General features: G+C 63.2%; 38 protein-coding genes (1 of these 38 only partly in view). 17 read left to right on the forward strand and 21 right to left on the reverse strand.

Annotated elements, in window-relative coordinates; genetic code table 11:
• Positions 1–50: 50 nt before the first annotated feature.
• The 6 genes from DQG19_RS06885 to DQG19_RS06910 form a co-directional block, all read right to left on the reverse strand.
• Positions 51–3,275, reverse strand: a complete 3,225-nt coding sequence (locus DQG19_RS06885) for a VPS10 domain-containing protein (RefSeq protein ID WP_116125505.1) — start codon at positions 3,273–3,275, stop codon at positions 51–53.
• Positions 3,276–3,530: 255 nt separating this feature from the next.
• Positions 3,531–4,703 (reverse strand): hypothetical protein, encoded by a 1,173-nt coding sequence (locus tag DQG19_RS06890; protein WP_116125506.1) that lies wholly within the window; start codon positions 4,701–4,703, stop codon positions 3,531–3,533.
• 88 nt (positions 4,704–4,791) lie between these two features.
• Entirely contained in the window at positions 4,792–5,733 is a 942-nt protein-coding gene (locus DQG19_RS06895; protein ID WP_116125507.1) for a 2-hydroxyacid dehydrogenase, read from the reverse strand.
• On the reverse strand, positions 5,730–6,230 hold the full coding sequence (locus tag DQG19_RS06900; protein ID WP_232826453.1) for a VOC family protein: 501 nt from the start codon (positions 6,228–6,230) through the stop codon (positions 5,730–5,732). Before DQG19_RS06900 ends, DQG19_RS06895 begins: the two co-directional genes overlap by 4 nt.
• A 96-nt stretch (positions 6,231–6,326) precedes the next feature.
• Positions 6,327–7,499: a mandelate racemase/muconate lactonizing enzyme family protein gene (locus tag DQG19_RS06905; RefSeq protein ID WP_116125508.1), complete on the reverse strand. Its 1,173-nt coding sequence runs from the start codon at positions 7,497–7,499 to the stop codon at positions 6,327–6,329.
• Positions 7,496–8,380, reverse strand: coding sequence for a sugar phosphate isomerase/epimerase family protein (locus tag DQG19_RS06910; protein WP_116125509.1), 885 nt, complete (start codon positions 8,378–8,380; stop codon positions 7,496–7,498). The genes DQG19_RS06905 and DQG19_RS06910 overlap by 4 nt, the downstream gene beginning before the upstream one ends.
• A gap of 80 nt (positions 8,381–8,460) precedes the next feature.
• Here DQG19_RS06910 and DQG19_RS06915 point away from each other — a divergent pair, with 80 nt between their 5' ends.
• Positions 8,461–10,068: a glycoside hydrolase family 32 protein gene (locus DQG19_RS06915; protein WP_116125510.1), complete on the forward strand. Its 1,608-nt coding sequence runs from the start codon at positions 8,461–8,463 to the stop codon at positions 10,066–10,068.
• Positions 10,069–10,100: 32 nt separating this feature from the next.
• On the opposite strand, the gene DQG19_RS06920 is transcribed toward DQG19_RS06915, so the two are convergent.
• The 3 genes from DQG19_RS06920 to DQG19_RS06930 all read right to left on the reverse strand — a co-directional run bounded on the left by DQG19_RS06920 (position 10,101) and on the right by DQG19_RS06930 (position 18,063).
• A complete protein-coding gene (locus tag DQG19_RS06920; protein ID WP_116125511.1) occupies positions 10,101–13,307 on the reverse strand; it encodes a CRTAC1 family protein in 3,207 nt (1,068 codons plus the stop codon).
• A gap of 80 nt (positions 13,308–13,387) precedes the next feature.
• Complete coding sequence (locus DQG19_RS06925) at positions 13,388–14,914, reverse strand: RagB/SusD family nutrient uptake outer membrane protein (RefSeq protein ID WP_116125512.1); 1,527 nt, start codon at positions 14,912–14,914, stop codon at positions 13,388–13,390.
• A 95-nt stretch (positions 14,915–15,009) separates the two neighbouring features.
• Positions 15,010–18,063: a SusC/RagA family TonB-linked outer membrane protein gene (locus DQG19_RS06930; RefSeq protein ID WP_116125513.1), complete on the reverse strand. Its 3,054-nt coding sequence runs from the start codon at positions 18,061–18,063 to the stop codon at positions 15,010–15,012.
• A 217-nt stretch (positions 18,064–18,280) separates the two neighbouring features.
• On the opposite strand from DQG19_RS06930, the gene DQG19_RS06935 reads away from it, so the two are divergent.
• Positions 18,281–19,315: a proline iminopeptidase-family hydrolase gene (locus DQG19_RS06935; RefSeq protein ID WP_116125514.1), complete on the forward strand. Its 1,035-nt coding sequence runs from the start codon at positions 18,281–18,283 to the stop codon at positions 19,313–19,315.
• An 88-nt stretch (positions 19,316–19,403) separates the two neighbouring features.
• Here DQG19_RS06935 and DQG19_RS06940 read toward each other — a convergent pair whose 3' ends face one another.
• Positions 19,404–21,626: an MGH1-like glycoside hydrolase domain-containing protein gene (locus DQG19_RS06940; RefSeq protein ID WP_116125515.1), complete on the reverse strand. Its 2,223-nt coding sequence runs from the start codon at positions 21,624–21,626 to the stop codon at positions 19,404–19,406.
• A gap of 219 nt (positions 21,627–21,845) precedes the next feature.
• Between DQG19_RS06940 and DQG19_RS06945 the strand changes: the two genes are divergently transcribed.
• Entirely contained in the window at positions 21,846–22,580 is a 735-nt protein-coding gene (locus DQG19_RS06945; RefSeq protein WP_157974372.1) for a hypothetical protein, read from the forward strand.
• A gap of 19 nt (positions 22,581–22,599) precedes the next feature.
• On the opposite strand, the gene DQG19_RS06950 is transcribed toward DQG19_RS06945, so the two are convergent.
• The 6 genes from DQG19_RS06950 to DQG19_RS06975 all read right to left on the reverse strand — a co-directional run bounded on the left by DQG19_RS06950 (position 22,600) and on the right by DQG19_RS06975 (position 29,424).
• Positions 22,600–23,856, reverse strand: coding sequence for a hypothetical protein (locus DQG19_RS06950; protein WP_116125517.1), 1,257 nt, complete (start codon positions 23,854–23,856; stop codon positions 22,600–22,602).
• A gap of 118 nt (positions 23,857–23,974) precedes the next feature.
• The gene (locus tag DQG19_RS06955) at positions 23,975–25,360 is read right to left on the reverse strand and encodes a deoxyribodipyrimidine photo-lyase (RefSeq protein ID WP_198661676.1); all 1,386 of its coding nucleotides are present in this window, start codon (positions 25,358–25,360) and stop codon (positions 23,975–23,977) included.
• A 69-nt stretch (positions 25,361–25,429) separates the two neighbouring features.
• Positions 25,430–26,275 (reverse strand): hypothetical protein, encoded by an 846-nt coding sequence (locus tag DQG19_RS06960; protein ID WP_157974373.1) that lies wholly within the window; start codon positions 26,273–26,275, stop codon positions 25,430–25,432.
• A gap of 50 nt (positions 26,276–26,325) precedes the next feature.
• On the reverse strand, positions 26,326–26,763 hold the full coding sequence (locus tag DQG19_RS06965; protein ID WP_116125519.1) for a hypothetical protein: 438 nt from the start codon (positions 26,761–26,763) through the stop codon (positions 26,326–26,328).
• Between the two features lie 74 nt (positions 26,764–26,837).
• Entirely contained in the window at positions 26,838–28,922 is a 2,085-nt protein-coding gene (locus DQG19_RS06970) for a glycoside hydrolase 43 family protein (RefSeq protein ID WP_116125520.1), read from the reverse strand.
• A gap of 103 nt (positions 28,923–29,025) precedes the next feature.
• Positions 29,026–29,424: a GNAT family N-acetyltransferase gene (locus tag DQG19_RS06975; RefSeq protein WP_116125521.1), complete on the reverse strand. Its 399-nt coding sequence runs from the start codon at positions 29,422–29,424 to the stop codon at positions 29,026–29,028.
• 289 nt (positions 29,425–29,713) lie between these two features.
• Here DQG19_RS06975 and DQG19_RS06980 point away from each other — a divergent pair, with 289 nt between their 5' ends.
• From DQG19_RS06980 to DQG19_RS07030, 11 genes are all read left to right on the forward strand, one after another.
• Positions 29,714–30,184, forward strand: coding sequence for a hypothetical protein (locus DQG19_RS06980; RefSeq protein ID WP_116125522.1), 471 nt, complete (start codon positions 29,714–29,716; stop codon positions 30,182–30,184).
• 60 nt (positions 30,185–30,244) lie between these two features.
• A complete protein-coding gene (locus tag DQG19_RS06985; RefSeq protein ID WP_116125523.1) occupies positions 30,245–33,028 on the forward strand; it encodes a triple tyrosine motif-containing protein in 2,784 nt (927 codons plus the stop codon).
• Between the two features lie 308 nt (positions 33,029–33,336).
• Positions 33,337–36,399, forward strand: coding sequence for a SusC/RagA family TonB-linked outer membrane protein (locus DQG19_RS06990; RefSeq protein WP_116125524.1), 3,063 nt, complete (start codon positions 33,337–33,339; stop codon positions 36,397–36,399).
• Between the two features lie 11 nt (positions 36,400–36,410).
• Entirely contained in the window at positions 36,411–37,880 is a 1,470-nt protein-coding gene (locus DQG19_RS06995) for a RagB/SusD family nutrient uptake outer membrane protein (protein WP_116125644.1), read from the forward strand.
• A gap of 69 nt (positions 37,881–37,949) precedes the next feature.
• Positions 37,950–40,004 carry a PKD domain-containing protein gene (locus DQG19_RS07000; protein ID WP_116125525.1) on the forward strand — a complete coding sequence of 685 codons (2,055 nt, stop codon included), beginning with the start codon at positions 37,950–37,952 and terminating at the stop codon, positions 40,002–40,004.
• Positions 40,005–40,087: 83 nt separating this feature from the next.
• The gene (locus DQG19_RS07005) at positions 40,088–41,743 is read left to right on the forward strand and encodes a family 16 glycosylhydrolase (protein WP_116125526.1); all 1,656 of its coding nucleotides are present in this window, start codon (positions 40,088–40,090) and stop codon (positions 41,741–41,743) included.
• Positions 41,744–41,754: 11 nt separating this feature from the next.
• On the forward strand, positions 41,755–42,567 hold the full coding sequence (locus DQG19_RS07010) for a family 16 glycosylhydrolase (protein ID WP_116125527.1): 813 nt from the start codon (positions 41,755–41,757) through the stop codon (positions 42,565–42,567).
• 123 nt (positions 42,568–42,690) lie between these two features.
• Positions 42,691–44,574 (forward strand): T9SS type A sorting domain-containing protein, encoded by a 1,884-nt coding sequence (locus tag DQG19_RS07015; RefSeq protein WP_116125528.1) that lies wholly within the window; start codon positions 42,691–42,693, stop codon positions 44,572–44,574.
• A gap of 382 nt (positions 44,575–44,956) precedes the next feature.
• Positions 44,957–46,411, forward strand: coding sequence for an MBOAT family O-acyltransferase (locus tag DQG19_RS07020; RefSeq protein WP_116125529.1), 1,455 nt, complete (start codon positions 44,957–44,959; stop codon positions 46,409–46,411).
• Positions 46,412–46,413: 2 nt separating this feature from the next.
• Positions 46,414–47,382 (forward strand): hypothetical protein, encoded by a 969-nt coding sequence (locus tag DQG19_RS07025; RefSeq protein ID WP_116125530.1) that lies wholly within the window; start codon positions 46,414–46,416, stop codon positions 47,380–47,382.
• Between the two features lie 120 nt (positions 47,383–47,502).
• The gene (locus DQG19_RS07030; RefSeq protein WP_116125531.1) at positions 47,503–48,072 is read left to right on the forward strand and encodes a carbonic anhydrase; all 570 of its coding nucleotides are present in this window, start codon (positions 47,503–47,505) and stop codon (positions 48,070–48,072) included.
• Here DQG19_RS07030 and DQG19_RS07035 read toward each other — a convergent pair whose 3' ends face one another.
• Positions 48,073–49,377 carry a tetratricopeptide repeat protein gene (locus DQG19_RS07035; protein ID WP_116125532.1) on the reverse strand — a complete coding sequence of 435 codons (1,305 nt, stop codon included), beginning with the start codon at positions 49,375–49,377 and terminating at the stop codon, positions 48,073–48,075.
• Positions 49,378–49,582: 205 nt separating this feature from the next.
• On the opposite strand from DQG19_RS07035, the gene DQG19_RS07040 reads away from it, so the two are divergent.
• Entirely contained in the window at positions 49,583–50,248 is a 666-nt protein-coding gene (locus DQG19_RS07040) for a hypothetical protein (protein ID WP_116125533.1), read from the forward strand.
• A 3-nt stretch (positions 50,249–50,251) separates the two neighbouring features.
• On the opposite strand, the gene DQG19_RS07045 is transcribed toward DQG19_RS07040, so the two are convergent.
• Positions 50,252–50,746 carry a hypothetical protein gene (locus DQG19_RS07045; protein ID WP_116125534.1) on the reverse strand — a complete coding sequence of 165 codons (495 nt, stop codon included), beginning with the start codon at positions 50,744–50,746 and terminating at the stop codon, positions 50,252–50,254.
• A gap of 93 nt (positions 50,747–50,839) precedes the next feature.
• Between DQG19_RS07045 and DQG19_RS07050 the strand changes: the two genes are divergently transcribed.
• Positions 50,840–51,292, forward strand: a complete 453-nt coding sequence (locus tag DQG19_RS07050; protein ID WP_116125535.1) for a DUF1440 domain-containing protein — start codon at positions 50,840–50,842, stop codon at positions 51,290–51,292.
• Between the two features lie 18 nt (positions 51,293–51,310).
• Here DQG19_RS07050 and DQG19_RS07055 read toward each other — a convergent pair whose 3' ends face one another.
• Positions 51,311–53,158 carry a rhamnogalacturonan lyase gene (locus DQG19_RS07055; RefSeq protein ID WP_116125536.1) on the reverse strand — a complete coding sequence of 616 codons (1,848 nt, stop codon included), beginning with the start codon at positions 53,156–53,158 and terminating at the stop codon, positions 51,311–51,313.
• Between the two features lie 158 nt (positions 53,159–53,316).
• On the opposite strand from DQG19_RS07055, the gene pelA reads away from it, so the two are divergent.
• A complete protein-coding gene (gene pelA / locus DQG19_RS07060; RefSeq protein ID WP_116125537.1) occupies positions 53,317–54,417 on the forward strand; it encodes a pectate lyase in 1,101 nt (366 codons plus the stop codon).
• A gap of 10 nt (positions 54,418–54,427) precedes the next feature.
• Here the strand turns inward: pelA and DQG19_RS07065 are convergent, their stop codons facing one another.
• Together DQG19_RS07065 and DQG19_RS07070 are read right to left on the reverse strand one after the other, a co-directional pair.
• Positions 54,428–55,585, reverse strand: coding sequence for a phytase (locus DQG19_RS07065; RefSeq protein ID WP_116125538.1), 1,158 nt, complete (start codon positions 55,583–55,585; stop codon positions 54,428–54,430).
• Positions 55,586–55,619: 34 nt separating this feature from the next.
• A protein-coding gene (locus DQG19_RS07070) for a TonB-dependent receptor (protein ID WP_116125539.1) crosses the window boundary here: on the reverse strand, positions 55,620–57,671 show its 3' portion. 684 nt of this gene lie beyond the right edge of the window; 2,052 of the gene's 2,736 nt are visible here — the last part of the coding sequence; its start codon lies off the right edge, out of view; it ends in the stop codon at positions 55,620–55,622.

Raw genomic sequence — 57,671 nt, forward strand, 5'->3', positions numbered from 1 at the left:
GGCTCTAAGGTTAACCCCCCGGGATGGCCATAGTTTAGCGGTCGTATTTGTTAGCGTGTTCCCGTGCCGAGGATGTACGGGGCTCCGGCTTCCCGTAGTTCCTGCCGCAGTGCGGGCAGGGTTTCGTCACGCAGCCGCTCGATTTCGGGCATAAGGTCGGCTAACTGACCGGCGGCGATATCCAGGCTCCTCCGGTGGTTGGGGGTGGGACCGTAGGTGGTCGTTAAGCCCCGGTACCCCGTAGAGAAGAAGTCGCCGATGGTGGGAGCATTGCGCTCGCCGATTTCGTTACGGCTCGGGCTGCCTTCCAGCTCGACCTGCAGGCGGTTAAGTTCCTGCTTTACCTCATACAGCTTGCCGTTCAGGGCACCGGGGGCTACCGCGGACCGCTCGAGAGCCGTTTCCATGGCGGCGACCTGATCGCCGGCCTCCGACATGAACTCCTGTACGCGGGCGATCTGCTGCTGTACTTCGCGCATCTTTTCGTGATACGCCTGGTATTCGGCGGGGTCGGGCTGCTCTAGGGTAGGTTCATGGAGGGGTTTTACCTCGAAGCTTACCGGTCCACCCAGCTCGCTCACCTCTCCGTTTTCTTCCCGCGACAGGGTAACACTATAGGTACCTGGTGCCGCCAGCGGCCCGGACGACCAGCGGCCTCCACCGCCGCTCTGTCCCGGACGTACGGGAAAAAAGGAAGGATAACGGAGATCCCAGGTAGTGCGGTGCAGCCCCGCCCCGGTATCACCAGCAACCTTGCGCACTACGTTCCCGTCGGCGTCGTATACGGTCAGCCACACCTTTGGGGCCCGTTCGTTCTTCTCCTCGTCGAGGGCCGCGTAGCCGGGGAAGGGAATGTTCTCTCCCTGCTCGGTCAGTTCCTTTTCCATCTTCTGCCGGGCCTTTTCCTTGCTGGTGTACCCATCGCGGAGGTGATAGGTGAAGGTGGCACCGAATTCGGGGTTCTCCGCCGCGTAGACGTTGGCACCCACGCCGGGGTCGTTGTCACGGGGCACGTACCACCAGGCATCGCGGGGGGTAAACAGGTGGGCTTCCGCCTCCAGGTTTGCGTCGGTCATTTCGCGGAGAGGGCTGTAGTCGTCCAGTATCCAGAAGCCGCGGCCGAAGCTGGCACCGACCAGATCGTTCTCCCGCTCCTGGATGGCCAAGTCGCGGAAGGGGATAGTGGGCGTACCGGCCAGCTTCTTCCATCCCCCGCCCCCGTCGAGGGAGGTGTAGATACCGTTCTCGGTACCGATGAACAGCAGTTCCGGTTGCTCAAAATCCTGCACCAGCCGCCAGACCAGGGTGCGGTCGGGGAGGCTGCTGCCCAGGTCGGTCCAGGTTTCACCGAGGTCGGTGCTTTTGTACAGGTAGGGACTGAAGTCGCCTTCCTTGTGGTTGTCGAGGCTGACGTATACCGTATTGGCATCGTAGCGGTCGGCCTTGATGTCATTGACGAAGGCACGCTCCGGTACGCCGGGCAGCTCGCTCACCATGATCTTCTTCCAGCGTTCGCCACCGTCCTGGGTGACCTGTAGGATGCCGTCGTCGGTACCGGCCCATACCAGTCCCGGGCGCACGGGCGACTCCGAGAGGGAGGTGATGGTATTGTAGTTGGACATGGCGCCTACGTCCCAGGCGTTATCCCAGCTTTGGGTGCCGCCCATAATGGGCCGGGCGAGGCGTTCCTCGTTGCGGGTCAGGTCGCCGCTGATGGGCGTCCAGTCATCGCCGCGGCTATCGCTGCGCCACACGCGGTAGCTGGCAACGTAGAGGCGGGAGGGGTCGTGGGGCGACACCACGATGGGCGCGTCCCAGTTGAACCGCTCATGAGGGTCGCCGGCGCGCGGCTGGGGCTGTACCATTACGCGTTCGCCGGTCTTCAGGTCGACGCGGTGCAGGCCGCCCTGCTGGGTTTCGGCGTAGATGATGTCGGGGTTGCCGGGTTCGGTGGCCGACTGGTGGCCGTCGGCGCCGAGGGTCTTGTACCAGTTGCCATTCAGGATGCCGGCTTCGCTGTCGGTGCGGCTCGGGCCACCGGTACTGCCGTTGTCCTGGGTACCGCCGAAGATGTGGTAGAACGGCTTGCGGTCGTCGACCGCCACCTTATAGTACTGGGTGATGGGCATATTGTCGATGAAGCGCCAGTTTTCAGCCAGGTCGTAGCTCTCGTAGAGGCCGGCGTCGGTGCCGATCAGCAGGTAGTCGGGGTCGTCGGCGCGGAAGGCGAGGGCGTGGTTGTCGGAGTGCTTGCGCTCTTCCTTCAGCTGTCGGAAGTTGGCACCGCCGTCGTCGCTGACCAGCGTGCGTACGTTCATCAGGTAGAGCCGGTCGAAGGCGTGGGGGCTGGCGTAGAGCTCCTGGTAATAGTGGGGGCCGGTACCGCCGCTGACGGTATTGCTCATCTTCTTCCAGTTGGCTCCCTGATTATCGGAGCGCCACACGCCACCGGTGGTCCGGGCCAGGGTGATGGCCGCGTACACTACGTCGGGCTGCTGCGGGCTGATGGCCAGGCCGATCTTGCCCATATTCTCACCGGGGAGGCCGGTGGTGAGTTTCTCCCACGTCTTCCCCCCATCACGGCTGCGGTGGATGCCCGAGCCGGGGCCGCTGCCGAGGTAGGCGGCTACGGTGCGGTGGCGCTGCCAGGTGGCGGCGTAGAGTACGTCGGGGTCGCGGGGGTCGATGAGGATGTCGGTCACGCCGGTCCATTCCGCGTCGCCGAGGGTCTTGGTCCAGCTTTCGCCGCCGTCGGTGGTCATGTACAGGCCGCGTTCGCCGCCCTTCGACCACAGGGGCCCCTGGGCGGCTACCCATACGGTGTTGGAGTCGTCGGGGTGGACGACAATTTTGGAAATGTGCTCCGAGTCCTTCAGGCCGACGTTCTTCCAGGATTTCCCGGCGTCGTCGCTGCGGTACACGCCGTCGCCGTAGCCGACGTGGCGGCCGCCGACGTTCTCACCAGTCCCCAGCCAAATGCGGGCCGGGTTGGAGGGGTCGATGGTCACTGCTCCGGTAGAGTAGCTGGAATAATCGTCGAAGATGGGATCCCACGTTACGCCGGAGTTTTCGGTTTTCCACAGGCCGCCGGAGCCCACCGCCACGTACCAGGTATGGTCGTCGGTGGGGTCGAGGGCGATATCGGCGATGCGGCCGGACACGAAGGCGGGGCCCACGTTGCGGAGTGGCAGGCCGGTTATGGTCTCGGGCTTGTCCTGCGCCAGCAGGCACAGGGAGCTTAGCAGCAGAAAAGGAAAGAGTAGCGCTTTGGTCATAGGTACGGATTGAAGCTCTGAATATAGGAAAAGCTTTAACCCGAAAAAAGGACGCGGCGGACCGGCCGCCTCCCCACATCGGATGTGGACCACATCCGATGTGGGGCCCTTTTGCGCACCCTCAGCCGGTCACCGCGAGCAGACAATGGAGTAAACCGCTGAATGCCTGATCTTTAGACAAAAGATGATTGTCCCCCACATCCGATGTGGGGGACATCCGATGTGGGGGACATCCGATGCCGGGGGAAGACCGAACTACTGCCGCACCGGATAGCCCAGCTGATCAAGAATCAGCTGCCGCTGCGGATTATTGACGGAGCCGTAGGCCACCGTAAGGCTCAGCGGCACGCCGTTGAAGTCGACGATCCCGTTCAGGCGGTAATCCACAAAGTGGGCCTTCAGGCTCAGGCCCAGGTAACTGGTGGGGGTGAGGTATTTGCGGTAGCCCAGACCGGTGACTCCTGCGTAGGAGATGACACTTGCGGCGTCCAGGTCGTCGGTTTCGTTGAGGGCATCGAAGCCGTCACCGCCCAACCCGCCAATCACCTGCACTTCGTGGGTGCGGTGGCGCCATATGTCGTACCCGACCGTCACTCCAAGGTGGCCGCCGAAGAATTTGTCCGTTTCCTCGGTGGCTCCGTCCCGACCCCGCCGGGCCAGGTAGGTGTCGGCCGACTTGAGAAACCGGAACAGGATCTGCATGTCGTAGTTGAGCCGCCCCTTTTTCCAGCCTACGGCAAAGCCGATCTCCGGATGGTTGCCCAGCAAGGCGGCGTCTCCCAGAGGGATCCACAGGCCGACCATCCCAGCCAGGTGCGCTTCCGGCAGCGAAAGCGCCCGGTCGCGGTAGTTCAGAAACGTTTCCTGCAGCGCCGTCCCGGCAAATTCCTCGCCGCCGAGCTCGGCTATGCCGGGTGCTTCCTCCGTACCGTACGCACGCGCCAGAAAATCGAACTGGGCGTTACCCGTCCGGCCAAGGCCGTCGAAGGCCGTCCGCGTAAAACGGTCGTACGCCCCGCCGATGGGCAGGAATCCGTAGCCGGGGCGGTTGTAGTCGTAGGCATAGGTGGTACCGTTCTCCGCCAGCTGCCACCGTTGCCGGTACTCGAACAGAAAGGTGAGCTGCTGCGCGAGATAATCGATGTCGAACACGTCGTTACTCCGCAGGCCCATCAGCAGCGACGCCCGGTTAGTAACTTCCCGCAACCCGCACAGCTCTCCCCACCGCTGCAGGACGACCCGTGCGGAATCCAGGTCACCGGAAACGTAGGCTTCCCGAAAAGCTTCCGAAAGCACATAGGCTCCCGTAGTGCAGTCGTACGCCGGTACCGCTGCCGGCGCCGGTGCCGAGGGAGCGGGTTCCTGGGCGCGCAAGGCCGGAGCGGCAAATAGTAACCAGAAGAACAGGGACGACAGGGAGCGCAGCATCAAAGAAAAGTACTTGGTGAGTAATCGGAGTAGGTTATAACGCCGGGGCCACGGGGGAAGGAAACCCCCATCCACCCCATGCCCGCCGTCAGGCGGGGTCCGCCACCCGGTTCACGCGGTAGCGGTCGGCCGCGATCTTCCCGCCAAGAACGTCGGCGACGTGCTGCAGCCCCCGTTCCGAGAGCTCGAAGAATGTCAGTTCCGTAAGACTGGCCGCGTGGGGGGTGATCAGCACGTCGGGGCGGGCCAGCAGTCGGTCCGTTGTAGCAGCGTCGCCGGCCACCATCAGGTCACTGGCGTACCCGGCCAGGTGGCCGGATTCCAGGGCAGCCAGGAGGGCCGGACCATCCACCAGCTCCCCCCGGGCCGTATTGATCAGGTAGCTGCCGGTCCGCATCCTCCCCAGGGCGGCCGCGTCCATACAGCCCCGGGTTTCGGGGGTCAGGGGAATGTGCAGGCTGACCACTTCGCTTTCGGCCAGGAGATCGGGCAGGCTCCGGTACCCACGCGCCGGATCGCCCGCTACCCGCGAGCTGTAAACGGTTCTCATACCCATGGCACCCGCGATTTCCGCCACCCGCTTACCGATATCTCCCCGGCCCACAACGCCCAGTTGCAGGCCGCGCAGTTCGCGGCCGCTGTACTGCAGGCGGTAGTCCCAGTTTCCGCCCTTCACCTCGGTGATCAGGCGGTGCATATCGCGGACGAGCAGCAACATCAGGCCCACGGTATGCTCGGCCACGGTAGCGGCGTTGAGCCCCGGGACGTTCAGCACCTGGATGCCGCGCTCCGTAGCGTGTTCTACATCGATGTTATTGACGCCCACGCCATTGCGGACGATCACCCGCAGGCCCGGACACCGGTCGATCAGCCCGCGGTCCACGACCTCCTTACCACGGGTGACGATGGCACGTACCGCCGCATAGTCAGCGGGCGCGGTACCCGGCCGGACCACCGCAAAGCGGTCGGAGGGCAGCAGTGCGTAGGCCCGCTCGTCGACGGGTTCCAGGATGAGTACGACGGGCTTCATGCTTTCTCCTTTGGCGGGTGGTAAAGGGTGGCATCTTCGGCCTTATAACCGCGGAAGTCGTTGCGGCCGCTGACGTATAATCCTTCCTCGTAAAGCTCATCCTCGAAGATAGCCGGATCGATCTCCTCCCCCGGAAAGGAGGTGAGCTCCACCAGGTTGCCCGCCGGGTCACGGATAAAGGCCTGCATGGCCCCGTCGGGCAGGCGGCGCACCTTCCCCCACGGAGCCGTATCGATCCGCCCCTGCCGCTTCATCCGGTGGAACAGCTCACTGAAGTCGTCGACCCGCACGCACAGGTGGCCGCGGAAAGACCGGCTGTCCTCCCACTCGCTCAGGTGCAGTTGGGTCGTGTCGGTGATGCGGAAGAAGGCCGTCGGGTAGTCGAAAACGAAGGCGGGAACGGGCTCCAGTCCCATTTCCTCCTCGTAGAAGGTGGCGGCCTTTTCCAGGTCGTCGACGATTAGGGTTACGTGGTTGATCTCTGCTATTTTTCCCATAGGTTGGTGGGTTGCTGCGTTGGTGCATTGATGCGTTGCGCTCGGGGCCGGGCGTGGTAACGCAGTAATGCAATAACGTGGTAATTCACCAATCCCTCATTCCTTAAACCCAACCCGGTAACGTTTGACAAAGTCCGGCTCCACCTCCACCCCCAAACCGGGCCGGTCGGGAACGCGGATGCGGCCATCCGTTACGGTGGGAGCCTCCTTTACCAGGTCGTAGAGCAGGGGATTGCCGCCCAAAGAGTGCTCAATGTATACCGCTGACGGACTGCTGAAGGCCAGGTGGACTCCCGCCATGAAGCTGAAGGCCGAACCCCAGCAGTGGGGGGCCAGCTCGAGTTGCCAAGTTTCGGCGAGGGCAGCTACCCGGCGGGCCTCGGTGATGCCGCCGACGATGGCGCAGTCGGGCTGCAGCACGTCCACCGCCCGCCGCTCCACCAGCTCGCGGAAGTCGAAGCGGGTAAACTCGCTCTCCCCCGCCGCGATGGGCGTGGTGGTGTCCCGCCGCAATTCCGCGGTACCGGACTTGTTATCTGAAGTGATGGGCTCCTCGAACCAGTACAGGTTCAGGTCCTCGGTCTGCCGGGCGAAGCGGCGCGCCTCCGCCACGCTGAAAGTGCCGTGGGCGTCGGCCATGATATCGATATCGGGGCCAAGGGCGCGGCGGGCCTCCCCTACCCGATCGACGGTACGGGCGAGGGTATCGTCCATCGCCCCTACGCGCATCTTGACGCCGCCGTAGCCGTGGTCGACGTAGCTCTTCAGCTGGTCGCCAAGGGCATCCTTGTCCGCCCAGCCCCCGCTGGCGTAGCAGGGCATACTTTCACGGCAGGATCCGCCGAGCAGCTCAACCACGGGGACGCCCAGCCGCTTGCCCTTCAAATCCCACAGGGCGGTGTCGATGCCGCTCAGGGCGGCGATGGTGGTGCCGCGGTTGGCCAGAATGGGGAATACCCGACCCCGGTCGCGGGCGTAGTGATCGCGGTCACCGCTGTACACGGACTCCCATACGGCGGTGATGCGATCGGCCTCCATCCCTTCCAACTGGGGGGCCAATTCTTGCTCGATACAGGTAACGATGGAAGCGCAGGCCCCGGTGGCGCCCACCGCCGCCTTGGCCTCTCCGTAGCCTTTGTTACCGTCGGCGTCTTCCACTTCCACCAGCGTCATGTCGAAGTGGGTGAGTTGTCCGTAGTCGCTGCGCCACTGCCGGCCCGGGGGGATGGGGCAACGGAGCCAGTGGGCATGAATGGCCTTGATCTTCATAGGAGGGGAAGCAGGGTTTCGGCGGACTTCCGCGTGAGCATGGTATAGAACTCCTCGGTGAGGGCGGAGCTGCCGTGGTCTTCCAGAAACTTACGGGCCTCCTCGCTCAGCCCCTGTGGATCGGTATCGATGTTCCCCGGGTAGGGATTGGCGGGCGTACGATCTACCGGCGCGGCAAATTCGACCGAAAGCGGACCGTCGAAGCCTACTTCCTGCAGCGTACGGACCACGGCGGGCCAGTCGATGTGCCCCATGCCGGGTGCCATGCGGTTGTTGTCGGCCACGTGGAATCCCACCAGCCGGTCGGCACAGTGCCGGATGGTAGTATAGTAGTCCGGTTCCTCCAGGTTCATGTGAAAGATATCTAGGCATACCCCGCAGTCTGGGCCGGTCGCCTCGGCCAGGGCGTAGGCCTGTTCGCCGCGGTTGATGAAGTAGGTCTCGAAGCGGTTGATGGGCTCGATACCCAGCTTGATGCCGCTCGCCTGCGCGAATTCGTAGCACTCCTGCAGGGAGGCCACGGCCCAGCCCCATTCCTCTTCCGGACGGGCGCCGGGCATGATCTTACCTACGGTACCGGGTACCACCGAGACCATGGTACCGTCCAGTTCCTTTACCATGGTGATGATGTCCTTCACGTATTGGACGGAGCGGGCCCGGGCCCCGGGGTCGTCGGCCAGCAGGTTACGCTCGCCCAGCATGAGGGTGACGGAGCCCCAGCACCTGACGTCGTACTTTTTGAGGAGCTGACGGACCTCCTTCGTATCGTAGTCAGCGGGGGTACCCTGGATCTCCAGGTAGTCGTAACCGAGGGGTTTGATGCGGGCGAGCGTGGCTTCGAGCGGCTCGGCGCGCATCCAGTTGTGTATTGCTAAGGGCATGATCGGTAGTTAGCGGATGCCGCTAAATATAGGGCAGCCCGGGCGCCGATGGCCTACCTTTAGCGGACAACTACGATCCGATGCTGTATCGCTACGGTACCTTCCTGAGCCTGACCCTCTGCTTTTTACTGTCCTGCGGCAGCGAGCGCCCGACCGCGGGTTCCACTCCTGCCCAAGCGGGCGATACCACCGCCACCGGGTATGCCGAGGCCCACCGCCCCCAGTTTCATTTCTCGCCGCCCGCCCACTGGATGAACGATCCCAACGGCATGGTGTACCACGACGGCGAGTACCACCTCTTCTACCAGTACTACCCCGACAGCACGGTCTGGGGTCCGATGCACTGGGGCCACGCCGTGAGCGAGGATCTGATGCACTGGGAAAACCTGCCCATTGCGCTGTACCCCGACTCCCTCGGCTACATATTTTCCGGCAGCGCCGTGGTGGACCGCACCAACAGCAGCGGGCTCGGCACGGACGGGCGGCCGCCCCTGGTTGCTATCTTCACCTACCACGACCCGGAGGGAGAGCGCGCCGGCCGGAACGACTACCAGTCGCAGGCCATCGCCTACAGTAACGACAACGGCCGCAGCTGGACGAAGTACGCCGGCAACCCCGTCATTCCCAACACGGAGTCGATCCGCGACTTCCGGGACCCGAAAGTGATGTGGGACGGCGAACGCGAACAGTGGCTTATGGTCTTTGCGGCCCAGGACCGCATCATGTTCTGGCGCAGCGACAACCTGATCGACTGGCGTTACCTGAGCGACTTCGGTCGCGACCTGGGCGGCCACGGGGGCGTCTGGGAATGCCCTGACCTCTTCCCCCTCACCGTAGCCGGGGAAGCCGAGGAAAAATGGGTGCTGCTCGTCAGCATCAACCCCGGCGGGCCAAACGGCGGCTCGGCCACCCAGTATTTCGTGGGGGACTTCGACGGAACCACGTTTACGCCCGACCCAACCTTCCTGCCGGACGTGCGCGACGGCGAAGGCGTGTGGATCGACTACGGCCGCGACAACTACGCCGGCGTCACCTTCTCCGACATCCCGCAGGCGGACGGCCGGCGCATCTTCATCGGCTGGATGAGCAACTGGCTGTACGCCCAGGAAGTACCCACCGAAGCATGGCGCAGCGCCATGACCGTGCCCCGCACGTTGGAGCTCCATCACCCGCCCGCCGGATACCGCCTCTTTTCCACCCCGGTACGCGAACTGGAAACGCTACGCGGCCCCGCCGTCGAAATCTCGTCCGCCCCGTCTCCCGTGACGGCCGGCGCCGACGGCACCTACGAAATAGACATCTCCTTCCTCACCTCTCCGGACAGCAGCGAGCCCTTCGGCCTCCTGCTGGAAAACGAAGCCGGGGAAAGCTACCGGATTGGCTTCGACCCCGCCACCAAAGCGTTCGTGAGCGACCGCCGGCAGGCCGGGGACCACGCCTTCTCCGAAACCTTCACCGACCGGGTGGCCCGGGCCCCGCGCCTGGCGACTTCCGATACCGTAGGTATGCACCTACTGCTGGACGTGGCCTCCGCCGAGCTCTTCGCCGACGGGGGCGCTACGGTGATGACGGAGATCTTTTTCCCCTCCACGCCCTTCGACCGGATCAGTGTCTACCACGGCACGAGCACCCGGGTGCTCGGGGGCACCGGCTACCCGCTGCAGCGCATCTGGCCGGCAATGCGGTAGGGTGTTTCTGCGCTGCCGGAGGCAGCGTTGTACTAGCGGGGGCGGTAGGCGCGCACCGGGCCGTCGTTGACCCCGACCAGCAGTAGGGAGTCCAGCCGGACGACCGATCGGGCATCGCCGCGTACCGACCAGAATTCAGGGAGTACCTCCGGCCGGCCCGCCGCATCGACGGTGAGCGCAAAGCCGTTACCCGCATCCAGCATGCCGCCGAGGATCTCGGTAGCGTAGTCGTTCTGTACGGCCAGCAGCGCGGGTCGCCCGTCGGGGAGCGTCCAGGATACCGCCGCACGTACCGGGGCGGTCTGGGCCGTCCATGGCAGGAAGTGAGGCGTAAAGTGGCCCGCCCCGTCGTTCTCGAACCAGGTCGTCCGGAATTCCCGCGCTTCCAGCGTGATTCCGTCGGGGCCGGGCAGGGGCATATTGTCCGCCGTCCAGCTGCCGTAGGTCGCGTAGTCGGGGATTTGCTGCTTCAGGCCCGGCAACTGGCGGCCGAGGGTGTTGCGCGGATGCACGGGGTAGTAGGCCGTGCCGTCCCAGGCGGTGATGATGGGGTCTACGGCCCCGTTGCCGTCGTAATCGTCGGCGGTGACCGTCAGGGGATGGTCGGCCGTGGCCCGGTACATTCCGTTCCCCCCGTAATTTCCGGCCAGCAGGTCGGTGTCGCCGTCGCCGTCGAGGTCGTTGGCGACGAGGCAGTACCACCAGCCCGTCAGCGCTTCGTCCACGGGTTGTGGTACCAGGCGCCCCGCCTCATTCAGGAATACACGCAGGGCGCTGTATTCCCCCACCGTTGCCAGGTCGGCCCGGCCGTCACCGTTCAGGTCCTGCCATACCGCCCCGGTCACCATACCGGCCTCCACTTCGTCGCGGACCACGTAGCGGCCCCCGACATTGTCCAGTACGTACGACAGGGGGGGATAGGGGTAGCTTCCTGACTTGGCCCGGGCCCCGATAAAGAGGTCCTGGTCGCCGTCGCCGTCGATGTCCGCGGCGGCCGTCGCCCCGGTTATTACGCTCAGGGACGGCAATGCACCGGCGACCGGCACGAGGGTTCCGGCGTCGTTGCGGTAGAGGAAGTCGGTGAGCAGGCTATCCTGCCGGACAAATTCACTGCTGCCGTTGCCCACATAGAGGTCGTCGTCGCCGTCGCCGTCGTAGTCCACTAGCAACAGCGCGGTAGCCTCGGAGGCCCGGGTTTCCGGCAGCCCCTGCACCTGCGTCCCCGCCGCGACGTCCCACACGCTGACTTCCTGTCCGGCCGCTCCGCCGAAGTACAGCCGGCCCGACCTGTCCGTCGCCAGTGCCGGCGTGTCGTGGCTCCGGTCGCGCAGGGCCAGGGCATAGCGGTCGAAATCCGAAAAGACCGATTCCCGGTGGTGTGGCAGGCCGGCGGTGGCCGCAACTACCAGTCCGGGTGCAGCCGCGGAAAAGTAGGCAGGAGGCGCGGCCGCGGGTGCAGTGGCCGCCGCGTAGGTACACGTGATCGGTTGGTCGGCGGCGATCTCCGTTCGTACGGTCCGGCGACCGTCGGGCCAGATGATCAGCAGGGAATCGATCGTTGTCCGCGCACCGAGCCCGAAGTGCAGCCGCGGATCGACGGTGGAGAGGTACCCGCGCTGCCGCTGCTGCTCCGCGTACAGGCGCAGGTCACCGGCCGCGAGGTAGACGCGGGCACCCAGGGCATCGGGGTTACCGGTGGGCCCTTCGAGGATCAGGCTGAGGTAGTGGGTGGAGTCGGGGCGTTGTTCCCGGCTCCGGTTGTAGTAGATGCGGGCGGGTTGGTTGATGTTGTTGGTGACCAGGTCCAGGTCCCCGTCGTTGTCAAGATCGACGATGGCCGCCCCGTTGGCGTAGGTGGGATCGTCGGGCAGCCAGTCGGTCGGGCGGAAGTGCATACCGCCCCGGTTCTGGAAGATAAAGTCCTGCTGGTAAACGCCGTCCAGCTCCAGCAACGCCGCGGCGACCGCCTGGTAACGGGCCTCTTCCGATCCGAACCGGCTGATCTCCTGCGTATAGTCCATGAAGTCGCGATCGGTGATGTCGCGGGGGTAGCCATTTGAGATGAATACGTCGCGCAGGCCGTCGTTGTCGAAGTCGGCCAGCAGGGGCGCCCAGCTCCAGTCGGTGGCCGCCACCCCGGCCAGGAAGGCGACGTCGCTGAAGGTGCCGTCGCCGTTGTTGTACTGCAGGGCGTTGCGCACGTATTGCCGGTTGTAGCCGGCGCGGGCCTCCTGCGCGAAGGGGCTGAAGGGGATGTCGGCGAACATGGTCTTGCGCCGCAGGTTGTCGTCGGGCAGCATGTCCACCGTGAGGATCTCGGGGCGGCCGTCGTTGTCGAGGTCGGCGACGTCCACGCCCATCGTATTCTTGGACTGATGTGGCATGGAGGCGGTGATCCGGTCGCGGAGGTCGCCGCCTTCGTTCAGCAGCAGGAAGTCGTTGGACATGAAATCATTGCCCACGTACAGGTCGGAGTAGCCGTTGCCGTCAAAGTCTTGTACGGCCAGCCCCAGTCCCCAACCTTCGGTCTTACGGGCGTCCAGTAGCTCGAACCGCAGATCCCCACCCGGCGGGGTGACGTTGCGGTAAACGCGGTCCACGCTGCTTCCCCGCCCGAGCGTATCGGTACCCTTAGCGATGGTGCGGGCGTAGTTTTCGAGGGAGTTGTTGAGTACGTAGAGGTCGAGGCGACCGTCGCGGTCCAGGTCAAACAGGGCCGCCTGCGTCCCGTAGCCGGGGTCGGCCACCCCGGCGGCCGCGGCTACCTCGCGGAAGCGGGGGATACTGTCTGGCCCCTGCGGCCCGTCGTTGAGGAACAGCAGGTTGGGGCTCGGCCGCTCATCGGCCGGGTGCAGGATGGAGACGTACAGGTCTTCGTATCCGTTACCGTCGATATCGCCCACCAGTACGCCGGCGCACCACTGTTCGGTGGTCAGCCCGGCCGGTCCGGTGACCTTGCGGAAGGTGCCGTCGGCCTGTTGCAGGTAGAGCTCGCTGGACACGAGGTTGCCGGTGAAGAAGAGGTCGTAGCGGCCGTCCCGGTTGAAGTCGCCCACCCCTACGCCGCCGCCGTTGTAGAGGTATTCGTACTGCAGGATATTGACCGTATCGTTCTCGCGTACTTCGTTGACGAAATCGACGCCGGTTGCTTCCGCCGGTTGGAGGTCGAAGCGGGGTACGGGCCGGTCGGTACAGGCCAGCAGGCCGGTCAGCAGCAGGATGAGGGGGAGGGCGCGCAAGGGGGGATCGTTTCGGGGTAAACGTCAGAGGGACCGCTTCCGGTTGGAAGCAGTCCCTCTGCGCAGCATATGGTTTTCGGCTAGTTATAACCGGGGTTCTGATCGGCCTGGCTGATCTCGGTGTTGGTCGTGATCTCCTGCAGCGGGATAGGCAGCAGCAGTTCGCGATCGGTCCAGTAGTCGAGGTAGTCGGAGGCGTCGATGACGCCGTAGCGGTCCCACCGGCGAAGGTCACGGGCCCGGATGGCTTCCGAGGCGAGTTCCTTACCCCGCTCGTCTACGATGGCCTTGATCAGCTCGTCCTGGGTAGCGTTGGGTACGCAGCTGTCTTCCAGATCGGGCACACCGGCACGCTCCCGCACCTGGTTAGCGTAGTCGCGGGCGGCATCGAGGTTACCCTGACGGGCTTCGATCTCGGCCAGCAGCAGCAGCACGTCGGCGTAGCGCATCAGCAGGTAGTTGGTGGTGGAGGTGTAGAAGTCTCCGGGGTTCAGTTTATAGTAGACGCCGTACTTGTACCAGCTCACGTTTACATCCGTACCGTGGTAGTCGAGCTCGGGGCTGTTGGGGCGTGCGTCGTCGAAGACCTCGGTACCGTTGGCGTAGGTATCGCCTTCGAAGATGACCGTCTCGCGGAGACGGGGGTCGGTGTAGTCGCAGCCGGCCAGCTCGTTCTCGTAGAGGTTGATGAGGTCGGAGGTGGGCGCCACGTTGCGCCACGCCTTGCCGTATTCCTGGGCACGTACCGACTTGGAGTCGGCACCGTCGCCGGTGACGAAGTTGTTCCAGTTGTAGTCGCCGATGGGTGCGTACACGACCTCGAACAGGCTCTCGGAGGTAAAGCCGTTCTCCTCGGTAAAGAGGTCACCGAAGTTACTTACGAGAGAGTAGTTGCCGGATTCGACCACGGCTTCCAGGGCTTCCTTGGCCTCATCGAGGTTGTTGGTTTCCATGTAGCTGCGTCCGAGGTAGCCAAGGGCCGATCCGCGGGTGGCGCGGCCGAGGGTGTTGTCGTTACGCGATTCGGGCAGGTTTTCGGCGGCAAAGGCGAAGTCGGCCTGGGCCTGGGCGAATACCTCCTCGCGGCTACTGCGGGGCTGGAAGCCGTCAAGCGATACCAGGCGGCTGGTGTAAATGGGAGCGCCGCCCCACAGGGTGGCGATCTCGTTGTAGGCCCAGCCGCGGAGGAAGCGGGCTTCGGCGATGAGGGGGGCCTTGTCCTCGTCGGATACGGAGGTGTTCGAGGCGATACCGTCCAGGGCGGTGTTGGCCCGGTGGATCATCAGGTACAGGGCGGTCCAGTGCTCCCGCATCTCGTTATCGGTCGGCGACGCGTTGCCGCCGGGGATCGACAGCAGGATGGTGAGCGACGAGGTGGGCATGTGCTGGTCATCGCGCATGTCGTTGATGAAGAAGTACCAGCGGCTCACGATGGGCCCCGAGCGCAGGGTGGAGTAGGCGCTCAGCACGGCAGCTTCCATCTGCTGGGTGTTCTGGAAATAGTTTTCCGGCGTAACCCGGTTCGGGTCGAGGCGGGTAAGGTCATCCTCGCTACAGCCGAAGCCGATTGCGAGCAGACCCATGAGTAAAATAGCTTTCAATTTCATGATCGCGGAGAGTTGTACTAGTTGAAGGATGGCCGCGGGGCCCCTCCCCGGTTCCGTTGTGAAACGGGGAGGGAGCCGCGGCGGATAGTGGGGGTTTAGAATCCGACCTGTGCGCCGAAGATGAAGCCGCGGGCGTTGGGGTAGTCGCCGTTGTCAAATCCGGTCTCGCTCAGGGCGCCGCCGATTTCGGGATCCAGGCCGCTGTAGCCCGTCAGGGTCAGCAGGTTCTGGCCCGTCAGGTAGAGGCGGAGGTTTGACAGTACGCCATCTCCGCTGAGGGGGAGCGTGTAGCCGACCGTCAGTGCCTTGAGGCGCATGTAGGAACCGTCCTCTACGAAACGGTCGGATACCCGGCGGTTGTTGTTGGGGTCGTCACGAATAATCCGGGGTACGTCGGTATTGGTATTCTGTGGCGTCCAGGCGTCCAGTACGCTGGTACCTACGTTGAACAGGCGCTGGGTCTGCGAGAGCAGCGAGCCTACGCCGTTGTATACGTCGTTGCCCTGCGATCCCTGGAAAAAGACGTTGAGGTCGAAGTTAGAGTAGCGTCCGTTGAAGCTGAAGCCGTAGGTAAAGTCGGGCAGGTATTTGCCGATGATCACCCGGTCGGCCGCGTCAATCACTCCGTCACTGTTCTGGTCCACGAAGCGGATGTCGCCCGGGGCGGTCAGTTCGTCCTGGGTGGCTGCCTCGTCGACTTCAGCCTGGGTCTGGAAGATGCCGTCGGTCTGGAAACCGAAGAAGCTGTAGACCGGGTCGCCGACGCGGGTCACGGTGGAGTTGTAGCTACCCGTGAACTCGATGTCGTTGTTGCCTTCGATCACGTCGCCTTCGTTCACCAGGCGGACCACCTCGTTGGAGTTGGTGCTCAGGTTGGCGGAGACGCTCCACTGGAAGTCACTGCGGGGATTGCCGTAGTACTGTCCCTGGAATTCGAAACCGTTGTTCTTCAGGGCTCCGATGTTCTGGGACGTGGTAGCCACGCCCGCCGACGGAGGCAGGGGTACGTTCAGGATGAGGTTATCCACTTTCCGGTCGTAGTACTCCATGCTGAAGTTCAGGCGGTTGTTGAAGAAGCCCATGTCCAGGCCGATATTCAGCATGTCGGTGAGCTCCCAGCGCAGTTCCGGGTTAGCCAGCGAGTTGATGAAGCTGATCGACGGCTGGTTGCTGCCTCCGAAGACCGGGCCGACGGTCGAGATGATGGGATCCTGGAACGCGTAGGGGCCGAGGCCGATCGAGCCGGTGCGGCCGTAGCTGGCCCGTGCCTTCAGCAGGCTGAAGGGGGTGTTGTCCATAAAGGATTCCTCGCTGATGTTCCAGCCGATAGCACCCGCCGGGAAGTTTTCGGTCTGGTAGCCGGGGGCAAAGATGGACGATCCGTCGCGCCGGAAGCTGAAGGTCGCGTAGTACTTGCCCTGGTAGCCGTAGGTTACCCGGGTCACGAAGGAGCGCAGCGTGGACTCGTTTTTGGCCAGGGCATTCTGGTTGACCCGCAGATCCGCGCCGCCTTCCAGTACTTCGAGGTCGGGGTTGGGCTGGGTGACCGTAAGGGCCAGCGGGTTAAAGTAGCTGTTCTGGATCTCACCGACCAGGACCGCGTTGATGCTGTGGTCACCGAGCAGCCGGTCGAAGTTCAACAGACCGCGGTAGATCGGGCTGAAGCTGGTGTTGCGGTTCTCGGCGATCGTGTTGTTAGTATTGGGGGAGGTCGACTGGTACACCGGCGTCCGGTTGAAGTTCCGGAAGTTCTGGTAGTTGCCCCCGACGAAGGCCTGGGCCTCCAGTCCGTCCAGGATCTCGTAGGACAGGTACGCCGTACCCAGCATTTTGAACACCTGGTCGGTGTTCTCCAGGAGGTTGACCGCCAGGACCGGGTTGCCGGGGTCGGCGATGTCGAGGCCCGATGCCGCACCGGAGTAGCCACCGATGTTGTTGGGGTTCTCGATGGGCTGGTAGGGAAGCGATTGGATGGCTTGGAGGAACAGTTGCCGTCCCCCGAGTTCGGGCTGTATGCCCCGCTTGTCGTTTACCAGGAGCAGGGTCTGGCCGAACTTGAAGCGGCCGTCCTGGCTGATATCGTGCTCGCTGTTGATGCGGAAGTTAAACCGCTCGTAGGGCGAACCCTTCACTACTCCTTCTTGCTTTAGGTAACCGAAGGAGCTGAAGAACGTCGAGCGTTCGCCGCCGCCGGTGAGGTGCAGGGAGTTCTGGGTGATGAACCCGTCCTGGAAGATGGCGTCCTGCCAGTCGGTGTTGGTCTCGCGGAAGGTCTGTCCGGAACCGGGGTAGGTCTCGGAGTCCAGTCCGTCTCCCTCCACGGCGCGGGGGATCGGTCCGCCGTTGAATATCTCGGCGTAGCGGATGTACTGCTCGGTATTGAGCACGTCGTAGCGGCGGGACTGCGTCTGCACGCCGACCGTGGATTCCAGACTGAGGCGGAGGCCGTCGGAATTGTTGCCCTTCTTGGTTTCGATGATGATGACGCCGTTCGAGGCCCGCGATCCGTAGACGGCGGTGGCCGAGGCGTCCTTCAGTACGTTGATGCTTTCGATGTCGCGGGAGTCAAACTGGTTGAGTCCGCCGGCACCGGGCACCCCGTCCACTACGTACAGGGGGCCGGAGCCGAAGCTGATCGAGCCGATACCGCGTACCTGAATGATCGGCGGGGCGCCGGGAGCGCCTCCGCTGGTCACCTGTACGCCGGCGAGGCGGCCCTGGATGGCTTCCCCGAGGTTGCTGGTGGTCAGGGCGGTGACCTCATCGGAACCGATCGAGGACACGGCACCGGTCACGGCCTCGCGGGCCTGGCTGCCGTAGCCGACGACCACGACCTCGTCCAGGGCGTTGGCATCGGCACCGAGGGTGACGTCGATCTGGCTTTGCCCCTCCACCGCGATCTCGCGGGCCTCGTAGCCGATGTAGGAGAAGCGGAGTACGGAACCGTCCGGCGTAGTGATGCTGTAGGCACCGTCGAGATCCGTCACCGTACCGGTGCTGGATCCCACGACCAGCACGTTGACGCCGATCAGCGGAACGCCGTCGCTATCTGTTACCGTACCGGTAACCCTTTGTTGCGCCCAGGCGGCGCTGGTACATAGGAACAGAAGCAGTAGAGCCCCTATCGTCCTGCGTAAAATTGTTGACATAGTATACGTTGATTTTAGTTACACAATCGATTTCGTAACGGGGGTAAAAAAACCCCTGCGAACGCGCAAGGTAACCACTTTCAGAATTAATTGTCAAATTAACCTGATAATATGTATTGTTTTAGCCGCTTGCGACGGCTCTACGGCATTATTGCCGGTTTTTGGCATCTTTTTTCACAACGTGCTGTTTTAGGCGGCCAGCGGGTATCTTGCGGGTATGTACCGCTTCCTGCTGCTCCTCCCCCTCCTGCTCTGCACCTGCGCACCGTCGCCCGAAACCGCGACGCCGACCGACGCGGCGGCCTACTTTGATAATTCCGGCCGTGAGGACGTCCTGACCGGCGGCGTCCGTATGATCCCCATCAGTACCCCGGCGGGTGAGTTCCGTGTCTGGACCAAGCGGGTCGGCAACAGTCCCCGCAAGAAGGTACTGCTGCTCCACGGCGGCCCCGGGGCTACGCACGAATACTTCGAGGCGGCCGACAGCTACTTTCCGGGCGCCGGCATCGAATACTACTATTACGACCAGCTGGAGAGCGGTCGCAGCGATCATCCCGCGGACTCCACGCTCTGGACCATCGACCGCTTCGTCAGTGAGGTGGAGCAGGTACGGACCGCGCTGGGCCTGGACCGGGACAACTTCTTCCTGCTCGGCCACAGCTGGGGCGGCATCCTGGCGCTGGAGTACGCCTTCGCCCACCAGGAGAACCTGAAGGGCCTCATCATCTCCAACATGGTTTCCTCCGTGCCCCAGTACAACAAGTACGCCGAGGAAGTGCTCGGCCCGCAACTCGATCCCGAAGTGCTGCGCGAGATCAAGGAACTGGAAGCCGCCGAAGACTACCAGAATCCCCGCTACGAGGAACTGCTAACCAACAACTACTACAATCAGCACGTCATCCACATGGACCCGGCCGACTGGCCCGAACCGGCCGTGCGCGGGCTCAATAATATCAACTACGACGTCTACCTGGCCATGCAGGGTCCGAGTGAGTTCGGTATACTCGAGAGCGCCAGCCTCGCCGACTGGGACCGCAGCGAAGACCTGGAACAGATCACCGTACCCACCCTCACCATCGGGGCGGAGCACGACACCATGGACCCCGAGTACATGGAGTGGATGGCGGAGCAATTCCCCAATGGCCACTACCTCTACTGCCCGAACGGCAGCCACATGGCGATGTACGACGATCAGGAGACGTACTTCGAGGGCGTTATCAACTTTATTAACAAGGTCGACGAGGGGGAGTAATCGGAGCATCACGGACCGCAAACTGGTCCGGCAGCGCTCCCGGGCAAGCCGTACAGATCGGTTTTTGACGGGAACGCAGGTGCCGGGTTCAGATCGCGGTCAGGCGCATATAGTCCAGCAGGGCCCGGTTCACCTCCCCGTCCATGTTGTGATTCCACTCCTCGAAGTGGAGCCGCACCGTGTTGGCTCCGGCCGCGAGCGTGACGCGGTGGGCGTTGGTGTGCCCCCAGCTCGACCAGTCGTCGGCCCCGCGCTGGGGGAAGACCACGGCACCCGCGTACCCACCGTTGACCGTCAGGCTGCGAATGGCGCACTTGTTGTCGGTATTTATGGGTCCGCTTCCGTTGGCAAAGCGGAAGTCCAGCAGGTAGGGGCCGGCCCGTTCCACCTCGACGTCAAAAGCGAGCTCCCGGTTCTCGGTGAGGCTCAGCAGCACGAAGCCCTTTCCCGTATAGTTCTCCGCGTCGAAGGAGGAGGGCGGCGCGTACCCCTCGGCCTGGTAGCGCTGGACGTGCGGCGTCACCTCCACCGGTTCGCTGGCGAAGGCCTCGTTGCCGTGCTCATCCACCCCGGCTACCTGGTAGGAGGCGTAGGCGTGGGGATCGACCGAACAGTGGTTAGTAGTGACCGCCTGGAGGAGTTCATCGTTGCGGTAGACATGGTAGCGTTGCGCGCCCACCACGCGGCTCCACCGGAGGGTGTCCCCTACCCTTCCTGCCCAGAGCGTCGGCAGGGAAGAAAGGTTGTCGACGCGGTTGACGCTGCGGTAGGGCAGGTCGTGGCCATCGAGCTCGATGGCGATGGTACGGTGCCCGGTGGCGGCGGCGTCCACGAAGGCCACCTGGGCCGCCTTGCCGTCGATGGTGACCGACCGGATGCGCGATCCGTGGCCCGCGACGGTGATGTCAAGGGTCACGTTGCGGTAGCGGAAGTTCGACAGCCGCCGCTGGCCCGCATAGGAGCGCGGCACGACGGGAGCCAGGTAGAGTCCGTCGGCCCGAAACTCCATGCCCATAAACACGCGGTACACCATGGCCAGGTTGGCGGCGATGCTCCAGAGCATGTGGTGGGAGTTGATCTCGGTGCCCATTACGCCACCGTCTTCGGCGACCATATTCTCGTAGTTGCTCAGGTAGAGTCCGGCCGAGCGGTAGATCGCCGCCAGGCCATGCTCCAGCGCCGCGCCGTTGCCTACCCGGGCGGCCGCCAGGTTCCAGAATCCCTGGACGAAGGGCCAGATACCGTTGTTGTGGTAGGGCGGCATGTCCGGGATCTGCGGATAGATGCAGGACACGCCGAAGGGGGTGAGCGGCGACCGCTCCACCACGGAAGCGGACTGCTCCGCATCCGCGATCCCGAACAGAACGCACAGCGCCTCGCCCAGCGCCTCGAAGCGGGGGGAGACCAGCATATGGTCACGGCCGTAGAGGTACTGTCCGTAGTATCCCTTGTCGAATAGCCAGAGGCGGTCGTTGATGGCCTGTTTAAGGGTGGCGGCGGTGGTGGCGTAGTCGCCGGCGGGCTCGTCCAGTAGCCCGGCGATCTCCCCCAGTATCTCGTGGGCGCGGCAGTGGACGGCGTTCGTGCCCAGACAGAGGGAGGCGTAGATGTCGGCGTTGTCCATCCAGCGGGGATAGGTCTGTTCGCGCCAGTCCAGGAAGGAGGATTCACCGCGGTACAGCCCGGTCTGCGGATCCACGAGCGTCCTGCGGTCGTCGTCGAGGGTAGCTTTGATGACCGGGTAGATCTCCTCCAGCCACGCCCGCTCGCCGGTGACCCGGTAGATCTCCCAGGCGGCGAGCACCCAGGTGGTACGATCGGAGCTCACGGGCCACGCGCCGCCCGAACCGGTGTCTTGGACGATACGTCCGCGCTTCACCTTAGCGCGCAGGCTGGTCTTTACCGCTTCGGGATTGTGAATGGCGAAGGCAAGCAGCGCACTGTAGCTTACGTCGCGGGTCCACACGCCCGACCATTTAGCGCCGGTGCGCAGGGTGCCGTCTTCCTCGACGTTGCGGTGGGCTTCCTCCTTGGCCAGGTTGAAGAGGGCGTCCACGATCGGCTGGTCGGAGGTGTACTCCGGTCCCGCGGGCAGATCGCTGGCCAGCTTCCACTCCAGGCGGGGGTCGCGGTCGCCGTGGATGCTTTGGCCGTAGTTGGAGCGGAGGTGGGTGGTGGACAGGACTTCGGCCCGCATGCTCCCCTGTTCGATGCGGTCGGGGTGGAGGGTGTATTCGGGGCTGGCGTAGAGGGGGGTGGGCATGTTGGGTTTATGGAAGTTGGCGGGGGTTTGTTCGCTGGTGGGTGACATAGGTGGGTAATACCCGTCGATTGGGGTCGGGGCGGCGCGGCCGGAGACGGCACCGTGCTTACGTTACCGGAGGCAGCAGCTTGCTTCCTGGTTGGGACTATACCAAACGGAGCCCAAAACATCACCAGAACTGGTGCTTGTGGCGGCGAACGATACCCCCGTAACTTAATGGCCCACACGGTGTCGCTTTTTCCCGCCCGGCACCAAATTTTGCTCACCATGATCGATCCCCACCAGAATGGGCAGGTGAAGGCATATACGCTGGATATCCTGCTCGACCGGTCTACCGACTACTCCCGGGCCAGCCTGGAGAACCTTGGCTTTGACGCCACTTCCATTGAAAAACTACAGCATATCCGGCTTCAACTGGCGAAGTACGAAGCGGCTCAGCAGGAGGAGGCGAAGCGCCAGCAACAGCGGATGGAAGCATCGGCCGACCACACCTTCCGGGTCATCCAGTCGCTGAAGGATTCCCTGGAAACCACACTGGCGGAAAGCCAGAATGCCCAGATCATCGCCAAATCCATGTACGTGGCTACCTACCTGCTGGGCTTCGCCATGGTGTGCGTGGCTATTTACTTCGGTACCCGGGGGCGGGAATTCCTATCCCTGGCCTTCGGCACCTTCGGCATGGCCAGCATCGTGGGCCTGCTGCTCTCGGATCCACCCCTCAAACTGCAGGACAGCCGGTCGAACTATTCGCAGTTGACCATCGGCGTGCTCGCGTGGTTCAGCGACATGATCGACAAATCAAGCATGCAGCAGACGGTCCTTAGTACGTATCAGCTTATGTTGCGGCACGCGCCGGACTTGGGCACCCAGGTGCAATTGCAGCAGACCGCCCTGCAGAATCACCTGCAGCTCAGCGATGCCCAGCTTGCCAATACGGTACGGCTGATCCGCCTGCTCGAGGAGGTCGCCGAGCCCAGCTACCGGAATGGGGTGGAAAGTTGAACCCCCAAGGGGCGCTTAGCTAAACCAGGCTTCGGGTGGGCGCGTAGCTGTCCCACCGCAGTTCCCTGCGGCGGCGTTTCGTCAGGTGGGCGGCGGCGCGCTGGTGCAGGAGAAATTCCCGGCGGCATACGCCGCAGCGGCCGTTGGCGTACAGGTACCCGATCGTCCGGTGCATGCGCTGGTCCGGGTGCCGTTTCAGGATGCCCTGCACGGCATCACCGATCGCATGCAGCTCGCCCTGGTCCGTAACGTCGCGGATGGTGCGGTAGATCAGGGCGTCGTCGCTCTCGGAATAGCAGGCGGTCAGCATCCGCACGGAAGCGGCCACGGTCCGGTGCTGTTTCAGCCGGGAGCGGGCGAAGCGCCGGATCGCCACCGAAGCGACCCGGCCGAGGATAATACTGACGGTCCGCAGCAGACGCCGGTCGTCCAGGTCCAGGCGGTCGATGAGCCGGAGCGGATCGCCCGGGTAGTCCCGCTGCTCGAACACGCGCAGGTAGCGCCATTTTTTGGCGGGGTCCTTGGCGCGGAGTTCCCGCTCGGCCAGCTGCCGCAGTTCATCCGGGGTCAGGCGCTGGTACAGGTTATTCAACCGCCCGCCGGGGCGGCCGGCTTCGATGTGGTCGATAAGCTCGTCGAAGTTTTCGGGCCGGGCGATGGAAATCTCCTCCACCGGGGGTGCCTTCCGGTCGAGGACCTTGCGGCGGTACCGCCGTACGTGTTTATTCTCGCGGCTGGTCGGCGGCAATTTGCCACCCCACTTCTTCAGCGCCTTGCGGACGGCCTTCTTTCGGAATATCTCCGGGCTGTGAGCCGTGACCTTCTCGCCCTTGAGCTGCTTCCCGGTGACCTCCATGTAGGCGTACATCCCCTTGCGGCCCAGTCGGATGACGTAGGCCCAGCCGTATTCGTAGGGATTGGGTTCGGCGTTGAGTTCCCGGTACTTGTCGATGATGGGCCCCTTCTTCAGGTCGCCGGCCCGGTAGAGGTGATAGGCTACAGCAAAGGCCTGGTCGGGATTGACCCGGTGATCGCCTGTTTTCATCCGAAGAAACCGGCGGCGGAACTCCCTGGCCAGGGCCGGGTAGTGCTTACTCCGCCGCAACAACTGGAAGGAATACCAGCCCCGATTCCCCTCGGACTGCGGGTCGTAGGCGTAGTTGCGGAAGCAGCCCTTCAGCAGGAACTCGTCGTAGGCTTTCCCGAACGGTTTCTTGCGGAGGAAGGGGGCGCCGATGCCGGTTTTGATCTGCTGCTTGGTTTGCTGTTTGCCCATCCGGGGAAGATACGGGGTATGGGTGGGGGGAGCTTGGCGCGGGTTTTCCGCAGGGGTGTTGCGCTGCCGGAGGCAGCATTGTCCTGGCGCGGTCGGAGACCGCGTTGTACTTCGCGTTTTACTGGTTGACGCGCTCGATGTATCCTTCCACGTCGTACTTGCGGTCGAGGCCGCCGCGGGTCATGGTGCGGAGCTTGCCGAAGACGTCGCGCTCCGTCCAGCCGCGGTCGTGCAGGCCGAAGAGCCACAGTACGTTGGTGTAGCTGTTGGGGTCACGGCCGTCCATGAAGTACTTGTTGTTGAGGTACAGCGTGGTCTCGTAGGCGTACTGGTAGGTGTTGGTGTAGGTAATGATCTGCTTGCCCCAGTACATCCGCATGTAGTTGGGCAGGAAGGCGCGTTCCCGCATCTCCTTCATGGCGGCGTTCCAGGCGTCGTCGTCGGTTTCCCCGTTCTCGAGTTGCTCGCGGGTGTAGTGGTGGGGCCGCTTGTCGCTCTCGTGCTTTTCCATGGTTTCCTGCGCCCAGTCGGGCACGGCCTCCAGGCTGTCGTAGGTATCGGGGGCGTACCAAACGAAGTTGTGGGCCAGCTCGCGGCGCACGACCAGCTCCTCGATGTAGCCCTCGCGGTCGCTCTTGGGGGCGCTGGAGTCCTTCACTTTGCGGTAGACCTCACTGGGACTGATGTGGCCGAAGTGCAGGTAAGGGCTGAGGTGGCTGGTCGCGTCCTCGGAGGGTTCGAGCCGGCCGTCGGAATAGCCCTTTAGGTCGGAGCGCAGGAAGTTGGTCAGGTGATCGCGGGCCGCGGTGGTGCCGCCCACAAATTCGTCGACCGGCTTTACGTCGCGGTCTACCTTCAGCTGGTCGAGTACGCCGTCCACGCTGTCGAGTTCCATGTCGCCGCTCAGGTGGACCCGCTTGCTGGGCTTATCCGGCTCGGTCTCGGTGGTTTCCGTAGCGAATTTTTCCACCTGGCCCATGATCTTCTTGCGGATGGTGCGGGCGGCGTACTCCCGTTTTTCACTGGCTGTCTCCACGGGTACGACCACGTTACCCTCCACCTGCACCAGCGGTACCTCCAGCTTGTCGGCGGCGTCGGAGCGCCACTTGCGTTCGTGACGGGTATAGGCCCGGTCGGTGACCACGGCGCAGACGTCATGTCCGTCCACAAATTTGGCGATACGTTCGGCGCGCGGGCCATGCAGCAGCAGGAACTTGAGGCCACGCTCGGTGATACGGTCGGCGGCCTCCTTCAGTCCCTCGATCAGGAATTTGTAGTGGCGCAAGTTGGCCTCCGGAAAGTCGTCGATCAGGGTGAAGACCACGATGCAGTATTTGTCGAGGTCGTTGGCCCAGCGGATGGCGTATTCCAGAGCGGGATTCTCGTAGGCACGCATGCTCTCCTGCATCCAGTAGACGACGTATTTGCCGTCTTCGCGGAGCTCACGGTCGTTGAGTTGTTTGAGGCGTTCTTCGGCGATCGAGTAGGTGTTCAGACTTTCCATGCCCCCGTAACGGAATTTTTGCGCGCTGGTTTTTTGCGGCGGGGCGCGGGTGCGGTGCTACTGCGGCCGTCAGAAACAGGTGTACGGCCTCCCCCAGGTGTAGTAGCCCTCCGGGATTATGTATTCCGGGGTGAAGACATAATTCGTTTCACTCCTGCTTTTTCGGTTGCCTCCTGGATCGGTCACCACCGACGTTTCCCGCTCGTGGAGGAAGGGTGAGATGGCATACGTATGGTGGTCCCGCAGGGGCGATCCGTAGAGCAGGCTACGGTGGGGCGTGAAGCCGGTGCGTTCGGTCACCCTCCGGTTCGCTTCGCGGCCTACGTATTGATCGCTGTAGTATTCGAGAGCGACCACCCGGGGGATATTGCCGTCGGCATCGTACTCGTAGGTTCGCTCCACCAGGGGTACGTAGCCCGTGAACAGGTGATCGTCGACCTCCGCCCAGGTGGACATGCCCGTCCGGCGGCCGTCGGTATCGTAGAAAAAGCTGTCCACCTCCAGTCGGTGCTCGCCCCGTCGGGGCGAGGTGTACCAGTCCGGATAGCGCACCTCCCGCAGCTGCCCCGCCCCGTCGTAGGAATAGGTTCCGACGAACCGCAGGTCGTACTCGGGGACGGTGTAAACGGCTTCGGTGATCCGGTCCCCGTCGTAGGAGAAGGTCACCCGTTGCCCGCCATAAAGATCGGCGGTCAGGAGTCGGCCGTCGTCGGCGTAGCTATAGCGCAGCGTATCGTACTCCACGTCGGCGGAGTCCGTAGTCCAGGGGGAGATGGAGTACGGCATCTCGGTGATCCGGCACACCGTTGACGCTGCCCCGGGAGGAGGCATGGCGGGGCTAACGTCTTCCTTGTCACAGGCAACCAGAAAGGCCAGCAAAAGAAACGGAAGCAGACGCGTGCGGAAGAAAGTCATTGGAGGGAAAACGTGAACTGGCAGGGTCACCGGATAGTATTCCCGGAAATTTAACGGTCTCCGTCCAAAGGGGTCCCGTCTCCAGCTTTCTCGCGGACGTACCGGAGAGTATTCCCACGGCCGACGAGGCTCATCTCCAGGCGCTTTTCCGTTAGTTTGGTGATGAAGTAGCAGTTGCCGAGATCGGGGACCGTGAGGTAGCGGCCCTTACCGGTCGGGGCTACCGCGTCGGATACGTCCGGACAGGTCTGTCCGACCACGTAGTTGTCACTGCTTTTCTCATCCATCCCGTCGTAGCCCATGATCATCAGGTTGCCCTCGAAACGGAGGGTAGCCAGGCTGTCGTCCTCACTCCGCCAACGGCCCTGCAACTCCCCGGTGGTACCGGAAGAGGTGTTGGTGACCGCGGCGGCATCGCGGACGGTTTCGGAAACTTCCCCGCAGGCGAGACCCGCCAGCAGGCACGTAAGCAACAGCAATCGGTACATACACATTCGACTTTACCCTAATAACCCGTAGCGCGGCGGTTTGTGAACGCGCGCCGCACCCGCGCGCCGCCGCCCTAGTCAACCAGGGCCCAGCGGAAACAGGCACCGCCTTTACGGTCCGGCCAGGCATCCCGGGCGTCGGCGGAGCAGAGGCTGCCCTGCCCCGGGTCGGCGAACAGGTAGCGGTGGTTGGTTAGCGACATCAGCATGAGGTCGTCCTGCAACATATCCTCCCACTGGAAGGTGGAAGCGTCGCCGGACTCCCCGGTTTCCAGGCGGACCTCGGCCAGTCCGCCGTTATTATGGACCGTCACGTAGCGGCCGGTGGTGACCGACTGCAGGGCGATACGGCCCGGCCCCCGCTCCAGCACGCGGAAGAGAGAAGAACTGTCGGAGGCCGGCCGGCTGTCCGCCGCGAAGGGGCGCAGGAAGTTGCGCCAGCTGGCGAGCACCGAACTGTCGGCCAGGCTCGTAAGACGGATGTTCTTTCCGTGCGGGATGGGCCGGGTCAGTCCCTTGCAGCGGCGCTCGTCGACGGTGAAGTCGTCGAAGTCCGCGTAGCCGCCCTCCCCGCCCGACGTGCTGTAGTTGAACAGGGCGTAGCGGACCCCCTGAAAGGTGCGCAGCTGGTAGGGCATGTGCACCGGCGCGCCGAGGTCGGTAAAGATCTTTCCGTCGAGGCTGTAGCTCAGCACGGCGGTGTCGGTGTCGAAATTGGCGTGGGCGCGCAGCCAGATCCGGTCGCCGGCGATGGAGGCGTCGTGGGTAGCGCCCGTCTGCTCGTTGAAGTACCGTAGCCTCCGGCCGTCCGCCTCCTGCAGCACCCCGATCCAGGCGTAGGGCAGGTTGAGGAGGGCGAGGCCCGCCACGTCGCCGGAATGCAGCCCGCCGAGCTCCAGTTTGGCGTTTGCTACCGATTCGGGTCCGATGCCGCGCTGGGTGAGGGAGTTGCGGGCGCGCCAGAAGCTTTCGGCGGGCAGGCTGTGCAGCCGCAGGTAGCCGGGGCGCTCGTCCAGCGACCACTTCTCCTCTACCGGTGCGTGGTTCCACTGCCATACTTCCCCGAGCTCGGGGCCGTTGAAGGCGTCGTCGCGTACGAAGGGGGCCGAAGGCTCGGAGGTGAAGCCGGTATTGGGCTTGACCCAACTGCGGGGGGTGCGGGTGAGGTTACCGGGGAGACCGAAGTAGGGCCAGCCGTCCTGCCAGGTGACGGGTGAAAGGCCGGTGACGCGGCCGACGCTGTTATAGTCGAGCATCGACCAGCCCCACCATTCCCCGGTCTGCGTCTGTACGATGCCGCCCTGGTGCATGGGGATGCAGCCGACGTAGTTCTCGTCGTAGCGGACCACGTTGTAGGGCGGTCCGTTGCGGGTATCGAATACGCGGGCGCGCTGCCCTACGCCCATATTGCTTTCGGCGCTGATCACGTTCACCTCGTAGGGGCCGTAGGGTGCGTCGGCGCGCAGGCACACCTGGTAGCACATGGGCTCGTAGTTGGTATTGGTAATGATGTACTTGCCGTCGATCTTGTAGATGTGGCTGCCCTCCCCGGCGCCGCTGCCCGCGGGTACGATGACGCGTTCGGTGCCGGGCACGACATCGAGCAGGTCATCGGTGAGTTGTACCATTTTCACTTCGTTATAGCCCCAGACGGCGTACTTCTTGCCGTCGTCGTCGAAGAGTACGGTGAGGTCGTGCAGGTCGGCGCGCATCTGCTGCTGCTTCCACGGACCTGCCGGGTCGGTGGCGGTGAAGACCTGGGTACCCTGCCCGTTGACGTTGCTGAAGATGTAAAAGGTGCCGTTGTCGTAACGCAGGCAGGGGGCCCAGAAGCCCTGCCCGTAGATGTCCTGTCCGTCCTCCAGCCGGAAGGCGGGGCCCTTGTCCAGGCGCGGGGCGGCGTAGGTCAGCAGTTCCCAGTTGACCAGGTCGCGGGAGTGCAGCACCGGCAGGCCGGGCATGGCGTGCATGGTGGTCCCGGTGAGGTAGTAGTCGTCGCCCACCCGGATAAGGTCCGGGTCGGAGAACTCGTCGTGGAACAGCGGATTAGTGTACGTACCGTTGCCGTTGTCGGCGGTCCAGGTACAATCGGTTTGTGCAGTGGCGGCCAGGGAAAAGCCCAGCAGCAGGATCGACAGGTAAAGTTTTATAATTGTCATAAAGACAAATATATAGTTTATCGCGCATTTGCTGCCTGCCGAACGATCAGTGTAGCAAATCTGCCAAGCGATCGTGCCCGCTGACCGGACGTCAACGGGTTGCCTACGCCGTCCGCTCCCGGAAGAAGCAGGCGGGCCGCGGAAGGAAGCCGACCTTTTCGTAGTAGTCGACCGCGCTGGGCGCGGCGATCAGGTGGATCATCACGCGGCCCCCGAGCCGCTCGGCCGTACGCTCGATAAGGGCGCGGCCGATGCCCCGGTGCTGGTAGTCGGGATGCACCGCAAGGTCCGCCAGGTAACAATTCCAATGCCAGTCGGTCAGCGAGCGGCTGATACCTACCAGTCGCCCCGCTTCCCAGGCGGACACCACCAGGTCCGACCCGGCGTACATCGCCCGGATGCGGTCGGGGTCGTCTACCGGACGGTTGAGCCCGGCGCTGCGGAACAGGTCGATGATCTCCCCGGCGGACGGCGTGCGGTCGTGGTGGTACGCGATGGTCATTAGCGCTTGCTAAGGTAGGGAGTCGGCGCGGGTAGTGCACCTGCACCCGCCGTTGTGCTGCGCTGACCGGGGAGAAATACGCCGGGACCTGTCGGCAGATGAGACCGCCCGGGCATGCGACCCCCTGCCGGGCACGATTCACACGATGAACATAATTTATTCTACTATATCAGAATACTTCGGTATTACCTATCTTCCAGTTGCGTTGTCCACCGGTACCGCTGGACAGGAGTGAGTCTCGGCTCTGCGACACACAACGGACATCTCCTAACCTGCCGACCCCCACGCAATGGACGATACTATTCCCTGGCAACACCGCCGGGCTCTCCGGAACGCAATTGAGGAGCTCGAAAGTCACGGTATCCGGGTCACCCATGCCTACCAGGAGAGAGACAAGCTCCTCTCCGTGATCATCCAGGAGGTGGACAACCAGGGCGCCCCCTGCCTGAGCGAGAGCCAGCTTTGGAACCTGGCCATCCGCGTTTCCCGATCGCTGCCCATGCTCAAGGAAGTACGGGCCATCCCGCGGTGGCCGCACGTCGTGGAACGGCAAACGGACGGGCTCGTCTTCCGGCGTCTCGTCAATCCGGAATTTTCCGCCGTCATCCGTCCCGGTACGGGAGATCATACCTTCGAGGTGAACGGGAAGCAGTACCACCTCATACCCCCGGAAGACTATCAGCACGACCACCTGGATTACTACGCCCGGCAGGCCGGAAAAACGATCGTTGCCCACGACCTGACCGATCTCCTGCCGTGACCCCCGGCGCCAGGTGCCCCGCGTATCGCTGACGTAACTTTCGTCGTTTGCTTTAGAGACATGCGTTACCAATTGTTTTTCCTTTTGCTGTTTGCCCTGCACCTGCGCGCCGCCGCCCAGGAGTTGCCCCCCGTGACCCCCTTCCCCCCCGAAGTGTACGACGCCGGCAATCAGAACTGGATGGTAAGCCAGGATGAAGCGGGCTTCATCTACGTCGCCAACAACGAAGGACTGCTCGAGTACAACGGAGCCCAGTGGAGCCGCTACCGCTCCCCCAACGAATCCATTCTCCGCTCGGTACGCGCCGTCGACGGACGAATTTACACCGGCAGCTATATGGACTTCGGCTACTGGGACCGCCAGAAGGACGGACGCCTGGCCTATCACTCCCTGACCGGCGACCTGGGCGGCCGCGTGCTGCCCGACGAGCAATTTTGGGACATCATCCCCTACGCCGGGGCCGTCCTGTTTCAGTCGCTGCAGCAATTTTTTCTTTACCAGCCGGAGACTGGCGAAACGACTCTGCTCCGTCCTCCCGGAGGGATCACGAAAACCTTCGCGGTGGATGGCGGCCTTTACTTCACCGATGCCGCCCACGGGCTATACACCGTCGAGGGCGGCAACATCCGGACCCTCCTGCCCCCCGGCGCCGTACCCGGCGCCATCGTCCACCTGTGGGCCGCCGCGGACCGCCTGCTGCTGCAAACCGACTCCAACGGCACCCTGGCCGCAGTGGACGGACGGGCGGAACCCGTATCCGGGCCCGACTTCCTGGCGGGCAAACGCATTTACAGCGCTGTAACGCTGCAGCGCGGGGGCCACGCCTTCGGCACCATTTCGAACGGAGTGTACCTGACCGATGCCGGGGGCCGGCTGGTCTACCACCTCGACCAGGTCAACGGCCTGACCAATAATACCGTGCTCTCGCTGTTCCAGGACGCGCAGAGCAACATCTGGGCAGGATCCGACAACGGCCTCAACTGCATCAACCTGGCGTCCCCCATCCGGAAGTACACCGACCGCACCGGCCAGCTCGGTACCGTCTACGCCGCCGCCCGCCACGACGGCCGGCTGTACCTAGGCAGCAACCAGGGCCTGTTCGTGCGCCGGGACGACGGCTCCCTTACGCTCCTGCCGGAAACGCGGGGGCAGGTGTGGTCGCTCTTCACCTACGCCGGGGAGCTTTTTTGCGGGCACGACTCGGGCACTTTCCGCGTCGCGGGGGAGCGGGCCGAACGGATCGCGTCGGTGCCGGGCACCTGGACCTTCCAGGAGGTACCGGGTCGGCCCGAACTGTTGCTGCAGGGCAATTACCGGGGCCTTTCGGTACTCGAGCGGACCACCGACGGGTGGCAGCTGCGAAACATCGTCGAGGGCTTCGACCTGTCGGCCCGGTACCTGGTCCTGCGGGCGGGCCGCGAGGCCTACGTCAGCCACGAGTACCGGGGCGTGTACGGCCTGCGGCTGGATGCGGACTACCGCCGCACGATCAAGCAGGTAGCCTACGACAACCCGGCAAAGGGGAAAAATGCCGGGCTGGTGGCTTTTCGCGACAGCGTCTATTACTACTCCCGCGAGGGGCTGTTCGTCCTGCGTGACTTCCAGACGGGCTTCGTGCGCGACGACGCGCTGAGTGCGGACCTGCCCGCGGGCGACTACCGGTCCGGCCGCCTCACGGCTACCGAGGACCGGCTCTGGTTCTTTACCCGGGACGGGATCGGATACCTTCACCAGGGTGCGTTGCGGGAGGGCCTGACACGAACCGCGGTGCCGGTAGCGGCGGGCAACATCAATGCCCCCTCCGGTTTTGAGAACCTCACGGTGGTGGGCCAGGACACCCTGCTCATCGGTACGGCCGACGGCTACCTGACCCTGGCCCGGACGGCCATACCCCTGCAGCTGCACGAGCTCTACCTGACGGGGGCAACGGCCCGTGGAGGACAGGATACCGTCCGTACCCTGCCGCTGACCGCGGGCGGAGACATCCCCTATGCCTACCACAACCTGACGTTCACGGTCGCCGTACCCGACTACAGCCAGTTCTTCCGGCCGCGGTATCAGTACCGTATGCTGGGGTTGTCGGAGAGCTGGAGCGACTGGACCACCGAGACCACCTTCGCCTTTCCCGGCCTGCCCTACGGCAAGTACACGCTGGAAATACGCTCGGAACTCGGGCGGCGGGGCTCGGAAAACACGATATCCTATCCCCTGACCGTGGGCCGGCCGTGGTACGCTACCTACACCGCGCTGTTCCTCTACCTGCTGGCCACCGGCGGGTTGATCTACCTCCTGCACCGGGCCTACACAAACTACTACCGCCGCAAACAGCGGGTGCTGCGGGCCGAGGCGCAGCGTACCCTCGCCGTACGCCAGCGAGAAACCGAGCTGGAGGTAACGCGCCTGAACAACGAACGGCTGCGGGAGGAGATCGACGCCAAGAACCGCGAGGCGGCCCTGTCGACCATGAACCTGGTGAAGAAGAACGAGCTCCTGCAGCAGATAAAGGACGACCTGCTGGCCGGTCAGGATCCCAAGCGGAACATCCGGGAAGTAGTGAAGACGATCGACCGCAACATCGACGAAGCGGAAACTTGGTCGTTGTTCCGCGACGCGTTTGAAAACGCGGACAGTGCCTTCTTCAAAAAGGTCAAGGACCGTCATCCCGAGCTGACCCCGAACGACCTGAAACTCTGCGCCTATCTCCGGCTCAACCTGTCGTCCAAGGAGATCGCTCCGATGCTGAATATCTCCCCCCGCAGCGTGGAGGTGAAGCGGTATCGCCTGCGCAAAAAGATGGGCCTGGACCGGGAGCAGGGGCTCACGGAATACATCCTGGAGATCTGAACGGCCCGATTTCTGCAGCCGGCGGCGCGCGGGTGCGGTGAACGGCCCGGAGCGGGCCACCATGCGGGCTCACGGCACCACAACATCACCCATACAACCGCCCTACACGACCCTACAGCCGGGGTCGGCTGCCCGACGGTATATCGCTGAACCAGCCGTAATCGCTGGCGTTTTGCCAGCGAGTAGTTTTTGTAGGGGTAGGAAATTCGCTTACCGCCCCCCTACACCGGTAGCTTTGTGAAGCAAGCAATTATTCCGCATCGGTGGCCGGTTGGCCGATACCGAAGCTGGCCTAACCTTATCGTCTCATGCAAAGATTTTTCTTTCTCTGCTGCGCACTCTGCGCGGCAAGCCTGGGCCTCGCCGCCCAGACCTTCACCGCCACCGGCACCATCACGGACGCCGACAACGGCGACCCCCTGATCGGGGCTAGCGTGATCGTGGTAGACCCCACCGGCGGCGACGGTGTGCGGGGAACGGTCACCGACCTCGACGGCACCTTCTCCCTGCCGGACATTACGGCCGGTACCGACCTGCGCATCACCTATACCGGTTACCAGCCCACTACCGTGACCGTCAACGACGCCACGCCCCTGACCATCGCCCTGGGCGGTGACGTACAGGCACTCGACGAGGTAGTGGTGATCGGCTACGGTACCCAGCAGAAGCGCAGCGTGACCGGTGCCGTATCGACCGTCGACGCCGAGACCATCACCGACCTCAAGCCCCAGAAGGTCGAGCAGGCCCTGCAGGGCACCGTGGCGGGCGTAAACGTCACCACCCAGTCGGGTGCCCCCGGTGCGGGGCTCAACATCCGTATCCGCGGGGTGAGCACAAACGGACAGAATGCGCCGCTGGTGATCATCGACGGCTACCAGGGCGACCTGAGTACGCTGAACCCCTCCGATATCGAGACGATCACCGTACTGAAGGATGCCCAGGCCGCCGTATACGGTACCGTGGGTGCCAACGGCGTTGTACTTATCACGACCAAAACGGGCAAAAAGAACCAGGCCACCCGACTCAGCTACAACACCTACGTGGGCACCCAGGAAACCTCCCGCTCCCTCGACCTGCTGAACGCCACCGAATATGCCCTGCTCCTGAACGAGACCTACGCCGCCGGCGGACAGCCCCTACCCTACCCTGATGCGACGAACCTGGGCGGCGGCACCAGTTACCAGGATCAGGTATTCGGCAACGCGCCCATCATGAACCATGACATCACCGCATCCGGGGGAAGTGACCGGATCACCTACTCCCTTGGCGGGTCCTACCTCGACCAGGAAGGCATCGTGGGCGGAGACCGCTCCGATTTCCAGCGGGCCACCGGCCGCATATCGCTTGGCATCGATCTCGCCTCGCGGCTGAAACTCAGCACCAACGTCATTTACACCAACATCAACCGGCGCTCCCTCAGCGAGAACGGCCTGGGCTCGGTGCTCTTCAACGCCCTGAACGCCCCCCCGACCCTGCCGGTCCGCAACGCGGACGGCGACTTCAGCCTGGTGCCCAACACCCCCGGCCTGGGTATTGAGGTGATCAACCCCGCCGCCCAGATTGCGAACACCTACAACGACTACGTCCTGAACAAGCTCAACGGCCAGGCCACCCTGGACTGGAACGTCGTAGACGCCTTCACCCTGACCGGCCGCGTGGGCTTCAACACTTCCAACAGCGAGAGCCGGAACTTCAATCCGCAGATCAGCTACGGAGGCAAGGTATTCGACGTGACGCGCAGCAGCGTCAACCAGAACGGCATCAACGACAACAACTACACCTTCGACTTCTACGGTACCTACGACAAGCAATTCGGGGGTAACCACAACCTCACGGCCACGGCCGGCACGACGGTCTTCCGCGAGCTGGGTAACGGCCTCTTCGCTACCGGCTACGACGTTCCGAACAACGACTTTGCCTTTGCCGACATCAGCCTGGCGACCGGCACCAGCCCCGCGGGTGCCCGCGACGTGAGCTCCTACTCCTACGATGAGCGGCGGCTGAGTTTCTTCGGCCGGGTGCAGTACAACTACGCCGAGCGGTACTTTGCCACGGCCATGCTGCGCCGGGACGCCTCCACGAAGTTCGGCCCCCAGAACCGGGCGGCGCTGTTCCCCTCCTTCACGGCCGGGGTCATCCTCCTCGACGAGAACGTACTTCCCGAGAATAACCCCATCGACCTGCTGAAACTGCGGATCAGCTACGGTATTCTCGGTAACGACCAGATCCTGAACAACGGCTACATCGGAACGCTCAGCGGCGAGGCCACCTACGTCTACGACGGCGTGCTGGTCAACGGCGTGGCCATCGGTGCCCTGCCTAACCCCGCCCTGCAGTGGGAGGAGGCCAAAAAATTCAACGCCGGCTTCGACCTGAACCTGCTGGACTACAAGCTGTCCGTCACGGCCGACTACTTCATCAATACCCGTGACAACCTGCTGATCAGCAACATCCCCGTGTCGGGGATCGTCGGTACCGCCGCCCCCGGCAGCGCGGCCCCGACCGTCAACGCCGGTGCCGTACGCAACCGCGGCCTCGAACTGGCCCTGAACTACCGGCAGCGCTTCAACAGCGACTGGCGCCTGAACCTGAGCTACAACTTTACCACCCTCGACAACGAGGTGCTGGAGGTCAATAACGGCACCGGCTTCATCGAGGGCGGCGGCTTTGGCGTGGGCCAGCTGGCTCCCTCGCGCATGCAGGTGGGCCGCCCCATTGGCTACTTCTACGGCTATAAGACCGACGGTATCTTCCAGAGCGCCGCCGACCTGGAGGGCGCGCCCTCGCAACTGGCCCTCGGCGCCGCCGCCCAGCCCGGCGACCTGCGCTACGTGGACACCAACGGCGACGGCGTCATTACCCCCGACGACCGTACCTACCTCGGTGACCCCATCGCCGACGTGACCATGGGGTTCAACGCCCAGGTATCCTTCCGCCGCTTCGACTTCACCGCCTACGCCTTCGCCAGCCTCGGCAACGAGATCGTCCGCAACTACGAGCGGGCCCTCAGCGACGTGAACCGTCTCGACTACTACCTCCAGCGCTGGACCGGCGCCGGGAGCACCAACGAAGTACCGCGCGTGACCACCGCCGCCACCACGAACCGGGTATTCTCGGACTTTTACGTCGAGGACGGCTCCTTCCTGCGGCTGCAGACCGTTACGCTCGGCTACACCCTGCCCCTCACCTTCGGCGACCGGTCGGACCGCAGCCTGCGGCTTTACTTCAGCGGCAATAACCTGCTGACCGCCACGGACTACCTCGGCTACGACCCCGCCGCCTCCTCGGGCGCCCCGATCGGGAGCGGCATCGACTTCGGCTTCTACCCCATCGCCCGCTCTTTCCTCATCGGCGCCAACCTCAGCCTTTAATCATCATGATCATGCACACCACGCAAGCCAAATTTTTCCTGTGGGCCGCGCTGCTGCTCACCTTCACCGCCTGTGAGGACGAATTCATCGGCCGGGACCCCGTGTACTCCATCGACTCGGAGAACTACTTCAACGCACCGGCCGATTACGAGAACGCCCTGATCGGAGCCTACGACCTGCTGCAGCCCACCTACCTCAACGTACTGCTGGGCGAGATCGCCTCGGACAACACCCTGGCCGGGGGAGAAAGCGCCAACGACGTCATCGGCTTCCAGCAGGTAGACGATATGATCCACACGCCCGTCAACGACCAGGTGGATAATATCTGGGACTGGATGTTTGCCGGCGTTAGCCGCGCCTCCTACATCCTGGAGTTCCAGGATAAGCTCGACTTCGAAGGCAAGGCCCAGATTCTGGCCGAGGCCCGCTTCCTGCGCGCCTACTACAATTTCGAGCTGGTGAAGTGGTTCGGCCCGATCCCCATCAAGCCCGAGGGCCGCTTCGTACTGGGCGACGAGACGAGCGTCCCCCGCTCGCCGGTAGCCGACGTGTACGCCTACATCGAGGCCGACCTGCAGGCCGCCATTCCCGACCTGGCCGTTACCGCCCCCCAGGTGGGCCGCGTGTCGAAGGGAGCGGCCCAGGCCCTTCTGGGCAAGGCTTACCTCTACGCCGAAGACTACGCCGCCGCCGCGCAAACGCTGCAGGCCGTCATTAACTCGGGCAATTACGAATTATCCGACGACTTCGCCGGCATCTTCGAAGTCGCGGGCGAGAACGGCCCCGGATCGGTCTTTGAAGTACAGTACAGCGACGCCGAGGGCGCCGGTTTCGGCTGCCTACAGTGCAGCGAGGGCAACATCGCCGTAGGCTTCAACGGCATCCGCAACTACAGCGGCCCCGTATTTGACGGCGGCTTCAGCTTCAACGTACCGGTGCAGGAAGCTTACGACGCCTTCGAGCCCGGCGACAGCCGCCGCGACGCCTCCATCCTCGACATCGAGGCCTGGGCCGACGAGACCGGCGCCACCTACGGCATCGGCTACGAGCACACCGGCTACTACAACCGCAAGTACCTGGCCCGTAAGGGAGACTCCAATATCGGCGACCAGAACCTGACCAACCCCAACAACTACCGCGCGATCCGCTACGCAGACGTACTGCTCATGGCCGCCGAGGCGCTGAACGCCCTCGGACAGGACGAGCAGGCCCGCGAGTACCTCAACCAGGTGCGCCGCCGGGCCTTCAACGACGAAGACCACGACATCAACGCTTCGGGCGACGCCCTGCGCGATTTCATCCTGGCCGAGCGCCGCCGCGAGTTGGTAGGTGAAGGCCATCGCTTCTTCGACCTCGTGCGGACCGGCCGCGCCGCCACCGCCATCGACGGCTTCCAGGCCGGAAAGAACGAGGTATTTCCCATCCCCTTCCAGGAAATCCAGTTCTCCAACGGCAACTGGGAGCAGAACCCTAATTATTGATCCATCCGCCGCTTGCACATCGGATGTCCCCGACCTCCGATGTGCAAGCGGGCAGCTTCAAACCGAGTTATGAAACTGACGCATTTTTCCTTCCTGATCCTCCTGGCGGTGCTGTTTGGCAGCTGTGAGGACGAGCTTCTGCTCCCCGCCCTCGACAAGGCCGCGCTGCCCAGCGACCTATCGCTGGATTTCCAGATCACGGGCGACAATACCGGCACCGTGACGGTACGCCCCGGCGGCCAGGCCGTGACGGCCTTCTCCGTGGACTTCGGTGACGGGGGCGCAGCTTCCGGCAATCTCGCTCCGGGAGAGACCATCACCCACGTGTACGACGAGGGCAACTATACCGTCACCCTGGAAGCGATGAACATCAACGGGGAGACCACCACCTACACCGAGGAACTGACGGTCAGCTTCCTGGCCCCGGAGAACCTGGACGTTACCGTGACCCCTACGGCTGGAAATCCGCTTTCCATCGACGTGACCGCTACGGCGGACCTGGAAACTAACTTCCTGGCTTACTTCGGGGAAGACCCCGACGCGGAGCCTACCTCCTTCCAGGAAGGGGAGACGGTCAGCCACGAATACGGAAGCACGGGGACCTACGAACTGATCGTGGAGGCCCGAAGCGGTGGCGCCGCAACGATGAGCGATACGATTGAGGTGAATATCACCAATCCGCTGTACCTGCCCCTGACCTTCGAGGATGCCAGCCGGGAATACACCTTCACCAACTTCGGCGGGGCGACCGCCGGGGTGGTTGCCAATCCGGCTCCGAATGACAACAACACCAGTGCCCGCGTGGTCAAGCTCAATAAGCAAGACGGATCGGAAGTGTGGGCGGGTGCCTTCGTCGAAATCGGCGACCCCATCGACTTCAGCCAGGCGCAGCGTATGAGTATGAAGGTTTGGGCTCCGCAGGTCGGTACCCCCGTAACCCTGAAACTGGAAAATGCCGGAGACGGTGCCATCTTCGTCGACGATACCATCTATACCTCGGTAGCAAACCAGTGGGAGGAAGTCATTTTCGACTTTAGTGAGGACGACCTGACGCGGGAATACAGCAAAGTGGTCGTGTTCTTCGATATCGGAAATGCCGGCACGGGTGCCGATTACTACTTTGACGACGTCATGATGGCCGATCTCGGCCCGCAGATCAGCCTACCGATAACCCTGGAATCCTCCGACCTGATCTACAACTGGGAAGAATTCGGCGGAGCCACCTTCGAACTTATCGATAATCCGGACGCAACCGGAAATAATACCAGCGCGAAGGTCGGCCAGGTCATCAAGACCGAGGGCGCCCAAACCTGGGGCGGCGTGGCCATCAGCCTGCCGGAAAACATCGACTTCGCAGCCTCTACCCAGCTATCGATGAAGGTATGGTCGCCGGCCGTCGGTATCCCCGTGATGCTTAAAGTGGAAAATGGCACCGACGGGCAAATCTTTATCGAAGTGACGGAAAATACGACCGTTGCGAATGCCTGGGAGACCCTCACCTTTACATACAGCGGCGCCGAGGCCGATCCGGACCTGATGCGTGCGTACAGCAAAATTGCCGTCTTTTTCAACTTCGGCAATCCCGGTACCGGCGCGACGTACTACTTCGATGACATCGCCCAGGTTGGCGTTGGCGGGGAAGCCGTGAACGAGCTGCCCGTCGGCTTTGAATCGGAGGAGGTAGACTACGCCCTTTCCGCCTTCGGCGGCGCAGCGGTAGCCATCATCGACAACCCGGACGTCAGCGGCGAAAATATGAGCGCCCGCGTGGGGGAATTCTTTAAGGAGGAAGGCTCGCAAACCTGGGCCGGCGCGGTTACCGAGTTTCCCACGCCCATCGACTTTACCACCCGACAGAAACTATCCATGAAGGTATGGTCACCGGCAGCCGGCATCCCCGTGATGCTCAAAGTGGAGAACGGTTCCGACGGGGACATCTTCATCGAAATGACGGAGAATACGACCGTCGCCAATGCCTGGGAAACGCTGACCTTCGATTATGCGGGGGCGGAAGCCGATCCGGACCTGACCCGCGACTACAGCAAGGTCGGTGTCTTCTTCAACTTCGGTAACGCCGGCACCGGTACGACCTACTACTTCGACGACATCACTCAAGTGCCCTAACCAGCTCCCACCGCCTATTCCGATGGCCGCTGCTCCTGCGCTCCGCCGCGAAGAGCAGCCATCTCACTAAGAAAATTACGATCATGAAATTTCACTATTTACTCCTGCTGTTCGGTCTGACGCTGGTCGCCTGCGGACAGGAAGAATACGCTTTCGGCGACCTCACGGCCCCAAGTAACCTACAGATCGAAACCAACGTAGCCGGGCAAACCGCCGATACCCCGGATGGCGACGGTAGCGGAATGGTAACCTTCGTAGCTACCGCCGACAACGCCATTACCTACAAGTACATCTTCAGCGACGGCACCGAGGAAGTCGCGCCGAGCGGACGGCTCACCAAGCGGTTCACCCAGGTGGGGATAAATACCTACCAGGTAACGGTAGTGGCCTCCGGAACCGCCGGTATCGCCACCACCGGCAGTACGGAGGTAAGGGTGGAAAGCAGCTTTAGCGACAACGAGGCTCTAACCCTCCTCACCGGCGATGGCACCAAGACCTGGTACTGGGCCGCCGACGAGCCCGGCCACCTGGGCGTAGGACAGAACGACGGTAACGCCGAGGCCAACTACTTCGCCAACTACTATCAGGCCGCGCCTTTCGAAAAAGTAGGCAACCCCTGCATGTACGAAGACGAGTTAATCTTCAGCCGCCAGGGCGACGATCTGTACTACGAACTGAATAACTTCGGTTCCACCTTCTTCAACGTCGACTTCCTCGGCGTCGCCGGCGGGTCGGGCGGGGAGGATGCCTGCCTGGAGTACGAAGTACAGGAGGACGCCCAGCTGGTGTCGCTGTCCCCTTCCGAGTCGGTGGTGATGGCTAATGACATACCCGGCCAGACGCGGGGTACCCTGCTGAACTTCACGGAGGGCGGTTTCATGAGCTACTACGTCGGTAACTCAACCTACGAAATCCTGTCGCTGACCGAGAATCGCCTGGTCGTACGGGTCGTAATGGGTGGCAACAACGCCCTGGCCTGGTACCACATCTTCACCTCCGAGAAGCCCGTGCAGGGCGGCGGCGGCGGTGGTACCGAGGAGCCGGAATTCGAGAACCTGGTGTGGTCGGACGAATTCGACGGCGACGCCCTGGACGCCGCCTCCTGGAGCTACGACACCGGTACCGGTACCGACGGCTGGGGTAACAACGAGGCGCAGAACTACACCGACCGCCCGGAGAACGTGAGCGTGGCCGACGGCCTGCTGAAGATCACCGCCCAGCGCGAGAATTTTAGTGGCTCGGACTTCACCTCGGGGCGGATCGTCACCATGGATAAGTTCGAGTTCACCTACGGACGGATCGAGATCCGCGCCAACCTGCCCAGTGGCGGCGGTACCTGGCCGGCCCTCTGGATGCTGGGTGCCAACTTCGACGAGGTCGGCTGGCCCGCCTGCGGCGAGATCGATATGATGGAACACGTAGGTAACGACCCCGACCGAATCCTCTCCGCCCTGCACTTCCCGGGCAACAACGGTGGCAACGCCGTGACCGAGAGCACGACGGTAGAGGGCGTGGAGGAAGACTTCCACCTGTTCACGACCATCTGGAGCGAGAATACGATCCGGTTCTACGTAGACGACGAACTCTACCACACCTTCAACAATAACGCCGGCATCCCCTTCAACCACGACTTCTTCCTCATCTTCAACGTAGCCGTGGGCGGCACCCTGGGCGGAACGATCGACCCCAACTTCTCCGCATCGACGATGGAGGTGGACTACGTCCGCGTCTACCAATAAGCCGATCCACCATGTCTAATTTCCGCATCCTATTTTTTCTTCCCCTGCTCGCGGCCTGCACCATTCAGCTGGGCCAGGACGGACAGCCGGGGCAGCCGGGACAGCCGGGGGGTAACGGACGGACGCTCGTCTGGTCGGATGAATTCAACGGCGACCAGCTCGACACCACGGTTTGGAACTACGAGCTCGGCGACGGCTGCCCGGACATCTGTGGCTGGGGCAACAACGAGCGGCAGGTGTACACCCGCGATAACCACCGGCTGGAGGACGGCAACCTGATCATCACCGCCCGCAAGGACGGTGATGACTACAGCTCCACCCGCATCACCACCCAGGGCACGAAACAGTTCAAGTACGGACGGATCGAGGCCCGTGCGAAGGTCCCGGTAGGCCAGGGCATCTGGCCCGCCTTCTGGATGCTGGGCGAGAACATCACCGAGGTCGGCTGGCCCCTCTGCGGCGAGATCGATATCCTGGAGTACGTGGGGCGGGAGCCGGATATGGTGTACACCACCCTGCACACCGCAGCCAACCACGGCGACAACGCCAGCTCGCAGAAGACGCGCTTCAACGACATCGAGGAGGGCTTTCACCGCTTCGCCGCGGAGTGGACCGCCGAGGAGATCACCTTCTTCGTGGACGACCAACTCGTGTACACTTTCGCGCCGGAGGACCGGAGCGAGGCCGTATGGCCCTTTGACCAGCCCTTCTACATCCTTCTAAACCTGGCCATCGGGGGCAACTTCGGCGGCCCGGAGGTGGACGACAGCATCTTCCCGCAGGAATATATTATCGATTACGTGCGGGTTTACGCTCCTGAATAGTAGGGGCTTAGCACACGTACCGCCATTATACGTTACTTCTAACCAGATACTTCCAAAGTATTCGTCGGTGCCGCCGTGCGGTCTACCCGACGTCCTTTCCTTACCGCTTTAAACTCGATACACATGCGCAACCTTTACCTGCTTTTCTTCTGTCTCAGCGCGGCCGCGGCCGGAGCCCAGGCACCCACCACCGCCCCCATGGCCCCTACCCGGCCCGCCGGGGAGGTCATTTCCATCTACAGCGATACCTACGAGGACACCGGTATCGATACCTACGACGCGGAATTTACCGTGGGCACGCAATCCGAGATGACCTTCGACGGCAACAGCGTCCTGGTCTACGAAGGACTGGGCTACGCCGGCATCGAAATGATCGGTGAGAACGCGCTCGACCTGGAAGCCGCCAATATCACGACCCTCCACTTCGATTACTATTCACCCAACGTCAACCTGTTCCTCTTCAAATTGGTCGATTTCGGTGCGGGCGGCACCTACGAACCACAAACGGACAACACCGAATCCGAAGTCGGCCGTGCCCTACCCAAGGGTGAGTGGGTCGGCGTGGACCTGCCCATCGGCCTGTTCACGGACATGAACTACACCAACATCAGTCAGCTGATCGTTTCTACCGTGCCGAACACGGAAGCTACTGTCTACCTCGACAATATCTACTTCTACAGCGGCGGCGAAACCATCGGCGCAACCCCGCTCGACCTGCCGGTGACCTTTGAGGACGAAACGACCACCTACGGCCTGTCCGACTTCGGCGGTGCCGTTTCCCAGATCGTGGTCGACCCGACCGACGCCGACAATACCGTGGCCCAGACCACCAAGATCGCCAACGCCGAAACCTTTGCCGGTACCACCCTGACCCTGGACAAGGGCGGCTCGCCGCGGGACCCCGGCTTCGCCACCCCGCTGAACTTCACGGACGAGAACACCATCGTGACGGTTCGCGTCTGGTCGCCCACCGCCGGCACGCCCGTCCGCCTGAAGGTGGAGAACAGTGGTGACCCCACCGTGAGCGTGGAAACCCAGACCAACACCACCGTGGCGATGGAGTGGGAAACCCTCTCCTTCGACTTTGCCAACGAAGCCGACGGTACGGCCGCGCTGAACCTGGATGCGGTGTACGACAAGATGAGTATCTTCTTCGACTTCGGCACCCGGCCCACGGCGGATGCTACCTACTACTGGGACGACGTCATCTTCGCCGGCGGAACCACCGGCGGAGGCGGCGGCGGCAATGAGCCCATGGCTCCCGAGATGGCCGCCCCGACCCCCACTATGTCGGCCGACAGCGTGCTTTCGCTCTTCAGCGACGCATACGACGACGTTGACGTGGATACCTGGCGCACCGAGTGGAGCAAGGCGCAGTACATGGAAAGCTCCGTTGACGGCAACGCGGTCAAGGTGTACTCCCTGCTTGACTATGTAGGCATCGAGATGATGGGCGAGGCTGCCATTGACATTACCAACTACGACTTCTTCCACGTCGATTTCTGGAGTGCCAACATGGATAGCCTCCGCGTCAAACTGGTCGACTTCGGCAACGACGGTCCCGGGGAAGGCAACGATACCGAATTCGAACTGACCTACTTCGTCCAGCCGAATACCTGGAATAGTCTTGACATTCCCATCAGCGACTTCCAGGGGATCAACACGGACGACATCAGCCAGCTGATCTTCGCCGGCCTGCCTACCGGTACCGGTACGGTGTACATCGACAACGTATACTTCTACCAGGCCGCCACCACGGCCGTACGCGAACCGATCGTCGGCACCCTCGGGGCCTTCCCGAACCCCGTCGCCGACCGGGTACGCATCACCGCGCCCTCCCGGATGGAGTCGCTGGTCGTCTACGACGCCGCCGGACGCCAGGTTGCCGAATACCGGCCCGGTACCGAACAGTTTGCCCTGCCCATGGGCCAGCTGCGCACCGGAATGTACCTGGCGATTGCCACCACCGCCGAGGGACGGATGCTTGTGAAACTGCGTAAGCAGTAGATCCGGTCCTACCCCCGGAAAAGCCCCGTCGACCAACCGGTCGGCGGGGTTTTTTCGTTTTATTCGTGCGGATGACAACTCCCCGTTCGGCTTCTCCGTACCTTCGTCACGTATTCCTATGAGATGTAATCCTACTACCTAAGCGTTTAGCGGTACCTTTTTTTACCGCTGCCTTCTTGAAATTTATCAACTGAGACCCAGGGCCCGCAAGCAGCATCTTGCCGGCCTCTACACACGATTTCCTTTGAGACCGCCGTTTGGGAGGCGACCGTTCCCGTATGTGCCAGTCTCCGCCGGACCGTCGATCCCGGTACGTATATACCAGCCATTTCAAGCACCTGACCCACGACACTCACCCCGTTAATGCCTTCAATTTCAGGCCGTGCTTTTCAACTCGTTGGATTTTGGAATTTTCCTTCCTATCGTCTTCGTCCTCTACTGGTTTGTCCTCGGCAGACACTACCGGGCGCAAAACCTGCTAATCGCCGTTGCCAGTTACATCTTCTACGGATGGTGGGACTGGCGCTTCCTGAGCCTGATCTTCTTCAGCACCTGTGTAGACTACCTGGTGGGCCGACGGCTCGCGCACACGGAAGGCCCGGGACCGCGCAGGGTGCTACTGACCATCAGCCTGGTCATTAACCTGGGGATGCTTGGTTTCTTCAAATATTACAACTTCTTCGTCGACAGCTTCGTCAATGCCTTCACTTTTTTCGGAAGCCCGGTCGACGCCCGTCCGCTAGCCATCGTACTGCCGGTAGGCATCAGCTTCTACACGTTCCAGACCCTGAGCTACACGATCGACGTATACCGCCGCAAGCTGGAAGCGACGCGGAATTTCATCGATTTCTCCGCCTTCGTAAGCTTTTTCCCCCAACTGGTAGCCGGACCGATCGAACGGGCCAATAACCTGCTCCCGCAGTTCTACCACCCGCGCACCTTCAACGAGCGTTTTGCCACCGACGGGTGCCGGCAAATACTTGTCGGGCTTTTCAAGAAGGTGGTCATCGCCGACAGCTGCGCGGTACTGGCCAACGACATCTTTACCAACTACGAAAGCTACAACTCGGCCACCCTGGCACTGGGGGCGGTCTTCTTCGCGGTACAGATCTACGGCGACTTCTCGGGCTATACCGACATCGCTATCGGCACGGCGCGCCTGTTCGGCTTTGACCTGATGAAAAACTTCGACTTCCCCTACTTCTCCCGCGACATCGCGGAGTTTTGGCGGCGCTGGCACATCTCCCTTTCCACCTGGTTCCGGGATTACCTGTACTTCCCGCTGGGGGGCAGCCGGGGCTCGAAGGGGAGGACGGTCCGCAACATCTTTATCATCTTCCTCGTAAGCGGATTCTGGCACGGCGCCAACTGGACCTTCGTGATCTGGGGCTTCCTTCACGCCTGCTTCTACCTGCCGCTGCTGCTGTTCGACCTTAACCGCAACCACACCGATACCGTAGCCGAGGATCGCTGGTTCCCTTCCCTCTCCGAGGCCCTCAAGATCGCGCTCACGTTCGCGCTGGTGACTTTCGCCTGGATCTTCTTCCGGGCCGAGAACCTCACCCATGCGATGAGCTACATCGGTCACATGTTTGGCGGGGGCCTCTCCGAACCCTTCGGATTCCAAACCCTGAAGCCCCTCAACCTGCTGTTCGTACCCTTCATGGGGCTGCTCTTCCTGTGGGAGTGGGTGGCGCGCCGGCGTGAGCACGCCCTGGATGGCTTCGGTGCCCGGGTACCCGTCCGTGCGCTGCGTTGGTCGGTCTACGTCGGCATCATTTTCGTCGTTATCATATTCTCCGGTGGCGAGCAACAGTTCATCTATTTTCAATTCTAGCCATGAAACACTTTCTACTGAAGCTGGGCCTTCTGGCGCTCATTGTATTCGTGGTGGACAAAGGCTTTCTTCTGCTACGCGCCGAGGCCGCGCGGCACGCCAGCGATCCGCGCCTGAGTCAAATTTTGGAGGGTGAGATCAACAAGGACCTGCTGATCTTCGGCAGTTCGCGTGGTCAGCGCGACGTCTCCCTGCCCATGCTGGAAGACAGCCTGGGCCTGGACGCCTTTAACCTCTCCTACGGGGGGGCCGAAGTCGAGTTTCAGACCTTCCTGCTCCAGGAGGTGGTACGCCACTGCGAGCCGCCACAGGTCATCATCCGCCTGCTCGACGACGACTTCGAGCTCGGATTCAATGAGCCCAACCAGTTCCGCTACGACGCCCTCTATCCGCTCGTCGAATACGAGGAAGTACGGGAGGAGCTGTACCGCCGCGGTAAAAAGAACCGGTGGCTTTCGAAGGTCCTCGTAGTTCACCAGCTCTCCAAGGCGGCCTTCGACCTCCGCACGCCGCCCCGCCCCAACGCCATGGTGGCCGAGTACGGCTCCGAAACCGCCGTAGCCCCCTGGAACAGCACCTGGGAGTACGTCTACGGCCGTCCGCCCTACGACCGACAGGTGGAACTGGCGGAGAAAAAGGAGGCCTTCGCCACGTTCCAGGAGATCTGTTCCGACAACAACATCCAGCTCATCTACGTCGTACCGCCCTCGTATAAGGAAATGTCCAATGGCTTCCTGGCGCGTATGCGGGAGATGGCCGGACCGGACGTACCCATCCTCACCTACGATCTCGACGATCCGGCCTGGTCGGACAGTGCCAACTTCCGCGACCGCTACCACCTCAATACGCCGGGTGCAGAGAAATTCACCCGCGAACTGCTTCCGGAGCTGCGTACGCTGATCAACCGGAAAGCCAGCTCCCCCGATCCGATCACGGACCGGGCCAGTGCCGAGGTACCCGACATGGAATAGGCAGGCGGCACTTCCTTCGGCGGCGGGGCGCAGGGGCAATGAACCTACGGAAGCCAATAAACATCTTAGGGTAGCGAGCCATTACCTTCAGCGTAACCAACTCCGCAAATCTCCCCTACTATGACCATCGATCAGGTACTCTCCCGCCTCCAAAACGGCAACGCCCGCTTCGTCGACGATAAACTCGACGGAAAGCTCCAGAACTCGGCCCGCCGCGGAGAGCTTACTTCCGGCCAGGAGCCCTATGCCATCGTCCTCAGCTGCGCGGACAGCCGCGTCGTACCGGAGCTGGCCTTCGACACGGGCCTGGGTGAACTGTTCGTGGTCCGCGTAGCCGGTAACGTAGCCAATACCTCCTCCATCGCCAGCATCGAGTACGCCGTAGCGCACATCGGTACCCCCGTGATCGTCGTGATGGGCCACGAAAGCTGCGGTGCCGTGACGGCCGCCCTGCAGGGAGGCGACAATGGCTACAACCTGAATCACTTGGTGGCCCAGATCGTCCCCGCCATCGCCAAATGCCCGGACGGCGTATCCGTCAACGAGGTGGTCAAGGAGAACGCCCGGCTTTCCGCCGCCCAACTAAAGGAGCGGAGCAGCATCATCCGCAACGCCGTGGAGGCAGGCAAGGTCAAGATCGTCCCGGCCTACTACAACCTGCACACCGGCAAGGTAGACCTGCTGGACTGATCACTGCCCCGACCCGGTCGTCCGCCGGTACCGGTAAATCATATCCCGTACACGGCCCTGCCGGACCAGATAGGCAAAACTGGGATCGTTGTAGATGAGCGAATAAACATCGATCGGAGCCAGCTTCTCAGCCCCTACTATGGCGCGGTACGCCTTTTCCGCATCCTTTTGCAGGGAATAATAGCGGGCAAATTGCAGGAGGGTAACGCTCCGCTCCGCGGGGGATTCCGCCAGCTTCATGGCCTGCTGCAGGAAACGGATACCGTCCTCCGGCCGTCCGGCCCGTGTATATACCAGCCCGATCTCGGCAATGATCACCTCACTTTCGGGGAGGTACAGCAGGGCAGAATCGAGTAGCCGGACCGCCTCGGCGTACCGGGAACGCTCCAGGGCCTTGTCCTTTGCTATCCACAGGTCCACTACCACGTTAGAGACGGTACCCGCAAACGTGGTGGCCACCGGAGGCTCGCCGGCGGCGGGTATCACCTCCAGGGTGAAGTCGCGCCAGTCGTAGCTACAGGCCAGGAACTGGTCCGGGTCATCGGGCGCTCCCCAGGCGCTGCGGTCGATCCCGTCGCCGTAGTAGACGCGCCGGTAGTTTCCGTTTACCGGCACTTCCACCCAGAGTTCGTTTTCCCGTACTTCACCATAGCTGAGCACCTTGCCGGATACCACCCGGTGGGGTATCGTGAGGTATTGCAGAGCCAGGGAGAGCAAAAGGTGCTTGCGGCGCGGGGTCGTGCGCCGGTCGAATACATCCTTGAGCAGGGGCTGGGAGTAGTCAAAATCCTCCAGGGAGTTGACGGTCTTGACGCGGCGGTCCAGTCGGCGGATGATCCGGTCGACGTCGGCGGCCGTCGTGTCGGCAGGGTCGAGGGAGGAGAACTCGGTCCGCTCCACGTCCGCCCGCACCAGCGGGGGCAGCACGTACGGATCGGCCGGGGCGGGGCCGGCGGGCCAGGTGATGGAGTGCCGCCCCTGCCGCAGGCTGTCTGAATTCCAGACCGGTACCGGTACCGTACGTACGCGGTAGGTAAAAGCCAGACTATCCGGGCTGGTGGCGGTCACGTCCCACCGGTACTCCCGGGTACCCCCGGCGAGGGGGCGGGCGTCGGGCACCGCCGAAAAGTCGATCTCCGTAACCACCTGCTTTCCGGTCTCCAGGGGGAGCTTCAGGTAGACCTTGGCTCCGGCCCCCTCGGCCCCCAGGGGCAGGAAGAGGCTTTCTTTGACACTGTAAGCGCCCTGAGCCGACAGCGTGAGGCAACATAGAAGACAAAAAATGAGGCAGGAGAAGGCACGCACGATTTGGTAGGGTTTTTGGTAAGATACGCACGCTTGCCGCCACCGGCCGGCACTTTCGGCCGCCGCGCCCCACGGCCGTCCCCGATCAAATAAGGTAGTCCCTGCACGGTTTTCAGGCCCCGGGTGTTGGTAGCCGGCAAGCGCTTCAGTGCGCATACAGTGGGGACAACTTCTTTTTCCCTACTTTCAATCGTAAACGCACCCGATGAAACTGACCGCATACCTCCTGCTACCGGCACTCCTGCTGACCGCGTGCGACTCCGAAACCCCGCCCCCGCCCCCTGAAGCCTCTCCCGCGGAGCAAACTTCCGCCACCGCGGATAGCCGCACCGACCTCGCCGCAATCGACTCCGACGAGGCCCGCATCGCCACCGCACGCATGGCCGCCCCCGAAGCCAGTCGCGCCGGGACCCGGGTGATCGGTTACAACGCCGCCGGAGAACTGGTGACGCTCGCGGAGGGCGACAACGAATTCGTATGCCTGGCCGATGACCCCAACAAGGAAGGTTTCAGTGCCGCCTGCTACCACCAGAGCCTGGAACCCTTCATGGCCCGGGGGCGGGCACTCAGGGCGGAGGGCAAGACGCCCCCGGAAATCGACGCGATGCGCGAACGGGAAGTGAGCGACGGCAGCCTAAAAATGGGCGATACCGGTTCCACCCTCCACGTACTTTCGGGGAAGGAAGCCCGCTACGACCCGGCCACCGGCGAAGTACCCGGGGCTACCTACCGCTACGTGGTGTACGTACCCTACGCCACCGCCGCCTCCACCGGCCTGCCGGAATCGCCAGTCGCACCCAATCACCCCTGGATCATGGACCCGGGTACCCACCGGGCGCACATCATGATCTCACCGCTGGCCGGAGAATAACCATCACCACGGCGGTTGCGGGAGCTTGCGGGTCTCCCGGATGGCGATCCAGAGTGGAAGGATACAGATGACACCGAACGAGCAGTCGATCAGTTGCCAGTACCACGGAATTTCCCGCAGCGGACCACAAATGAAGGCCAGCGGGAAGACCAGCAGCGAAGCCCAGATGCCTACCCATAGAACCCCCACGTACCGCACGGGCTCCTGGTAAGGCAGCAGAAAGAACAGTAGGATCATCAGGTGGCCGAAGGCGAGCCAGTCGGTGCCGTAGGCAATCCACGGGTAGGCCGCGTAAGTGGTTTCCAGACCGGCGCGCACGGTCAGTATCCAACAGACCACGCCGTCGTACGCTTCCGGATCTAGTGGCGCGTCAGCCCCCACGAGCCAGCGGCTAAGCAGATTGAGTTCAGCGAGGAGAGGAAAAGCGGTGACGCCGGCCAGAAAGAGGCCGAGCATGACCATTGCCAGGCAGGCGCGAATTTTAGTAAGGGGATCCATAGTCATTAAGATAAATCTAACGGCGGTAGCCCTAGCCCGGCCACCGAACGCGGAGCCTCGTACCGGGGTTACGCCATCAGTAAAACCAACGCCATGGACCTGATTAAGGGAGCTGCCGCCGGCCTCATCGCCGGTATAGCCGGAACCTACGTGAAAACCCTCTGGGAAAAGCAGTTCCCGGTGCGTGACGAACAGACCGATTCCCCGCCCGCCAAGATGGCGCAGCGCGCTACCGACGACCACCTCTCCGAAGACGAGAAGGAGGAGGCGGAAACCGTCATCCACTGGACCTTCGGCACCACCGTAGGCGCGTCCTACGGTACCCTCGTGGAGGCCTATCCCGCAACGGGGGCGGCGGCGGGCCTGCCCTTCGGCGTGGCACTTTGGCTGGGCACCCACGCCTCGGTACTGCCCGCCTTCCAGCTCGAACCACCGCCCGACGAGATCAAGCCCGTAGCCTATCCCCGCAACGAGTTCCTCGGCCACCTGGCCTACGCCGTTACGGTGGAAGTGGTACGCGCCTCCGTCCGTCGCGCATTGGGATAGTGCCTACACCACGGGACCCTACTTCCTGGGGAGTTGGTCCATATCCGCCCCGATGAAGAAGTCGGGATGCGGCGGTTGATTATACGCTACGTTCTGCCAGGCGATCGCCACCCGGTACGCCAGGTTCTGCATCAGCGTGATGAAGCGGTGCTCGGTGGGGATGGTGGTCGTGTAGATCCGTAGCTCCTGGTTGTCCTCGCTGCGAAGGATCACCTCCTCGCGCCAGTCGCCAAAGAGGTCGGCACTCAGCGCAGGGGTGGCTTTGGTTCCGTTGTTGGAGGTTGCCCCCTCCGCGAGCAGCAGGGTATCGACGCGTTCGTTCTCCCAGTCCCACTTGGTGATGGCGTTGCCGCTCAGCAATTCGCGGAGCAGGTCACCGTCCCACCACACCGCGAAGTTGCAGGTGTTAGGAGTAGCTTCCGTGATCAGTTCGCCCGTGGCGCTGAACAGGCCCCGGATGTTGGCGCCCCGTACCCACTGCTCGTTACCGGCATAGCGGGGATCGATATCGGCAGACAGGCCACGGCCGGGTCCTTCCCCGTCGTCGCCCGCCTTTACGGAGGGCTTCTTCCAGAGAATCTCGCCGGTGCGGGCGTCGCGGAAGTGGGCGCCGGCATCGTCGAAGCGTTCCTGGATATCGAAGATCTCCAGGCCGGGCCGCGTAGGGTCGAGATCGGACACGTGTAGCGCGTCGCCGTGGCCGAGGCCCGTAGTGTGGAGGCCGGTGCCGTCGTCCTCCAGAACCATGGCGCCGTAGATAATCTCCTGCCGGCCGTCTTCGTCGACATCCGCCACGCTCATGCTGTGGTTGCCCTGTCCGGCGTAGGCTTCGTTACCGTCGTTACTGTCGAACGTCCAGCGCGGTGTGAGCGCGCCGTCGCGGAAATCATACGCCGCTACCACCGTACGGGTATAATACCCGCGGGCCATGATCAGGCTGGGGCGCTCCCCGTCCAGGTAGGCGACCGAGGCCAGGAAACGGTCCATGCGGTTACCGTAGCCGTCGCCCCACAGTTCCTTGAGCTGCTGGGTGGTGGGGTGGTCGGTGTCGGGGTGGCGGGGCGGGGTATAGTCAACCGTACTGAGGGCCGCACCGGTACGCCCGTCGAATACGGTGAGATATTCCGGACCGGCCAGGATGTACCCGCCGTCGTTTACGTAGTTCGCGTCCGGGTCGCCGATAACCGTCCCGGCTCCGTCGGTGGTGCCGTCGGCGGTTTTACAGGCCACCTCGGCGCGGCCGTCGCCGTCGAGATCGTACACGATGAACTGGGTGTAGTGGGCCCCCTCACGGATGTTACGGCCCAGGTCGATGCGCCAGAGCAGGGTACCGTCCAGTTCGTAGGCCTCAAGCACGGGGGCGGTGGTCATGCCGGAGTGGCTGTTATCGTGGCCCAGCCCGACCTGGTGTACCACGATCTCGTACTGCCCGTCGCCGTCGAGGTCACCGACCGATGCGTCGTTCGGGTGGAAGCCCTCCGGCGTCTGCAGGGGTACAGTGAGGTAGTTGCGGACCGGGGTACCCGCAGCCAGGGTATAGGTACCCGTTGCGCCGGTTTCGCTGGCGGGGGATATTACCTCAACGGTATACCGGTTTTCCAGGGAAAAGTCGGCGGTTTGGTCCTGAAAATTGGTGCCGGCGGTCAACGGGGCATCGTTCAGTCGGGTGTGCGTGCCGTCGGTTTCACGGTACAGGTGGAAGGCAACGTCGGCGGGATCGGTATCCAGTACCCGCCAGCTCACAAATGCCGTCCCCTCCGCGGCGCGCACGGCCACGAGCCCGCGATCGAGCGCTTCGGGAGCGGATTGCGCTGCGGCGTGACCGGTATACAGGAAGAGAAAAAGGAGGACGAACAGGTAGCGCATAATCTTCAATCGGTTGTAATGTTGTAAGATAACGAGCCGGGCGGGATCGCCCACCGCACCCGCGATCTGCATTTTTTCACCTTTTACCAGCAATTTCGGCTTGTAGGCAATACCGGCCGGGGTTCCTGGCATTACCCGGAAAGACAACCACTACGATCATGCCAACACCAACCCGGGGATATTGCCCTATCCCGCTACTGCTGCTACTCTTCACGACCCTGACCCTCGGAGCCCAGTCTACCGGCCCGGTTACCTGGCGCGCCGCCCAGCGACAGGACAGCGCTTGGTACGGTACGCCGGAGGCCGCGCGCGTGGCCGACAACCTGCTCGTATACCAGCATGCTACCGGAGGCTGGCCAAAGAATACAGACATGGCCGCCCCCCTCACGCCGGCAGACATAACCGCGATCACGGCCGCCAAGACCGACCCGCAAGACGATCTCGGCCGCCCCACGATCGACAACGGAGCCACCTACCCGGAGTTGCGGTTCCTGTCCCGGGTATACCGGTCGCGCGGCGACGAACGCTACCGTGAAGCGTTCCTGCGCGGCGTGGACTACCTGCTTGAAGCCCAGTACGCCAATGGAGGCTGGCCACAGTTCTACCCGATCCGGAAGGGATACTACGAAAACATCACCCTGAACGACGGGGCAATGATCGGGACGATGGAGTTCCTCCGGGACGTGGGCCGGGGCGCGTACCCCTTCGTCGACGCGGAACGGATGGCCAACAGCCGGGCGGCCGTCACCCGGGGGGTGGACGTGCTCCTGAAGATGCAGGTCAGGGTTGACGGGCAGCTCACCGCCTGGTGTGCGCAGCACGATCCCGTCACCCTGGAACCCGCCAAGGCGCGGGCGTACGAGCTGGTCTCGCTCAGCGGATCGGAGAGCGTGGGAGTCGTAAGGTTTCTGATGGAAATGGAGGATCCGAGCCCAGAAGTGGTCCGCGCGGTCACCGCCGCCGTCGACTGGTTCGAGCGGGTCAAGCTGACCGGACTGCGGCTCATTCGCGAAGACGATCCGTTGCTGCCGAAGGGCTACGACCTTATCGTTGGGTTTGATCCCGAGCACGGCAAAATGCTCTGGGCCCGCTTCTACGAGATCGGTACCAACTACCCGATGTTCGTGGGCCGCGACGGCGTGGTGAAGTACGCCCTGTCGGAGATCGAGTACGAGCGGCGCAATGGCTACAGCTGGCTCAACGACTGGCCGAAGGAGCTGCTGGCGGAATACCCGGCCTGGGCGGAGCGCCACCCTTGACCGTGCTGCCCTAGCGGGAAAGCAGCATCCCGTCAAGCACCTTACCGAAATCCACGTACTTGAAATTCTGAGGTCGCAGGGTATCGCCGTCGTAGTTAAAGCCGTCCTGGACCACCAGCAGGCCCCGGGGGAAGCCCGGCAGCGGGGTGCTGACGATCTCGAGGCCGTCGGTTTCCTCGACGCCGTCGACCGCCCCGTCCACGATCTTGAAGCTGCTGACGTATGCATTGTCACCCCCCCGCTCAAACAGGGCGTAGGAGAAATTGCCCTGCATACTGGCGACCAGGTAGCCCGTGCCCCCGGGTCCGTCGTACAGCGCCAGGCCCTCCACGTCGGCCACTAGGCTCTCGGGCGTTCCTACCCGGTGCGCCAGCAGCTGCGTGGCCACCGGCTCCCCTCCGCGCTCCCCCGCCGTGGTCCGCAAGGGCAGCTTCCAGATGCCGGCCGCTTCTTCCCCTACGTAAAGCCAGCCGCCGGCGTCGTCGGTGACCATGCCTTCCGTCTGGGAGGGGAAGGCGTGCTCCCGCACCAGTTCCACGTCGAAACCGTCCGCCGCCGGCACCAGCAGAAACTGCTGGAGGAAGCCGTTCTTGCCGTTAATTACCGCGTAGACGTCGGCGCCGGCGCGGCCGAGACAGAATCCGTACACGTCGTCGATCCGGCTGCTGTCCACCGTCAGCGTACGGGCCGCCACGTCAGTCAGCGCGCCCGTTTCCGGATCGATTCGGAAGAGGTTGAAGGACTGCTCCGTCCGGTTGCTGCACCCCAGCAGGTCAAAGGTTTCGCCGCCGAGGGTCACGCCGGTGAGGATGTCGACGTTATTGACCTTGCCGATGGGATAGTAGGCGACCTCCGTACCGGCAAGGTCGTAGACGGCCAGTCCCCCCTGTTTGTTACTGCCGTACACGAGGCTGCGGGCCGGGTCCGCGGGGTGTATCCAGATCGCCGGATCGTCGGCCGCGTCGTCCAGCGCGGCGGCCTTGGCGACGTCCGTTTCCCGGCTGGCGGTGACGGCCTGCCCCACGAGGGCCTGCCCGGCGTAGGCGACTGCCAGGGCCAGGCTGTCTTCGCGGGCTTCGGTCACTGAGGCATCGACGCGGTCGGAGGGGTGGGGGGTGTTGCAGGCGAGCAGACAGCAAAGTCCGGCCGCGGAAAGTATACGATACATAAGGTAAGATGTAGGGGTGAGGGGCGGGCGGGGCTTAGCGGGTCAGGTCGAATTTGACGCCGGCGTCTACCCGTACGCCGTAGTACTCGCCCTGGTAGGTGCGGAGGCTGGCCCCCTGGAAGTAGCGCAGCGGCTGGTTGAGCAGGTTGTTGGCGTTGGCGTACAGGGTGAGGCGGGGCGTGGCCGCGAAGTTGGCGTTGAAGTCGAGGTAGGTCACCCGGTCGTAGTAGACATCTTCGAAGGCCTCTTCCCCTACCCCGTCGATAAAGTCCGAGGCGTAGTTAAAACTGAGCCGCGTGGTCAGCTTGCCGGTGTCGTAGCCGAGGCTGGCGTTAAGGGTGTGGCGCGGGGAGCCGGGCAGGCTGATCCCGTCGCTCTCGCGGCCGTCGAAGTTGAAGTCCGTCACCCGGGAGTCGATGTAGGTGTAGTTGAAGTAGACCGCCACCCCCGCCAGGGCCGGCGCGATGAAGTCGAGCTGCCGCTGCAGGCCCAGTTCCAGCCCCAGCAGACGGGCGTTACCGCCGTTAACGGGTTGGGTGAAGCGGTCATAGACCCGCCCCTCGAAGGAGTAGTCCGTCAGCCGCCGGTCGACGATGAAGTCGCGGATATCTTTGTAGAAAAGCCCCGCGGAAGCCATGCCCACCCCGCCGAAGTAGTGCTCGGCCATCAGGTCGAGGTTCATGCTTAGCGTGGGGTCTATGTCGGGGTTGCCGATGCTGATCCGGTCGCGGTCGTCCAGGGATCGGTACGGGACCAGGTCGTAGTAGTTAGGCCGCGCCAGGGTGTTGGTGTAGGCGAAGCGGAAGACGGAGCGCTCCTCCGGCTGGTACTTCAGGTGCAGTCCGGGCAGGAGGTTGGTATACGCGGAGGTGGCGGCGCCGGTGGGCGTCAGGCTTTCTTCCGCCTCGTCGTAGCGGAAGCCGGCGTAGTTCAGGTCCGTCCGCTCTACCCGCAGGCCCGCCACGGCGAGCAACTGGGGACCGAGCTGCTGCTCCAGCATGGCGTAGCCGGCAACGATGTTTTCGGAGGCGCTGAAGTTGCCGGCCAGCTCGCTCAGGTCGCGTGCGCCTTCGAAGCCCGCTCCGGTCAGGTTCAGGTTACCTACGTACTCCCGGTCGGCGAAGGCGCCGGAGGCGTAGTCGCCGGCGAGAAAGTTGTCGCGGCTCTGGTCGACCAAGTGGCCCAGGGCGTCCGTCAGGAAGGCGGCGTCGGTGGGCTCGTATTCGTAAAAGTCGTTCTCGCGCACCTTGTCCTTCGTCCGGACCCGGCCGCCAAATTTGAGGGTATTACGGTAGTCGCCAACCGGCGCCAGCGGCAGGGCCAGGTCGAGCCGCCCGTTCACATCCTCGTCCTTGGTGAACTGGAATTCCTCGGTAAGCTTGGCGAGCTCCCAGGCGTTGCCGGGGCGCTGGAAGGCAGCTTCGGTGGCGCTGACGTAGGGGCGGCGGGGATTGGTGAAGTCCACGTCGACCGGCACCAATTCGCCAGTACCGAACTCGAGGTAACGCTCGTGGGGCCGCTCCTCGTCGGCGCGGGCGTAATTCACGCTCCATTTGGCGATGAGGTCGCCGAAAAGGTGCTCGCCGTTCAGGTTGAGGGTGGCCATCGACTGGTCCTCTAGGCGGGCGTACTTCTCGTCGGCGGTGCCGGCCTTCGTTTCCCGGTTCAGCTCGGCCATCCACTGGCCGTCTACGCGCTCGATATCCGTAAATTCGGCCACGTAGCGGTTTTCGAAGTCACTGCGCTGGTTGTAGATGCCGCGGAGGAAGACCGTGTGGTTGGGGGCGATCTTGTAGTCCAGGCCGAGCGACAGGCTACGGCGCACCCGCTGCAGGTAGTACTGCCGGATCTGCACCTCGGCGGGGTAGGCGTCGGCGGGGTCGTCGGCGTAGGTCCACTCGGCCTCTACGTCGTCGGAGCCCAGCTGGTTGTTGAAGTAGGAGCCGGAGACGATCACACCCAGCGCGTTGTTGGCGAAGCGCTCCCCGTAGATCAGGCTACCGTTGACGGAGGGCTTGCCGGCCAGGAAGTTGTAGCCGCCGCCCAGGGTACCGCTGATGCGGCGTTCGTAGGGCGCGGCACGGGT

It is taken from the genome of Lewinella sp. IMCC34183, assembly GCF_003390915.1.
Classification (GTDB): Bacteria; Bacteroidota; Bacteroidia; order Chitinophagales; family Saprospiraceae; genus Neolewinella.

Bases quoted from the DNA above. Each gene is read 5' to 3' on its own strand.
- DQG19_RS06885 (WP_116125505.1), bottom strand. From the start codon at position 3,275: ATGACCAAAGCGCTACTCTTTCCTTTTCTGCTGCTAAGCTCCCTGTGC.
- DQG19_RS06890 (WP_116125506.1), bottom strand. From the start codon at position 4,703: ATGCTGCGCTCCCTGTCGTCCCTGTTCTTCTGGTTACTATTTGCCGCT.
- DQG19_RS06895 (WP_116125507.1), bottom strand. From the start codon at position 5,733: ATGAAGCCCGTCGTACTCATCCTGGAACCCGTCGACGAGCGGGCCTAC.
- DQG19_RS06900 (WP_232826453.1), bottom strand. From the start codon at position 6,230: ATGGGAAAAATAGCAGAGATCAACCACGTAACCCTAATCGTCGACGAC.
- DQG19_RS06905 (WP_116125508.1), bottom strand. From the start codon at position 7,499: ATGAAGATCAAGGCCATTCATGCCCACTGGCTCCGTTGCCCCATCCCC.
- DQG19_RS06910 (WP_116125509.1), bottom strand. From the start codon at position 8,380: ATGCCCTTAGCAATACACAACTGGATGCGCGCCGAGCCGCTCGAAGCC.
- DQG19_RS06915 (WP_116125510.1), top strand. From the start codon at position 8,461: ATGCTGTATCGCTACGGTACCTTCCTGAGCCTGACCCTCTGCTTTTTA.
- DQG19_RS06925 (WP_116125512.1), bottom strand. From the start codon at position 14,914: ATGAAATTGAAAGCTATTTTACTCATGGGTCTGCTCGCAATCGGCTTC.
- DQG19_RS06930 (WP_116125513.1), bottom strand. From the start codon at position 18,063: ATGTCAACAATTTTACGCAGGACGATAGGGGCTCTACTGCTTCTGTTC.
- DQG19_RS06935 (WP_116125514.1), top strand. From the start codon at position 18,281: ATGTACCGCTTCCTGCTGCTCCTCCCCCTCCTGCTCTGCACCTGCGCA.
- DQG19_RS06940 (WP_116125515.1), bottom strand. From the start codon at position 21,626: ATGTCACCCACCAGCGAACAAACCCCCGCCAACTTCCATAAACCCAAC.
- DQG19_RS06945 (WP_157974372.1), top strand. From the start codon at position 21,846: ATGATCGATCCCCACCAGAATGGGCAGGTGAAGGCATATACGCTGGAT.
- DQG19_RS06950 (WP_116125517.1), bottom strand. From the start codon at position 23,856: ATGGGCAAACAGCAAACCAAGCAGCAGATCAAAACCGGCATCGGCGCC.
- DQG19_RS06955 (WP_198661676.1), bottom strand. From the start codon at position 25,360: ATGGAAAGTCTGAACACCTACTCGATCGCCGAAGAACGCCTCAAACAA.
- DQG19_RS06960 (WP_157974373.1), bottom strand. From the start codon at position 26,275: ATGACTTTCTTCCGCACGCGTCTGCTTCCGTTTCTTTTGCTGGCCTTT.
- DQG19_RS06965 (WP_116125519.1), bottom strand. From the start codon at position 26,763: ATGTACCGATTGCTGTTGCTTACGTGCCTGCTGGCGGGTCTCGCCTGC.
- DQG19_RS06970 (WP_116125520.1), bottom strand. From the start codon at position 28,922: ATGACAATTATAAAACTTTACCTGTCGATCCTGCTGCTGGGCTTTTCC.
- DQG19_RS06975 (WP_116125521.1), bottom strand. From the start codon at position 29,424: ATGACCATCGCGTACCACCACGACCGCACGCCGTCCGCCGGGGAGATC.
- DQG19_RS06980 (WP_116125522.1), top strand. From the start codon at position 29,714: ATGGACGATACTATTCCCTGGCAACACCGCCGGGCTCTCCGGAACGCA.
- DQG19_RS06985 (WP_116125523.1), top strand. From the start codon at position 30,245: ATGCGTTACCAATTGTTTTTCCTTTTGCTGTTTGCCCTGCACCTGCGC.
- DQG19_RS06990 (WP_116125524.1), top strand. From the start codon at position 33,337: ATGCAAAGATTTTTCTTTCTCTGCTGCGCACTCTGCGCGGCAAGCCTG.
- DQG19_RS06995 (WP_116125644.1), top strand. From the start codon at position 36,411: ATGCACACCACGCAAGCCAAATTTTTCCTGTGGGCCGCGCTGCTGCTC.
- DQG19_RS07000 (WP_116125525.1), top strand. From the start codon at position 37,950: ATGAAACTGACGCATTTTTCCTTCCTGATCCTCCTGGCGGTGCTGTTT.
- DQG19_RS07005 (WP_116125526.1), top strand. From the start codon at position 40,088: ATGAAATTTCACTATTTACTCCTGCTGTTCGGTCTGACGCTGGTCGCC.
- DQG19_RS07010 (WP_116125527.1), top strand. From the start codon at position 41,755: ATGTCTAATTTCCGCATCCTATTTTTTCTTCCCCTGCTCGCGGCCTGC.
- DQG19_RS07015 (WP_116125528.1), top strand. From the start codon at position 42,691: ATGCGCAACCTTTACCTGCTTTTCTTCTGTCTCAGCGCGGCCGCGGCC.
- DQG19_RS07025 (WP_116125530.1), top strand. From the start codon at position 46,414: ATGAAACACTTTCTACTGAAGCTGGGCCTTCTGGCGCTCATTGTATTC.
- DQG19_RS07030 (WP_116125531.1), top strand. From the start codon at position 47,503: ATGACCATCGATCAGGTACTCTCCCGCCTCCAAAACGGCAACGCCCGC.
- DQG19_RS07040 (WP_116125533.1), top strand. From the start codon at position 49,583: ATGAAACTGACCGCATACCTCCTGCTACCGGCACTCCTGCTGACCGCG.
- DQG19_RS07045 (WP_116125534.1), bottom strand. From the start codon at position 50,746: ATGGATCCCCTTACTAAAATTCGCGCCTGCCTGGCAATGGTCATGCTC.
- DQG19_RS07050 (WP_116125535.1), top strand. From the start codon at position 50,840: ATGGACCTGATTAAGGGAGCTGCCGCCGGCCTCATCGCCGGTATAGCC.
- DQG19_RS07055 (WP_116125536.1), bottom strand. From the start codon at position 53,158: ATGCGCTACCTGTTCGTCCTCCTTTTTCTCTTCCTGTATACCGGTCAC.
- pelA (WP_116125537.1), top strand. From the start codon at position 53,317: ATGCCAACACCAACCCGGGGATATTGCCCTATCCCGCTACTGCTGCTA.
- DQG19_RS07065 (WP_116125538.1), bottom strand. From the start codon at position 55,585: ATGTATCGTATACTTTCCGCGGCCGGACTTTGCTGTCTGCTCGCCTGC.